Raw genomic sequence first — 57671 nt, 5'->3', positions numbered from 1 at the left:
GAAGACCCGCTGCGCGACTTCCTGCCGGCCACCGGCACCCTGCAGCATCTGCGGCTGCCGGAAGCAACCGCACAGATCAGGGTCGACAGCGGGGTGCGGCAGGGGGATCGGATCGGTATTCACTACGATCCGCTGCTCGCCAAGCTGATCGTCCACGGCGAAACTCGGGAGCAGGCTCTGCGGCGGCTGCGGCGGGCTCTGGATGCTACCGAGGTGGTCGGTCTGAACTGCAATCGCGATTTTCTCCGCCGGGTCTGCGACAATGAGGAATTCAGCGGCGGTCGGATCGATACCGGCTTCATCCCTCGGCACCAGGAGGAATTACTCAGCGTCCCGGGACCGCTCAGCGACGAACAGCTGGCCCTGACCACCTTGTATCTGCTGCTGCAACGCCGCCAACAGGCGCAACTTCAGGCTCAAGATTCTTTTGAGCCGAACTCCCCCTGGCACGAAACCAGCGGCTGGCGGCTCAACAGCCACAACTACCACCATGTCCTGCTGCGCGACGGCGACCGCGAATATCCCGTTATTCTGCACTATCGACCCGAGGGCCTGCTGCTGGAACTGCCCGGCGCAAGCCTCGAAGTGAGCGGCAGCCTTGACCCGGATGGCGGGCTGCAGGCGACCATCGGTGGGCGCCGGTGTCAGGCCCGGATCATCCGCAACGGCCTGGAACTGACCCTGCTGCAGAAGGGCGTCACCCGCACTCTGCACCTGGACGACCCTCTTTACGGAGTCCTCGACCTCCAAGGAGGTGAAGGAAGTCTGATAGCGCCGATGCCTGGGAAAATCATCGCCGTTCATACCGCCATCGGAGCCATGGTTGAGACTGGAGATCCGCTGCTGACCCTGGAGGCGATGAAGATGGAACACACCATCAACTCCCCAAAGAACGGAACTGTCAGTGACATCTTTTTTCAGATCGACGAAATGGTCGAAGAGGGGGTCCAACTGATCGCCATCGCCGGCGAGGGAGGCTGACATGCGCTTGCCAAAACGGGTGAAGATCGTCGAAGTCGGACCGCGGGACGGCTTGCAGAATGAAACGAAAACCGTTCCGACCCCGGTCAAGATCGAATTGATCAACCGGCTCTCCCAAACCGGTCTGGCGGCCATCGAGGGGGGCAGTTTCGTTTCGCCGAAATGGATTCCTCAGATGGCCGACAGCCTGCAGGTGATGCAGGGGGTCAAGCGCCGTCCAGGAGTCAGCTACCCGGTGCTTGTGCCGAATCTGCAGGGGTTGAGAAGCGCTCTGCTGGCCGACTGCGACGAAATCGCCATCTTCGCTTCGGCCTCGGAATCCTTTTCGCGCAAGAATATCAACTGCTCCATTGCCCAGAGTCTGGATCGTTTCGCCGAAGTCTGCGCCGAAGCAAAAAAGCACAACCTGCGGGTGCGCGGCTATATCTCCTGCACCCTCGGCTGTCCCTACGAGGGGTGGATCGATCCGAACAGTGTCGCCTGGCTGGCCGGCCGGCTGGTGGAACTGGGCTGCTACGAAATCTCCCTCGGCGACACCATCGGCGTCGGCACCCCCGGCAAGGCCCAGGCGATGGTCGATTGCGTCGCGGGAAAAGTCCAGCCGGAACGGCTGGCCGCCCATTTCCACGACACCTATGGTCAGGCACTGGCGAACATCCTCGCCGTCATGCAGCGCGGCATAGCCGTCATCGACAGTTCGGTCTCCGGTCTCGGCGGCTGCACTTTTGCCCCCGGCGCCACCGGCAACGTCGCCACTGAAGATCTGCTTTACATGCTGAAAGGCCTGGGGGTTGAAAGCGGTGTCGATCTGAATGAAGTCGTGGCCGTCGGGGAGTTTATCTCCGGCTACCTGGGACGGACGAGCAACTCCAGAGTGGCGAGGGCGATTCTGTCGCAGAAAACAGAGCAGTGTTCTAATCAGTAACGGAGGCCTCTCCACCCGCTCCAACGCCGCCTCACCTTCCAACGCTGCTGGTTCCGATTGCGATTTGCGGCGGAATCTCCATGATCTCAGAAATCCTGTAATACACACATCCTGCTAGTCCCTCCTCTTTTTGTTCTTTTGAGATATGATTCAGATGGGCCTCCCGTAAGTTTCCACGGAAGACGCCCAATGATTCTCATGGTTTGAATTTGAAAAGTTCCCCAAATAAGAGCGGATAGTGCCGAAGTCAATCGTCTGAAAGGAGCTTTCATGCGAGTTGAAACCGACGTGAAACTGGGGTTCAAAGACGTTTTGATTCGCCCCAAGCGCTCCACCCTCAAGAGCCGCGCACTGGTCGAACTGGAGCGCACGTTCACCTTTCTGCACAGCAAAAGGCAATGGAGCGGCATCCCGGTCATTGCAGCGAACATGGATACCATCGGGACGTTTGAAGTCGCCGAAGTTCTGGCTGCGCATAAAATGCTTTGTGCCGTCCACAAGCATTACAGCCTCAATGACTGGAACGCCTTTCTCGCCCGGCATGATGCGGATATCTATCAGCGCATCATGGTCAGCAGCGGGGTACTCGATGAAGACTTCACGCGGCTCGTCCAGATTGTCGACCGGCATCCGGAACTCGTTTTCATCTGCCTGGATGTCGCAAACGGCTACAGTGAATTTTTCGTCGAGTTCGTAGCCAAGGTGCGCCAGAAATTTCCCGACAAGACCATCATCGCAGGGAACGTCGTCACAGGCGAGATGGTGGAAGAGCTGCTCCTGTCGGGAGCCGACATCGTCAAGGTCGGCATCGGACCGGGATCGGTCTGCACGACCCGCGTCAAGACCGGAGTCGGCTATCCGCAACTGTCGGCGATCATCGAGTGTGCGGATGCGGCTCATGGTCTAGGCGGCAGGATTATTTCCGATGGCGGGTGCAAGTGTGCCGGTGACGTGGCCAAGGCATTTGGCGGCGGCGCCGACTTCGTCATGCTTGGAGGAATGTTCGCCGGGCATGACGAAAGCGGAGGCCCCCTGGTAGAACGCGAAGGCCAGCATTTCAAGCTGTATTACGGCATGAGTTCAGACACGGCCATGAAGAAACATGCAGGTAAAGTCGCCGAGTACAGGGCTTCCGAGGGGAAGACCGTCGAGGTGCCTTACCGGGGCCCGCTCGAGGAAACGGTCAAGGACATCCTCGGAGGTCTCCGCTCAACCTGCACCTATGTCGGCGCATCCGCACTCAAAGAGCTGACCAAGCGGACGACATTCATCCGAGTCATGGAGCAGGAAAGCAAAACCTTCTCCTGAACCTTCGGTCCGGGACCGTAAAAAAAATCGCATAACGCTACTAAATTCTTTCAATTTACCTTGTAATTTGTTGGAGACTCCTATATATTCTCAAATCGCCGGGCGGCCCACCCCCCTCCGGGCCCATGCGGGAGGAAATTGTGGATCATATATCATCCGCAGGTTGCCCCGCCCCGGCACTATTTATCACGACGCAGAAGGCATCTTTGTTGCCGCCTTCCGGCTTTCAGGAATAGCGAGTGGTGCCGCAGATTGTCAGGGGTTCGGCCAAAAGGCCGGACCCCTTGCATTTGCCCGAAACGATTTCCACGGCGGTCCCTTCCTTCTCACCGCCTGACCTGACAGTCAGGCCCCGCACCAGGGCGATCCCGCCCGCTGGCGGCAGTTGGATTAACGCTCAGGCATTCTCTTTGCATTAAAATCAGGCGCTGCTATCCTTGAACCCTGAACTCCAACAAAAAAAATCACAGCATGCACTCTGCCAAAAAAATTCCTGCCGTCCAAAAAAAGGAAATCAGCCGTCGATCTTTTTTAAAGACCGGTCTGCTGACCGCCACCGGCCTGTCGCTGCCGGTTTCCTCCCTGGCCCGGGTAGCCGACACCTTCTGGCCGGAGAAGGCTCTTTCCTTCTACAACACACACACCGGAGAAAGATTGCGCCAGGCCATCTATTGGGCTGAAGGCGACTACATTCCGGATACTCTTGATCAGATCAATCATCTTCTGCGCGACCACCGGAATGACACGATCAAACCGATAGATCCGGCACTTATCGATCTGCTCCATGCCCTTTCCCGTCAATTTGGAGCCCACCCCATCCATGTGATCTCCGGCTTTCGCTCTCCGGCAAGCAACCTTCTTCTCTTGCAGCAGACACAAGGAGTGGCCAAGCGGAGCCTGCACATGTCGGGCAAAGCCGTCGACATCCGGATTCCCGGTTGCGACCTGAGTCGGCTTCGCCGCGCAGCCATGGCCCAGAAAAGGGGGGGCGTCGGCTTTTACCCTGATTCCAATTTTATTCACCTGGATACGGGCCGGGTTCGCCACTGGTAGAACGAAACACTGCAGAAGAAAAAAAATTAACGAGGTCCTTCCGAGCGGGGGACCTTTTTTTTTCTTACTTGGAATTTCTTGGAATGAAAAAAACTCCTTCTCCTCACCCGCTGAACAAGTTTATCCTTGACTTTGGCTCATTATATTTTTAAATTAAACTAGTTTTAACAACCCATCATTAGGAGGAAATGAGATGAAAAAATTGTTGCTCGCTTTGATGTTGGTCGCGTTCGCATCTACCGTAGCGATCGCCGCGGAAGGCCCTGCAGAAGTTAAATTTGATGCAAAAATGGGTGCGGTCACCTTCAATCATGCCGGCCACCAGGGCACGGTCACCGACTGCACGACCTGCCATCACAAGGGGCTCGAGGCCGGCACCTGCAAAAGCTGTCATGGAGTCGACCCAGCCGCTCCGAAAACGAAAGATGCTTATCACAACCTGTGCAAAGGGTGCCATGATAAGAAGGGTGGTCCGACCGGCTGCAAGGATTGCCACAAAAAATAATCTCCAAACAGAAAGGCCCCCGGAAGGGGGCCTTTATTTATTTGTGTATCTTTCGCGCCAGGTTATGGAACATTCATTCCCATGTAACCCAAGCCGAACATATAAGAGGAAATCAAATCGCCACCCTTCGCGGCTAGGTCATACAGAAGATCCGCCTGCGCCAGGTCCCGTTTTACTCCCAAGCCCGATTCATACATGAACCCCAATCTCCTTAAGGCCTCGGCTTCGCCCTGCTCCGCAGCCGCTCGGAACCATTTCAGCGCTTCGGAATAATCGAGGGGAAGGCCCTTTCCGGTAAGATGCATCTCTCCCAGAATCAATTGTGCCGAAGCCTGACCCGATTTGGCCAGCGAGGTGATAAAGAAAGGGTCGATCTCCGCCGAGGCAGACGTATTCATGCCTACATTCGCCTGAGCATCGCCACGGGACGTACCGAGCGACAGCAGAATGGCCGCCAGACAGATTATCGACCTTGTGCTTTCGCTGTTCATGTGAGTCCTTAACTTTTTATAATTACTTATTTTTATATCCATCACCGACTTTAAGTCAATAATAATTTTCTCGGATTAATCTTTGCACGTGTCGAAAACGATTTAAACTACTGAGTTAGAAGGTTATTGATTCTGAGAGATCTATCCTTCGGAACCCCTTCGAAAAGAGCAGAAGTGAGATGACAAGAGTCGAAAAGCTTCCGGTATTCGTCTACGGCACGCTGCGTCGGGGTCAGAAGAATTATCCCCGCTATCTTCAGGGCAGGACGCTACGGGAATGCTCGGCCACCGTTAGCGGCCACCTGTATTTTGTGGATGACGGCGGCTATCCTTATCTGACATCGGGGAAGGGAAAAGTATTCGGCGAAATGATGGAGCTTCTCCCGGAGCAGTACGAGGAGGTTCTTCGGAAGCTGGATGAACTGGAGGAATACGACCCGCGCGATGAGAAACACAGTGCCTACCTGCGGCGCCGGACAGAGGCAGTCCTGGAGGATGGAGAACGGATCACCGTCTGGGCATACTACTGGAATTGTCCGGAGATTTCGGGGCGGAGAATCAGAAGCGGGGATTTCACCATGCAATACTGAGCAGGATCATCAGAAAGAGGATCCCGGCTCCTGGAGAAAGGCTTCCTCTTCGGCTGTGGTATGACGGCCCAGAACGGCGTTGCGATGAGGGAAATGTCCGAAACGCTCGATGATTCTTTGATGGCGTACGGCATAATCGAGAAAACCCTCGCACGCCTTTTTCATTCCTTCCGGAGACGACGCGAGGAGTTCTTCGAATAAGCGTACGGAGAGCTGCTGCATTACAGAATCCTCGGCGTGTTCAAGAGGAAGATAAAAGAATGCTCTTTCGATGATGGACAAGGACCGGTCCTGACCCAGGGCCAGACCAGTCCGGCAGAGTTCGAGGGCTTTGTGATCAAAGGCATACGCCTGAGGCGCGTTCCGGTGGATATGACGGGAGAACTGGTCGAGCAGGATGATCAGGGCCAGAGCGCCCCGGGGAGTCTGAGTCCAATGGTCATACTCTCCGCGCATGGCTCTGTGGAGGTCGGCTTCGAATCGATCACGGACCAGTCTGTCGGTCTCTTCCATACCCCCGAACCACAACCGGAACCGCTGCGGCGGTATCTCTTCGACCCCAGAGAGCTTATCGAACCAGAAGTCCAGAATTCTATCCTTGGCTTCCATAAATACCGCATTCCCCTGCCCGATTTCGTCTCGCTGCCCCCTTCAGACCTTTCCGTGAGGGAGCTGGTCCAGAAAGTTCCGCAGCGCCTCGGCACCCTCGGGCGCGAGGTCGAGAAACTGCACTCCCATTCCGATCGGCAGATTATTGGTCTTGACCCATTCCGGGTGATTTACCCAGGCCACGCGGCCCTTGCAGCAGAGAGGATGATCGGAACCGGTGAGGGAAATCTCCAGGTTCAACTTGGTATCGATGGGAAATAGTTTAGCGGTAGAGATGAAAGCTCCGCTGACGTTCAGATTGAGAATCCATCCCGGACGAAGATTGTGAATATCTTTACCCCAGCGAAGATGAATACGAACTTCGACCCGGGGTGCTCCACGATTGGCGATATTCAGAAGCCGGCAGACGGTGTTCGTCAATTCATCCGGATCAATCGGCTTGTACAGATTCCCGTCACAACCGGCTTCCTTGCAGCGCTCCAACTCTTGATCCACTCCGGGCGGAAGGACCAGGATAATGGGTGTTCCTCGAAGGATGGGATCGTTTTTGACCCTGCGGCAGCACACCTCGCCACTCAGTCCGGGCTGCTCAAGGTTGAAGATGGCCAGGGCCGGATCCTGCTCTTCGATCAACTCGAAGGCCTGCTGCTCGCTTTCTGCCACCATGAGAACAAAACCGCTCCTGCCAAACAAGGAATCCTTCAGCGTCCTTAAGAGTTCCGGGTCATTCGCCAGCAGAATCCTCTTTCCGACCACACATCCCTCTCTTTTCTTCGGAAAAGACATCCCAAGCAATTATATCAGATAAAAACAGCCGCCGGTCCCCTCCGGCGGGTCGGTGGATGGTTCCGAAAATCAGGCGACTTCAAGCAGGGTGATCTTAAAAACCAGGGACTTCCCGGCCAGGGGATGATTGGCGTCCAGCGTCACGGCAGTATCGGAAAGATCGGTCACCATGACCGGAAAAGAGTCGCCGTTCTCCTGGGAAACCTCCAGGTGATTACCGACGGCCAGTTCGATATCAGCCGGAACATCCTTGCGTTCAAGGACAGCCACCATTTCCTCCTTGTGCTGTCCATAAGCCTGCTCTGGAGGAACGGTAACGGTTTTACTTTCTCCTGGGGACATTCCTGAAACCGCCTGCTCGAAGCCGGGAATGACTTCTCCTTTTCCAATGGTAAATTCCAGCGGCTCCTTGTCTGCGGACGAATCGAACTCGGTTCCGTCTTCCAGGCTTCCGGTGTAATGAACTTTTACGAGATCGCCTTCTTTTGCATGTGCCATCAATTTTCCTTCCTTTTTTCCCGCCCTGGCGTCGAGCGCGTTTTCCTGTAGAAAAATGGGCCGTCTGCGCCGGCACCCTGGCGCAGACGGCCCGGCGAAAATTCCTTTCCGGATCTTACTGGACCGAAATAAGCTCGACATCAAAAATGAGGGTGGAGTTCGGACCGATCACCTGGCCAGCACCCTTTTCGCCGTATGCGAGAGAAGGCGGGATGAAGAGTTGCCACTTGGCTCCTTCCTTCATCAACTGCAGAGCCTCGGTCCAGCCGGGGATCACTCCCCCGACAGGAAAAGTAACAGGCTCGCCGCGCTCATAGGAGCTGTCGAATTCCGTTCCGTCGACGAGGGTCCCGCGGTAATGGACCGTCACCTGATCCCCAGGCTCGGGGGATTTTCCGGTCCCTTCCTCGATGACTTTATACTGAAGGCCGCTCGGCAGCGTCACGACCCCTTCCTTTTTTGCATTTTCCAGAAGGAAAGATTCCCCCTCTTGCCGGTTCTTCTCCCCTGCCGCCTTGGCCATCTCCTCCGCCTCGGCCATCCTTTCCTGCTGAAATCTCCCGATGGCTTCCTGGATCTCTTCATCGGTCAGCAGCGGTTTAGTGTCCGAGATCGCATCTTTGATCCCGCGGGCCAGCAATTCAGGATTGACCTCGATATTCTGAGACTTGAAATCCTTTCCGATATTTAGGCCGATACTGTAGCTGACCTTGTCCATCAGCGTCTCCAGCTTGGGCGTCTTGTCCGCGGCGGTACAGCCGATTGCAAGCAGAACAATGGTGAAGGTCGTCAGAATTGCCAGGAGTTGCCTTTTCATTTGGGTTCCTTTCCGGGGTAAACAGCATGAAGTATTGTGGGCAGTAAAAATCATGAATCCTTATCTACATAACCCGGGGAAACATGTCTGTCAACTAATCATTGTCTGAAAAACTTGGAATCAGGGTCCCTCCTTCCCTTTGTTCTTGCCCGGCCCTCTTTGATCGCGCACTCGTCTGTCTTTCCGTGCTGACACACCTTGCAAAATTGGGCGTTGCTCCGTTTTACTGTCCGCGCTATAGTAGCGAGCTATGAGTGACGAATCCAAATCATTTTTCCGGGAACATCTCAAGAAGGAAATCGCCGGAGTATTCTGGCTGGCAGCAGGCATCTTCGGCCTGCTCTGTCTCATATCCTTCGATAATGGCGATCCCTCCTTCAACAACAATCTCCACCCCGAGGTTATCCGCAACTTCGGCGGTGTGGTCGGCTCAAACCTTGCCGACCTGTTTTTTCAGGCCTTCGGTCTGCCGGCCCTGCTCATCCCCCTGGCCTGTCTCCTCTTCTCCTGGCGCCTGCTCAAGTTCCGCGACGTCAGGTTTCGTTTCTATAAGGTGGGCGCCTTTGTCGTTCTCCTCCTTTCCCTGGACGGACTGATCGCACTCCGCCTGCGGGAAGTCTCCTTTTTCGGAGAGACCGTCAATGAAGCGGGAGGAGGGGCCGGACGGGTTCTGGCCGACGCACTGACCGGTTATCTCAACATCACCGGCGCGGCCATCTTTCTCACCGTATTCTTTCTCGTCTCCCTGATGCTCGCCGCCCGCTTCTCCGTCGTCCTTTTCCTGGAGGGAATCCTCGGCCGTCTCGGCAGCGGCCTGGAACGGCGCCGCGAAACCCGGGAAGCCCGCAAGGCCAAAAAGGCCAAAGAGAAGGGGATGCGAATCGCCGCGGCGCCGCTGATCGTTCCCCCCGAACCCAAGCCGGCTCAGTTCATGCTCAAGCCGCCCAAAGCGAAGAAGAAAAATACGGCAGAGGAAATCGGTCAGGAGACCTTCGATTTCCTCGAGCCCTCGGGAACCTATCACCGCCCCCCCCTCTCCCTTCTCGATCACGAGGGCGAAGCCCCGCCGCCGGTCGACCGGGAGGCGCTGACCATGAACGCCCGGATTCTGGAGAAAAAGCTCAAGGACTTCAACGTCGATGGAGAAGTGGTGGAGGTCAAGCCGGGACCGGTGGTCACCATGTACGAATTCGCCCCCGCCCCTGGGGTCAAAGTGAACAAGATCGCCGGCCTCTCCGACGACCTCTCCATGGCGCTGAAGGCCCTCTCCATCCGCATCGTCGCCCCGATCCCCGGACGCGGGGTGGTGGGAATCGAGATTCCCAACAAGGAGCGACAGACGGTTTATCTCAAGGAGATTTTCGACTCGGAGGAATTCCAGAAATCCGGGGGGCGGCTGCCGATGGCGCTGGGCAAGGATATTTTCGGCCGTACGGTCGTCTCCGACCTGGCCAAGATGCCGCACGTACTGGTGGCGGGCTCAACCGGAAGCGGCAAGTCGGTCTCCATCAACACCATGGTCCTCTCCCTCCTTTACCGCGCCACCCCGGAAGATGTCCGCATCATCATGGTCGACCCCAAGATGCTCGAGCTCAGCATCTATGAGGGGATTCCCCATCTGCTGCTGCCGGTGGTGACCAACCCGAAGAAGGCGGCCCTCGCCCTCAACTGGGCGGTGCGCGAGATGGAGCGCCGCTACAAGCTGATGGCCGACAAAGGGGTTCGGAACATCGAGGGTTACAACAAAAAGGTCGCCCGGGAAGAGAAGGAAAAAGAGAAGCTGCGTGCCGAGGACAAGGTGGTGGTCGATCCGATTGATGCCGATGAAGATGCGCTGCCGCAGATCCAGATCGCCGAAGGGGAGGAGCTCGACCACGGCCATCTCCCCTACATCGTGGTCATCGTCGACGAACTGGCCGACCTGATGATGGTCGCCGGCCGCGACATCGAGGAAGCGGTCACACGCCTGGCGCAGATGGCCCGGGCCTCGGGCATCCACCTCATCCTGGCCACCCAGCGCCCCAGCGTCGACGTCATCACCGGACTGATCAAGGCTAATTTTCCCACCCGGATCTCCTTCAAGGTCTTCTCCCGCATCGACTCGCGCACCATACTCGACCAGATGGGAGCCGAAGCCCTCCTGGGGATGGGAGACATGCTCTTTCTTCCCCCCGGTACCGGCGCCCTGCAGCGCGTCCATGGCGCCTTCGTCTCTGAGCTGGAGGTGCAGCGGGTGGTCGAATTCCTCAAGAAGCAGGGAGACCCGGAATACGACAAGTCGATCCTCGAAGCGCCGCCTTCCGGAGAGGGAGGCGGCGGCGACGAGGAAGGGTATGACGAGAAATGGGACGAGGCGCTGGCCATCATCGCCGAAACGCGCCAAGCCTCCATCTCCATGCTCCAGCGCCGGTTGCGCCTCGGCTACAACCGAGCGGCGCGGATGATCGAAAAAATGGAACAGGAAGGGATCGTGGGGCCTTCGGACGGGACCAGCAGGCCGCGCGAGGTGTTCATCAGCAACATTCCTTCGGCATGAAGTTCGCCTTCATTCCGTTTCCGCTTCTGATTGCCATTACTTCCTCCCTCCGCTACCATTTCCCCAAGGACCAATTCCATGTGGAGATGTCTACCGACAAGTCATTGAATCCGAAACATCTTCCGCATATTAAATTCAACGAGAAAAGGCCCGCCCCGCATCGGGAACCGGCCTTTTCTCGTTTCATGTCGGAGCGCTAAAGACTACTCCAAAACAACCAGCAGATCCCCCTGGTTGACCTGATCACCTTCCTTGAAGAGAATCTCCCGGACCACGCCTTCCTTCTTCGCCTTGACGTTGGTCTCCATCTTCATCGCCTCGGTGGAGAGAAGGATATCTCCCTCCTTGACCTGATCGCCGACGGCAACCAGCACCTTGAAGATTTTGCCCGGCATCGGCGCCCCGACCTCCTTGAAGTCGTCGGGGTCGGCCTTGGCGTGGGATACGATCTCGGTGACCGCCGAGAGGTCCTTGATCGATACCTGGCGCCCTTCGCCGTTGAGCTCGAAGTAGATGTTGCGGGTGCCGTCCTCGCGGACCCGGCCGACGGCGTTGAGTTTGACGATGAGGGTCTTGCCGGCCTCGATGTCGATGCTCACCTCGTCGCCCACGTCGAGACCGTAGAAGAATACAGGAGTGGGGAGTACCGAGGTGTCGCTGAACGCCTGGCGGTGCCGGTCGAACTCTTCGAAGACGCCGGGATAGAGAACGGCGGAGAGGACCTCGCGCTCAGAGACGGGGTGCCCCAGCTTCTTTTCCAGCTCTGCCTTTTTGGCGGCCAGGTCGACGGGCTCGAGAAGCTCGCCGGGGCGGCAGGTGAGAGGCTGCTCTCCCTTGAGGATGATTTTCTGCAGGCGCTCGGGGAAGCCGCCGTAGGGCTGCCCGATCATTCCCTTGAAGAAGTCCACCACCCCCTGGGGGAAGGCCAGGTCCCGGCCGCGCTCGTAGACGTCCTCGGGCTGGAGGTTGTTCTGAACCATGAACATGGCCATGTCGCCCACGATCTTGGATGAAGGGGTGACCTTGACCAGGTCGCCGAACATGTCGTTGACCTTTCGGTACATCTCCTTGCACTCCTCCCAGCGGTGACCGAGGCCGAGGCCCTCGACCTGTGGCTTGTAGTTGGAGTACTGGCCGCCGGGGATCTCGTGGTGATAGACCTGGGCCGTGCCGCTGCGCAGCTCGGATTCGAAAGGGGCGTAGTAGGTGCGCACCGTCTCCCAGTAATTGGCCAGCTTCTGGATTCCCTCCATGTCGAGCTGCGGATCCCAGATGCTCCCTTCCAGAGCCGCCAGCAGGGCGTTGAGGTTTGGCTGGGCGGTAAGGCCGGAGACCGAGGAGAGGGCCGCATCGACGATATCGACTCCCGCCTTGGCGGCCATCATCAGCGTCGCTCCGCCGTTGCTCGAGGTGTCGTGAGTGTGCAGGTGCACAGGAATGCCGATCTCGCTCTTGAGGGCCCGCACCAGCTTCTCGGCGGCGAAGGGCTTGAGCAGTCCGGCCATATCCTTGATGGCCAGGATGTGGGCGCCCATCGACTCGAGCTCTTTGGCGAGATCGACGTAATACTGGAGGGGATACTTGTCCCGCTTGGGATCGAGAATGTCGCCGGTGTAGCACATGGAGGCTTCGCAGACGGCGCCGCTCTTGCGCACCGCGTCCATGGCCACGGCCATCCCCTTGGTCCAGTTGAGAGAATCGAAGACCCGGAAGATATCGATGCCGCTCTCGGCCGCCTTGTAGACGAACTCCTGCACCACGTTGTCGGGGTAGTTGGTGTAGCCGACGGCGTTGGAGCCGCGCAGCAGCATCTGGAAAAGGATGTTGGGGACCTTCTGGCGCAGCCGGTCGAGGCGCTCCCAGGGGTCTTCCTTGAGAAAGCGCATGGAGACGTCGAAGGTGGCGCCTCCCCACATCTCCAGGGAGAAAAGGCCGCCACCGAGGTGCGCCGTCGCCTCGGCGATGCGGTCGAGATCAAAAGTGCGGAACCGGGTCGCCATCAGCGATTGATGGGCGTCGCGCATGGTGGTGTCGGTGATCAGCAGCTTCTTCTGCTTGCGAGCCCACTCGGCCAGCCCCTCGGGACCCTTCTCCCGCAATATGTCGCGGCTGCCGCGCGGATGCGCCTGGCCGTAGGGAATTTCCGGCAGATCCGGTTCGCGCAAGTTCTTGAAGTGCAGCGCCTTCTCCGGCTTGATTCCAGGATAGCCGTTGACCGTGGTGTGGCCGAGGAGGTTGAGCAGCTTGTTTGCCCGGTCGCGCTTGAGCGGGAACTGGAACACCTCGGGATGGCTGTCGAGGAAGGAGGTGTCGCACTTGCCCTCGAGGAAGAGAGGGTGGGTGACGACCTTTTCGAGAAAGCCTATATTCGTCTTGACCCCGCGGATGCGGAACTCCCGCAGGCTGCGGTCCATGGTACGGGCGGCATCGGCGAAGGTCAGGCCCCAGGTGGAGATCTTGACCAGGAGCGAGTCGTAATGAGGGGTGATCTGGGCTCCGGCATAGCCCGCGGCGGCATCGAGGCGCACGCCGAAGCCGGCGGCGGTGCGGTAAGCCTTGATAGTGCCGAAATCAGGAGCGAAGTTGTTCAGCGGGTCCTCTGTGGTGACCCGGCACTGGATGGCGTAGCCGCGCAGCTCGATGTCCTTCTGGCTCTGGATGTTGATCGCCGGGTCGGTGAGCTTGTGCCCTTCGGCGATGCGTATCTGGGCCTGCACCAGATTGCGCATGGTGACCAGTTCGGTGACCGTGTGCTCCACCTGGATGCGGGGATTGACCTCGATGAAGTAGAAGTTGCCGTCCCGGTCCAGAAGGAACTCGATGGTGCCGGCGTTGACGTAGTCGACCGCCCGGGCGATCTTCATCGCGTAGTCGCACAGCTCCTTGCGCTTGTCGGCGGTCAGATAAAGCGACGGGGCGATTTCGATGACCTTCTGATGCCGGCGCTGGATGGAGCAGTCGCGCTCGTAGAAATGGATGATGTTGCCGTACTTGTCGCCGAGAATCTGGACCTCGACGTGCTTGGGGTTCTCGATGTACTTCTCCAGAAAAATGGCGGCGTTGCCGAAGGCCGCCTGGGCCTCGGAGGCGGCGCTTCGCAGCCCTTCGAGAAGCTCCTTCTGGCTGCGGGCAACCCGCATGCCGCGACCCCCGCCGCCGGCGCTGGCTTTGACGATGATCGGATAGCCCGTCGCCTTGGCAAAGATCAGGGCTTCCTCCTCGGTCTGGATCGGCTTTTCGGTCCCGGGGACCACCGGCACCCCGGCCTCGGCAGCCACCTGGCGTCCGGAAACCTTGTCCCCGAGGCGGCGCTGGATCTCGGGGGTCGGCCCGATGAAGGCGATGCCGGCCCGCTCGCAGGCCTCGGCGAACTCCGGATTCTCCGACAGAAAGCCGTAGCCGGGATGGATGGCGTCGACATCCTTCCTGCGGGCGAGATCGATGATCTCGTCGATGCTCAGATAGGCGTCGATGGGCCCCCTGCCCTTGCCGATCAGATAGGCCTCGTCGGCCTTGTAGCGGTGCAGCGAAAGCCGGTCCTGCTCCGAATAGATCGCAACGGTGCTGATCCCAAGTTCGGTGCACGCACGGAAAATACGGATGGCGATTTCCCCACGATTTGCCGCCATGATTTTCTTGAACTTCTGTACAGCCATTAAACCTCCTCCAGCGGCTGACTTCAATCGCCGATACGGATTTATCTAAAACAAAACGAAAATAAAGTTAAATTAAATTTTTAACTATACTGAATTTTTCAGTTATTCTATCATCTTAGGGAAGGACTCAGGGTGACGACATATAACCAGAGGCGGGAATGTCTTGTCAAGGTAAAATATTGTTTTACTTAATAAGTTGCTGATTTCACTGACGATTTTAAACTCTTTATCGCGAATGATCCCATATATCGCAATTGAGAAATTTCAACCCTATTCTTCTCATGGAAGACAGATGTCCAGAGGCTCAGAGAATGTCTCCAGCGTCCCATCGAGTTCTGTTTACCTTTCCGCCTTATCCATGAACACCTTGATCAGATCGAGGGGGATCGGAAAGACAATGGTGGAGTTCTTCTCCGCCGAGACTTCCGTCAGGGTCTGAAGAAAACGCAGCTGCAGCGCGCCCGGCTCGGAGGAGATGATCTTGGCGGCTTCGGAGAGTTTTTGCGCGGCCTGGAATTCTCCCTCGGCATGGATGACCTTGGAGCGCCGTTCGCGCTCGGCTTCTGCCTGGCGGGCCATGGCACGTTGCATCTCCACCGGCAGATCGACGTGCTTGATCTCGACATTGGAGATCTTGACCCCCCAAGGATCAGTCTGCCGGTCGAGAATCTCCTGGAGATGCTGATTAATCCTCTCCCGGTGGGCCAGCAGTTCGTCTAGCTCCGACTGCCCCAGAACGCTGCGCAGAGAGGTCTGGGCGAGCTGGCTGGTGGCATAGAGATAGTTTTCCACCTCGATCATCGCCTTCTCCGGATCGACCACGCGGAAATACAGGACAGCGTTGACCTTGATGGAGACGTTGTCCTTGGTGATGACGTCCTGGGGCGGAACGTCCATGGCCACCGTGCGCAGGCTGACCTTGATGATCCGGTCGACGACCGGAATGATAAAGCGCAGGCCAGGACCCTTGACCATGGCGAAGCGGCCGAGGCGGAAGACCACCCCCCGCTCGTACTCGAAAAGTATCCGCACGGCGCTGCTGATGATGCCGATCAACAGCGCCAGGACAACCGCCCAGCCGATCAATCCGATGGGAATCATTCGTCCTCCTCGAAAATCAGTTCGGAAAAGATTTTCACCCCGTTGGCGACCATGCCGACCAGCAGAGCGACCATGAGACAACAGACGACCCAGGCAGAATCCATCGTTTATTCTCCTTTTTTATTCTCATTGAAACAGGAAGAGGTCCTCTCATCGAGAAGCGCTCTCCAGTTTTTTGACTTCAATCCGCATGTTTTCGGCAATCCGTACGACTTCCACCGTCTCCCCCAGGGCGATCGGCTCGGTAGAAAAGGCATCCCAGTATTCGCCGTGGACGAAGACCTTTCCCTGCCGGTGGATATCGGTGACGGCCTGCCCCAGCTCCCCCACCATCCCCTCCACCCCCGAAACGAAGCGGGTCTTCTGCGTGCGCACAACGAAGAACAGCACCGTTGCGACAAAGCCTCCGCACACCGCCACGGTAGCGAAGATCACTGCCCGGGAGATCTGAAGATAGGGGACGGAGGTGTCGATCAGCATCAGAGAGCCCATGGTCAGGGCAACGAGGCCGCCGATGCTCAGCATCCCGTACGAAGTGACGAACACTTCGAGAATGAACAGTATGATTCCGAGCAGAATCAGCAAGAACCCGACATAATTGACAGGCAGGGTCTGCAAACCGAAAAAGGCCAGCAGCAAGGCGATGGCCCCGATCGCTCCCGGGAGGATGACCCCCGGCTGAGAGATCTCGAAAAAGATCCCGAGGATGCCGAGCATCATCAGCAGATAAGCGACATTGGGATGGCTGACGGCATTGAGGATCTTCTGCCGCCACCCCATTTCGGCTCGGTTCAGGACCGCCCCCTCGGTCTTCAGAATCTTTTCCTCGCCTCCGCGCCGATATGTGCGGCCGTCCAGAGCGGCGAGGAGGGAGTTCTCGTCCGCGGCGACGATATCGATGACGCCGAGTTCATGAGCCTCTGTAGCCGGCGTCGAGATGCTTTCACGCACAATTCTCTCTGCCCACTCCACGTTGCGCCCGCGCTGCTGAGCGATGCTGCGGGCGTAGGCGGCGGCATCTTCGACCACCTTACTCATCATCGGGCTTTCCTTGTCCCCGTCACCGCCGGGGCTTGGACCGATCGTCACCGGATGCGCGGCGCCGATATTGGTACCGGGGGCCATGGCCGCGAAATCGGCGGCCAAGGTGATTAGGGCGCCTGCCGAGGCCGCCCGGGCGCCCGAGGGATAGACATAGACGATGACAGGCGCTTCGGACCCGAGAATCCCCTGGATAATGGCGCGCATCGCCGTATCGAGCCCGCCCGGCGTATCGAGTTCCAGAAGAAAGGCTTCGGCTTCGCCGGCGTTGACGCTCGCAAGTTCGGCAGTGATGAAATCGGCGACCACGGGATTGATGACCCCTGCCACCTGGACCACCCGAATGGGTGCGGCGGCAGGCTGTCCCTTCACTTCAAAAAAGGGGCACAGAAGCAGCATGCTCAACACGAGGGCGACAGCAAGCCCATGTCGTTTTTCTGATGTCATTGTACAATATTAACAAGGGCATAGAGCGTGTCAAATCGGTATTCGGGGTGATCGCGGCGGGTGGGCTTCAGGAGATTGGGCTTTTACCGAAATCCGGCTTGCGCGGTTGTCAGTGATATGCTAATTTGAGTACCGTCAAAGCAATGACGCTTTCATTCCTCCCGTGGAGTGGTCGATGAAGAATCTGTCTCAAATACTCTTGATTGATGACGAGGCCCACAACCGCGAGGCACTGGCCCTCCTTCTTACTCACGCCGGCTACCAGGTTCAATCCGCGGCATCGGGTGAAGAGGGGCTGGAACTTCTTCACAAAACGCCTTTCGAAATCGTCATTACCGACCTGTTTCTTCCTGGGGCCAGCGGCATCGATATCCTCAAGAAGGTGAAGGAAGATTCTCCTTACACCTGCGTCATTCTCATCACCGGCAACGCCTCGGCGGAAACGGCCGTGGAAGCGATGAAGGAGGGAGCCTTCGACTACATCACCAAACCCCTCAATTTCGAAAAACTGAAGATCCTGGTTGCAAAGGCCATGGAGAAGAGCCGCCTGGTCGCGGAGAACCTCTATCTTCGCCAGCAGCTTCGGGGCAAATACAAGTTCGACCGGATCATCGGCAACAGCCTTGCCATCCAGCAGGTTTTCTCCCGGATGGAGAAGATCGTCCACACCGATTCGACTATCCTCATCCTTGGAGAGTCGGGGACGGGAAAGGAGCTGGTCGCCAAGGCCATCCACTTCAACGGCCTGCGCAAGGACAAGCCGTTCATCGCCATCAACTGCGGCGCCATCCCGGCAGACCTGCTGGAGAGTGAACTCTTCGGTCACGTCAAAGGCTCCTTCACCGGCGCAATGAGCGACAAAGCAGGCAAATTCGAGGCTGCCAGCGGCGGCTCCATCTTCCTCGACGAGATCGGCACCATGCCCATGCACCTGCAGATGAAACTTCTGCGCGTGCTCCAGGAGCATGAGGTGGAAAGGGTCGGCTCGAGCCAGAAAATAAAGCTCAACGTTCGCGTCATTTCGGCGACAAACGCCGATCTGGAGGAGCAGGTTAAAAAGGGCCATTTCCGCGAAGACCTCTATTACCGTCTCAACGTCATCCCCATCCTTCTTCCGCCCCTGCGCGAACGCCGTGAAGACATCGCCCTCCTGGCCCGTCACTTTCTGCAGAAGAGCTGCAATGAAATGAACCGTCCTCTCATGTCTCTCTCCCCAGCTGCCATGAGGGCACTGGAGGCGTATGACTGGCCAGGGAATGTGCGGGAAATGGAGAACGTCATGGAGCGGACGGTGGCCCTGACAGAGGGCGAATTGATAGAACGGGAGGACCTGCCCTCGGGAATCGGCGGACACAAGGAGGACCCCCTGTCCCTTCTCGGCCCCCGAGTCACGGAAGAGGGAGTGGACATGGCGCAGGTGATCAGTGAAATCGAACGTCACATGATCCGGGAGGCACTCGATCTGGGCGGCGGAATCAAGGCCCGGGCCGCCTCTCTGTTGAGCATCAATCGCACCACTCTTGTGGAGAAGATCAAAAGGCTGGGGTTGGAGTAAACCTGAAAGCCGGGACGAAGGACGGAGAACTGAAAGCTGAAAACTGAAGGCTGATTGCTAAAGAACAGGTTCGGGTGGAGGGGGCTTGACAGGCACAAACCCCTGCTTGCGGACATCCCACTTGTAGCTGCCCGCATCCCAGATATTTTCCAGAAGGTCCCAATTGATATGAACCCCCTTCATTTCATCGACCGTGTCGGAAGCTTGCAGCATCTCGCCGTCATCGATCAGGTTGTCGCCATTCAGGTCCGCCCATAAAAAAGGGGCAACCTTGATCTGTTCCTCACCGAGCACCGGGGCCGGCGGCGTGCGCCCCTTGGATTTGGCGACCACCTCGCCGATAAATCTGCCGGTGCTGCCGATCTCAGCCTGCTCACCCACCTTGAGCAGATAGGAAATCGGGCGCTGGCCTTCATTGGGCTTGATGATCCACCGAGCCACTCCCTCCACGTTATCCAGACTCGAGGCCGGAGGATTGGCTTCAATCAGCTTCCATCCCCGAGGGAAATGCTCTCTCAGAATAACTCCCTGCATCTCGTCCTCCGCCTCCAGACGGATCTGCACCGGGATGATGCTTCCCGGAGCGGCATAATTAGGAAGTGATCGACTGCCCTTGATGCCCGCCTCCAGGACTTCGCTGCGATTAAAGTAAAAGAGCATCCCCACCACTGCGGCCAGAACAAGAATCGGGGGGACGATGCGATTCCAGCTTTTCCATTCATTTACGGTCGCCTCCGGAAGCGGACACTCCCCAGTCCCCCCTTCCAGAATTTGCTCTACGGGAACTTCGAGGGCTTCGGCCAGGCGCAGGGCGTTTTCGCGCTTTATAGACGGATAACGGTTATTCTCCCATCGGGATATGGTGTCCGTGGTCACCCCGACGACCTTGGCCACATAAAGTTGGGTCAGTTTTTTTTCCTCGCGGACGCGTCGGACAAGACTGCCGTTCAGGCAAATTGTGGGGGGTAGACCGTGATCCATTCAAATACCTCTCCAGCCAATTGGCGTGGAGTTTAGCAGACTCCTCACAAAGGTGCAAACAGTAATGAAAAAACCCTGAACAGGTCTTGAATTTGCTCGACATCGTTAAGTCTAAGCTATTAAAATCACAGCAAATGAACCAGACATCGGGTAAAAAACAACCAGATGTCTGATGTATTAATCAATATTGTCCTGTAAACTCTCATCTGAAACAGCGAACATCCCGTTCGCAGAATCAACCCTTATTCACATGGAGGTACAGGTATGAAACGTTTCATCGCTGTTCTGCTCGTAGCCGGCTTCATGGCCGCCGGCGCTCTGGTGGCCACGGCCGCCGACAAAGGTCAGGAAACCGTCCAGTATGAGACCAAAATGGGCACCGTGACCTTCCAGCATCAGGCCCACCAGGGTCGCGTGGCGGACTGCACGACCTGCCACCACAAAGGCGTTGAAACAGGCAAATGCAACACCTGTCACGGTGTCGATGCTGCCGCGCCCACACAAAAGGACGCCTTCCACAAGCTGTGCAAAGACTGCCATAAGGACAAAGGCGGCCCCACCGGCTGCAAGGACTGCCACAAGAAGTAACATGCTTTAAGGGGGGGGCGGCCATCCGCCCCCTCTTACTTTTTCCCATTGCCTGCCCCCCGCTGCATCCTCAATGTTGTTTTTTCTTTTCTGCACGGCCCTGTCTAGTTCTCTTCCACACGACATAAGATATTCGAAATACAGGCATTTTTTTTTAGCGTTGACACCAAAAACAAAGGAGAGTATATGAGCGATATGCATACGTTCCGGTCCGGGAACGCGCAAGAAGACGAAGCATAAAAAGCAACCCCTTTTTATATCCGCCAGCTCCCAGGCACCCCGGACCCAAGGAACGTCGCCATCCCCCCCTCGTGGGAAGGGAATTCTCAGGCTTCAAAGGGGTTAATATGCACGTCGCGCTCGCCTTCAACCTGCGGCAGGATTCCGCTCAGGAAAAGGACTGCTCTCCAGCGGATGCTCCCGCCGAACCTCCCTCTTCACCCTCCGACGATCTTTACGCCGAATGGGATGACATCCATACCATTAAGGCGGTAGAATCGGCCCTTGCCAGTCGGCATCGGGTTTCCCTTGTCGAGGCCAACCTCGACGCCTTCAATGCCTTTCGCACTCTACGGCCCGACCTCGTCTTCAACATCGCCGAGGGCCTGAACTGCAACAGCCGCGAGGCCCAGATACCTGCGATGCTCGACATGCTCGACATCCCGTACACCGGCAGCGACCCGGTCACGCTCGGCATCTGTCTGGACAAATGCCGCACCAAGGAGATCCTCTCCTGGCACCGGATTCCCACCCCCCGTTTCGCCATCGTTCATTCCATGTCGGAAATACCCGCCGGCCTGCGCTATCCGTTGATGGTCAAGCCGACCTTGGAAGGGTCGAGCAAAGGAGTGGTGGACAATGCCCTGGTGAGAGACCGGCAGGGTCTGATTCGGCAGTTGGAATGGGTCCTCGAAACATACCGGCAGCCGGCGCTGGTGGAGGAATTTCTCCCCGGTCGTGAATTCACCGTGGCCCTCCTGGGCAACGGCCCCGACCTGCGGGCACTTCCTATTGTCGAGATAAATTTCGACACCCTGCCGGCAGGCGTGAACCCCATTTATTCCTATGAGGCAAAATGGCTCTGGGATCAGGAGGAGAATCCTCTGCAAATTTTCTCCTGCCCGGCTGTTCTTGACCCACTGCTGCAAAGAAACATCGAGGAGGTTTCCAAGAAGGCCTTTCGGATTCTGGGTTGTCGCGACTGGTGCCGGATCGATGTGCGCCTGGACGGACAGGGCATGCCGCACATCATCGAGCTCAACCCCTTGCCCGGCATTCTGCCGCGCCCTGAACAAAACAGCTGTTTTCCCAAGGCGGCGCGGGCTGCCGGGCTGTCATACGATCATTTGATCCTCACAATTGTGGAGACCGCCTGCAACCGTCTTAACCTGGGCCTGGGGAGCAGAAATGAACGTCGCGGTATGCTTTAACCAAGTTCCTGACACGTTGCGCAAAGGCGAAGCAGGAGACCGCATTTCCGAAGCTGGGGCGGAAACGGAGGCCTATGCCGTCAGGAAAGCCTTGAGGGCGATTGGGCACAAAGCGGAACTGACGCCTCTCGGCTCTGACATCTCCAAATTCATTAAAGAATTGCATGCCCTCGAACCCGAGGTGATCTTCAATCTCTGTGAAGGGTTCTGGGGAGACAGTCGCAAGGAAATGCATATCGCGGCGCTCTTCGATCTGCTGGGTTACCCGTACACCGGCTCCCCTCCCCTGTCCCTAGGTCTGACTCAGGACAAGGTCCGCACGAAGGACGTTCTGGTGCGCCACGGACTTCCCACCCCCAGATTTGTACTGGTCAAAACGGGGGAGCAATTTCCCAGGATAAGTGACCTTATTTTCCCTCTTTTCGTCAAACCCCGCTTTGAGGATGCATCCCTTGGCATTACTTTCGAGAGCATCGTTGAAAACGAACCCGAGTTGAAAAAACGTATCCGCTATATTCACGATACCTACCGCCAGGGCGCTCTGGTCGAGGAGTTCATTGATGGCCGGGAAATCAACGCCGCGGTCCTCGGCAACACTTCCAGCGAGACGTTGCCCCTTTCCGAGATCCGCTTCAGTCAAGGCCTCGCCCGCCCGATCGTCAGCTATGCCGGCAAATGGCTCGAAGAGTCGACCGAATTTTCAAACACGGAACCTGTTTGTCCGGCTCCGCTAAACGTCCAGGAGGAATTCCGGCTCAGGGATGTGGCCCTGCGCGCCTACAAGCTTCTTGAATGCCGGGATTACGCCCGCGTCGACATCCGCCTCCGAGACGGCGTTCCCTACATCCTGGAAGTGAACGCCAACCCGGACATATCGCCCACCGCCGGACTGGCCAGGTCAGCCCTGGCCGCGGAGCTCTCCTATCCGAAGCTGATCGACCGCATTCTCAACATGGCGTTGAAAAGAAAGGAATCTGGCCATGCGAAGCCTTAAACGCAGCGATCTTCCCCAGCTGAAGCGCATTCTGGATGCGACAGGCGCATTTACCGTTACCGAGGTCGACTGCGCCATGGAACTGCTCGGCATCGTACTCGACGATCCGGATCAGAAGGATTATTTGGTCACGGTCGCCGAGAGCGAGGCGGGAGTGACCGGCTACATCCTCTATGGTCCGGTCCCGCTCACCGAGGGGAATTTCGACCTCTACTGGATCGCCACCGATCCGGCTGTCCAAGGTCAGGGGGTCGGCCGCGAACTCATGGCCTACGCCGAGGCCGATGTCCAGAGCCGCGGCGCCCGTCTTATCTGCCTGGAGACTTCTTCCCAGGGCGGGTATGAGAGAACCAGGCTGTTCTACGAGCGGGCCGGATATGTGGAAGAATCCCGCATTCGCGACTTCTACCGAGTCGGCGACGACCGCATTACCTACATCAAACGCTTTTCCAAAAAGGAGAAGAACTGAAGCGATGGAGACCTGGCAAAAACTTTTCCAGGCAAGCATTACACGCCCCGGCAACCTCCCCGGCCGTTTCGGAATCGACCCCCGGCCGCTGGAAGCGGTCGCCGATCGCTATCCGATGCGCGTCAACCCATATTACCTCAGCCTGATCCAGACTGTCGGAGATCCCATCTGGCGTCAGGCCGTTCCCGCCGAAGACGAGCTTCGGGATCGGGTCTGCCCGGCAGATCCTCTCGACGAGGAAAACCAGAGCCCGGTTCCCAATCTGGTTCACCGCTATCCTGACCGGGTTCTGTTCCTTGTCTCCCCGGAATGCGCCATGTACTGCCGATTCTGCACACGCAAACGCAAGGTCGGCGGCGAGCACATGGCCATCAGCCGACAGACGATCGAAGAAGGAATCCGCTATATTGCCAGCCGTCCCGAGATCCGCGATGTCATTCTATCCGGCGGGGATCCGCTGCTGCTCGATGACGAGCGGCTCGAGTGGATCCTCAAGGCCCTGCGTGCGATTCCAACGGTTGAAATCATCCGTATCGGCACCCGGATTCCCGTGGTTCTTCCTCAACGCATTACGCCTGCCCTGGCGCGCCTGCTGCGCCGGCATTCCCCGCTGTATATCAATACCCACTTCAACCATCCGGATGAAATCACCGATATTGCGGCCAAAGCGTGCGCCCGTCTGGCCGACGCCGGGATCCCTCTTGGAAACCAGTCGGTATTGCTGCGAGGAGTCAACGACGATCCGCTGGTGATGAGACGACTGATGCAGAAGCTCCTGACCATCCGGGTCAAGCCCTATTACATTTATCAGGCCGATATGGTTCAGGGAACCAACCACTTCCGAACCAGCGTCGAGGAAGGGCTGGAGATCATCCGTGCCCTGCGGGGACACACTTCCGGCATGGCGGTCCCGGCCTACGTCATCGATGCCCCCGGCGGGGGAGGGAAAATCCCCCTCTTGCCGGACTATCTGCACAGTCTTGGTGAAGAGGTCGTTCTCAGGAACTACCTCGGGGAGAGCTATCGGTATCAAAACCCGGCCCGGTTAAGCGGATCGCGTCATGACGATGCCGCCAATGACCTCACTTGATCAACGGATCCGTCATTCATTCCGTTCGGAGGGGAGGGACTCCCGGGTCTCTACCCTCCTGCGATATGAAAGAGCGAGCCAAGTGAAGCGATCGCTACAGTATTTTCGCTCCTCGAGCACACATCCTGCTTCATTGTTCTTTTATTTTCGGAATACCCCGAGTGGGGACCGCTTTTCACCTTGCATTATTTTCCTTAAGCATATAGAATATCTCTGGATCTGAGACTTGGTTTCCAAGTCAAGGATCCGGCCCCGTGTGCACCCCCCCTCCGCGCGCGGGGCCTTTTTTTTCAACCTGCCCACTGAACGTACTCCATCCATCTCCCCCTTCGTTTTTGCTGCGCCCCCTGTAAAAAATTATCGAATCAGCTATAAAAGAAGGTTGCATGATGGATTCGTTTTATGTAGAATCGCGCCCATGTTCCCACGGCTCTTATGGAGCCGCAGGGTTTCGCCCCGTGATACCCCCTCCTTCACGGGGCGTTTTTTTATCCGCCGCCCTTACCTTTACCCAGCAGCGCTTCCCCCCCCTTTTCCCATCCATTCCCCTGAACCACGAGATTCTGTCGTCCGGAAGGATCTTGCTCCCGCCTGGACGGCGTCACTCCATCCATCTGAGGTTCTCCTTCCCAGTCCGGCAGGGGGCGATTCCCACCACAATATTGATGCCTTAGCAAAAACTCAGCGGATGCTAAGCAAAAATTTCGTTCTACAAGGCTTGGTGGCTTTTCAGGGGCGAAGGCATACAATCAGGCATGTTGAGGTCCTGGAAAACCGCCGTAACGCCGTAGGAAGGACTTTTTGCGACCGCCGTCATTGGCAAAAAAAATCCGATAGTGATAGGGTTGAATTAAAATAAGCCTGCCGGAGGTCCCATGAATAACCGTCCTCATGATGAAGATCCCGTCCAGCGCCTGAGTGAAATCGACACGAAAACTTTGCCGGTCGATGGAGGCGAGCGGTACAATCGGCTCATCTTCGCCAAAAGTCCCTACCTGCTTCAGCATGCCGAAAATCCTATCGACTGGTATCAATGGGGAAAGGAGGCGTTCGCCCGCGCTCGATCAGAGGACAAACCGGTCTTTCTCTCCATTGGTTATTCCACCTGTCACTGGTGCCATGTGATGGCGCATGAATCCTTCGAGGACGATGAAATCGCCAAATTGATCAATCGGCACTATATCGCCATCAAAGTTGACCGCGAAGAGCGCCCCGATGTGGACAACACCTACATGGCGGTCTGCCAGATGATGACGGGAAGCGGCGGATGGCCTCTGAATCTCGTCCTGGCCCTGGACAAGAAACCCTTCTTCGCCGCCACCTACATCCCCCGTAAATCCCGCGGGGGCATGGTTGGACTTTACGAGCTGCTCACGAAAGTGGCCGAAATGTGGTCCTCCGATCGGGAGCGGCTTCTTCGGACCGGCGATGAGGTGGGTGAGGCGCTGCTGCGCCTGGAGGACGAAGGTAATGAGGGGAAAAACACACTGACTGACGAACCCCTTAACATGGCCTATCAGCAGTTTCTGAGCACCTATGACCGGGAACATGCCGGCTTCGGCACACCAAAATTCCCCAGTCCACACAATCTCTCACTGCTTCTGCGACTAGGGCGGCGAACCGGTCAAGAAGAGTCCAGGGTGATGGCCCTCAACACACTTCAGCGTATCCGCCTGGGAGGAATCTTCGACCATATCGGCTTCGGAATTCATCGATACGCGGTGGATGCCGGCTGGCTCGTTCCTCATTTTGAAAAAATGCTTTACGATCAGTCCCTGGCCGTACCCGCCTACCTGGAGGCTTTTCAGTTTGCCGGGGACCAATTCTACGCGCAGGCGGCCCGGGAAATCCTCGAATATGTCCTCCGTGACCTGAAACATCCCGAGGGCGGTTTTTACTGCGGCGAAGATGCCGATTCGGAGGGGGCGGAAGGAACCTTTTATCTCTGGACCCCGGCTCAGGTCAGGGAAGTGCTCGGGGAAGAGCTGGGGACCGTCTTCTGCCGCAGCTATGACATCACGGAGGAGGGCAATTTCGAGGGGAAAAACATCCCGCATCTGAAGGAAGACCTCGCCTCCCTGGCCCGGCGGGTGGATGTCCCCGTTGGCTCGTTGTCGGATCTTCTGGCCGAAGGGAGACAACGGCTCTTCGATGCCCGGGAGAAGCGCGTCCGTCCCCATCGGGACGATAAGGTCCTGACCGGATGGAACGGGTTGACCATCGGAGCCCTGGCCCGAGCCGGAGCGGTTCTCGCGGAGAAGCGTTTCATCGAACAGGCGCGGAGTGCAGCTCATTTCATCCTGAGCCGTCTGCGCGATGAAAACGGACGGCTGCTCCGTCGTTTCCGCCGGGGCGAAGCGGCCATTTCCGGCTTCCTGGAGGATTATGCCTTTTTTGTCTGGGGGCTTATCGAGCTTTATCTCGCGGATTTCGATCCCCTTCACCTGCGGACGGCCTGCGAACTGACCGAAGAGATGGAGGAACTTTTCAGCGACGGCCAAGGGAGATATTTTGACACAGGAAAGGATGCCGAAACGGTCCTCGTTCGCAGTCGATCCCTGCAGGACGGAGCCATCCCCTCCGGCAATTCCGTTGCGGCCTTCAATCTTCTGCGCCTTGGCCGACTTACCGGCAGGGGAAACCTCGAGGAGCGAGGCGAGGAGCTGCTGAAGGGTTGGATGGCTCGCGTGAACCGTTATCCGTCGGCCTATTCCCAGTATCTCATCGCACTCGATTATTCGCTGGGGACGAAATCGGAGGTCGTTCTGGCAGGCGAAAAGGAAGATTTATCGACTGTGGAACTGTTGATCCGCCTTCGTTCGCGTTTTCTTCCGCACACAGTGGTCCTACTCAGAAAGCCGGGTGATGAGGAGCTGGAAGCCATCTCAGATCTGGCTGAAGGCAAAGAGATGATTCAAGGGGAAGCGGCAGCCTATATCTGCATGGACCGAACATGCATGCAACCGGTAACGGAGGCGGAAGAACTTACGAGAATTCTGGAAGGCGTGGAAACAGCGTCGGGGGAAGGAAAGTAGCCGGCCGGGCTATCTCAACTTCCCCCGTACATTCCCCAGACCGATGACGTTCTCCACGACCCCCCGGGCCGGGCGGCCGTATTTATCGAACCAGACGTACACCAGCCCTCCACCCGTGCCGAATATCTCCTGATCCAGAGAGATCCGGCTGAGAACCCCTTCCCGGGGAAAGAATTCATCAGCGGGGCGTTCCCGGGGGAAAAGAACCTCCACGACAATTTCCTCGGTTCCGTCACGGTCGAAGGTGGGGATGGCATAGCGCCTCCCCTCCTTGATCTGTCCGAAAAATCCCGCCCTGAAATTGTAAAAAGCGGTCAGAATATCGTTGGGGTCCCCTTCGACCATCGGAAGCAGCACATCCTTGTAAAATTCTCCATCGCGAGCCCGCTGGTACCTGACCTGGCGCTTCCGATAATCGAAGGAGTACAGGCTCGTCCGGTCCTTGATGTCGTCCCCCTTCCCCTTGACGATACGGGATTCATGGGAGAGCGAGCGCAGCCTTCCGTCCGGTCCCACCTCCATTTCGGAAACATAGCGCTGAACACGGTCCCGGGTGAGCCAGGCCGCCACTCCCAAGGTGCGGGCTTCCAGTACAGCGTGATAGGAATCGGGACGATCTCCCCGTGAGAATGAGAGTTTTCCCTGCGCCACCCGGTCGAACCAGAGAAAGGATATATCATAGGAAAGAGTCTCTCCCACCATCTTCTCTATCGGCGAGGGTCCCTGCAGAAGGTTGGGAAGATCGGTTTTCAACTCATCCCCTGATGCGGATGAGAGGAAAAAAAATACCATCAGGACTGTCGACAGAACAACTTTCATGGAGACAATTCTCTCAAGAGCAAGGCTCCTTCTGAGGTTACCGCTTGACATCCCCACTTGCTGCCCCTTAAAATCGCCATATTCGAATAATCATCATCCCTGGAAAGGCCTCATTCATGGAACAGGTTGAATTCGACAAGATGAAAAGCTTCGACCGCGAAGCGGAAATCCTCAAAGTGCTCGGCCATCCCATCCGGCTGAAGATTGTCGCCGGACTCATGTCCGAGACCTGCAACGTGAAGAAGATCTGGGAATGCCTGGAGCTCCCCCAGGCCACCGTTTCCCAGCATCTGGCCCTGCTCAAGAACAAGAGAATTATCGCGGGAAGGCGCGAAGGCGTGGAGGTCTTCTACCATGTCGTTTGCGAGGAAGCCCGCCGCATCGTGGGTGCTCTTTTCGAACCCAGCCCCTTCCAGTGAACCGCCTCATCCTGCATCCGGGTCACGACCGCCGCGCCCGCGGCGGTCACCCCTGGATTTTCAGCAATGAAATAAATTCCTTCGATGAAGAGCCGTCAGCCGGAGACGCCCTTGAAGTGGCTTCTCACAGCGGCGAGTTTCTCGGAATTGCCTACTTCAATCCCCATTCCCTGATTGCCGCGCGCATCCTTTCGCGGCAAAAGGAATCAATTGACACGGTCGATTTCTTCCGTCGTCGGATCACTTCCGCCCTCGATTACCGGCACCGGCTCTATGGACCTGAGGAAGCCCTGCGCGTCGTTTACGGCGAAGGAGATCAGCTTCCGGGGCTGGTCGTTGACCGCTACTGCAAAGTCCTTTCAGTTCAGTTCCTCACCCTCGGCATGGAGCGACGCCGCGATCTGGTGCTGGAAGCTCTGGTCGATATTTTCCGGCCCGCCGCGATCGTTGCACGCAACGACGTGGCCGTGCGGGAGCTGGAAGGGTTGCCTTGCGCTGTGGAACTGCTTCACGGTGAAATACCCGAGCCGCTGATCATGAAAGAGCATGGGTTGCAGTTCCGCGTCGATGTCCTGGGAGGACAGAAAACCGGGCATTTTCTCGACCAGAAGGAAAATCACCAGGCTCTCAATGGACGGGTCGAGGGCGGCCGGGTTTTGGACCTCTTCTGCTATTCAGGAAGCTGGTCGATGCATGCCGCCCATTACGGAGCCGCTGAAGTCATCGGCGCGGACAGCTCTCCCACAGCTCTGGCCCTGGCCGAGGAAAACGTGCGCCTGAACGGCCTGGAATCGAAATGTTCCTTTGTCCGCGCCGACGCTTTCGAACTGCTGAGGGAGCTGGGGCGCAGCGGCGAACGCTATCGCACCATCATTCTCGACCCCCCGGCTTTCGTCAAGAGCAAAAAAAAGCTGCAGGAGGCGATCAAGGGGTACCTTACCATCAATCGCCGGGCGATGGAACTGCTGGAGCCAGGCGGATTCCTCTTTTCCTGCACCTGCTCCCATCACCTGGACAGGGAAACTTTTTTGAACACCCTGCGCAAAGCCGCCGCCCAGGCAGGCCGCACGATCCGGCTCGTAGAGATGCGGGGGCAATCCTACGATCATCCGGTCCTGCTGAGCTGTCCGGAGACGGAATACCTCAAATGCGCGGTCCTTCAGGCCCTCTAAAGCGGGGCTGCGCCATACAACGATGAAAAAGGATGGCAGCCGCCATCCTTTTTCATCTCAACCCGTTGGGAAAATCACTTGCCGGCTCGGATCCTGGCAACCGTCTTCCCTCGAAGACCCCAGTTTTCCTCGGGCGTTTCCTCGATGATGACATGGGTGGTTTCGGGATTCTTGCCCATCACATCCCGCATTGCGTCGGTAATCCGCTCGATCAGTTGCTCCTTCTGCTGCTGGGAGGAACCCACCACGGTTTTGACAATGACCACGGGCATGACCAACCCTCCTTTCACTTAAAAGTCGATTTGTCCAGTATAACGGCGGCGCTGCCGGTTTTCAACGAAACAGAAATAGGAACCCCGGAATCAGCTCAGGCCGGTTTGCGGCCGATGCCGTAGATCACCTCGTAGGTAGCCGGGATGTTCTCTTCCCCTCCGTACCTCTCCCGGTAAATCTGGATCATCCGCTCCATCACCCTCCGTGAACCCAATCCGGGGGGCCGGCGTCCGGCGGCATTCTGAGCCCCGATCCGTTTCAGATGGCGCAGCAGGATCTCGACTCCCGGATGCCTTTCCACCTCGTAGACGCTGCGGACCAGCACTCCCTCGAACCCTGCCGCGACAAGAGCTGACCGCACCTCCTCACTGGAGGGAAAATCCTGAGCATGGGAAGGACGTCCGCCTCCGGTTTCTTCCAGGGCGAGGCGGTGTGACTCCCGCAGCTCATACAGTGTTCCTTCTCCGAAAAGAGCGAAGGCGAAACGCCCGCCCGGGGCAAGCACCCTGGCGCCCTCGGCAAAGGCCCGGGGCAGATCATTCATCCATTGATAGACAGAAGAGGAGAGAACGAGGCCGAATCCCGACTCCCTGAAGGGAAGATCCTGGGCATCGGCATCGACTGCCGCAACGCCAGGGACCGACCGGGCGGCATGCCTGGTCATTCCATGAGCGATATCGGAGACCATCAGGGGAAGTGCAGGGATAAGAGTGTAAATCTGCCGGGAAAGAGTGCCGGTGCCGCATCCCACCTCCAGCACCGGCCCTGAAATTGGTCCACAGCTCCTCAGCAGGTCAAGCAGATTGACTACCACCTTTTTCTGAACCACGGCGTAGCGATCGTACTCTTCGGCATGATTTGAAAAATGAAGGCGCACCTGACGGGTGTCGATAACAGATCGATTCATTCGCAGAAATTCCGCCATGCTTCAAACATCTCCTTGGGGCGGCTCAGAAAAGGAGCATGACCGACGCCGGAAAGCAGGACCAGCTGGGCCTGGGGGAGATGCTCCGCAAGGTAGCGGCCGGCGTCCGGAGGAACGACCCGGTCCAGTTCGCCGTGCAGAACCAGAGCAGGACAATCGATGCCGCCCAGGCTGTCGCGCTGATCTCCCCGGCGAAGCGATTCGAGAGCGGCCAGGGCCGTTTCGGCTTCCGGCAGTCTTCCCTGCCGCACGGCAAAGTCGATAATCCGGCGGTGGCGGACTCGGTCGATCTCTTCGCCGGCGAACTGCAGGGCGAAAAAGTCTCCCATGGCCTTGAGGTAGTCGCGCTTGAGATCGCGGGCCATGGCCCGAATCTGTCCTTCGGGTAAACCTTTCGACCAGTCTCCCCCCGAGGCAAAGCGCGGAGTTGCGGCGATCAGCATCAGGCGCCGCACCCGCCGGCGGACGGCGGGATAGAGCTCGAGCAGCACCTGTCCTCCCAAGGACCATCCACCCATGGCCGCATCCCGCAGGTCGAGGGCATCCATCCACTCCCGGAGATCGGCGGCGAAATCGGCGAATCCGTACCCCGGCCCTCCCCCGGAGGCGCCATGCCCGCGAAGATCCGGCGCCAGCACCCGGAAGCGGCTTGAGAGATGATCGAGGGCCTCGGTGAAAACGGCCGCGGACATGGCCCAACCGTGCAGGAGAACGAGAGGCGGTCCCTCCCCGGCTTCGCGCCAGCCCAGAGAGCGCCCGTCGGACAGTAGCAGGCGTCTCATCCTTCCCCCCCGACGGCACGGATGATCAATTCGGCGGCCAGTTCCAGGTCCCCGGGTTCGTGAACGGCCATCACCGTCGCCCTCAGCCGGCAGCGACCGCGCGGAACCGTGGGGGGTCGGATCCCCTGGACGAAAATACTTTCCGCGAGAAGATATCGAGCCGCCTCCATGGTCGGCGCCGGATCGCCGGTGAGAACCGGAACAATCTGGGTGGTGCTTCCCAGCAGATCAAGCCCCCCCTCCTGCAGCCGCCGGGCGAAAAACTCACGGTTAAGCCACAGCGCACGGCGCAGCCTTTCTCCCTCGGCACCTGCCACGATATCGAGAGCGGCAAGCGCGGAGGCCGGAACGGACGGAGGCAGGCTGGTGGAGAAGATGAAGGAGCGGCTATGGTTGATGAGGCTATCGATGACGATGCGGCTGGCTGCAAGGTAAGCTCCTGCGCAGCCCAAGGCCTTGCCGAAGGTCCCCATATGCAGATCGATCCCCTCCAGGCACCCCAGATGCGCTGCCGTCCCCCGGCCGCCTTCCCCCAGAACACCGGTGCCGTGGGCGTCATCCACCATGAGCAGGGCGTCGAAGCGCTCCTTGAGCCGCACCAGGGCAGGGAGCGGGGCGATGTCTCCGTCCATGCTGAAAACCCCATCGGTGACGACCAGGAAGCGACCCCTTCGTTTTCGCGCCTCCTTTGTCAGCAGTGCCTCCAGTGCCGCGACGTCGGCATGGGGATAAACGACGGTGCGTGCGCGGGCCAGGCGGCAGCCGTCGATGATGGAAGCATGATTCAGCTCGTCGGAGAAAATCACGTCCCCTTCGTCGAGAAGTCCCTGAAGAATTCCCGTGTTGGCGGCATAACCGGAGTTGAAGACCAGGGCTCCTTCCGTCCCCTTGAAGGCTGCGAGATGCTCCTCCAGTTGGACATGAGTCTTCATGGAACCGGAGATCAGTCGGCTGCCTCCGGTGCCGACGCCGTAGCGAGAAGTCGCCTCACGAGCGGCCTCGACCAGGGCCGGATGGTTCGCCAGGCCGAGATAGTTGTTGGAGCAGAGGAGCAGCATATCCCGTCCGTCTAGAACGACCCTGGGTCCCTGGGCGCCCTCCACAGTCCGGAGAAAACGCAGCATCCCTTTCTCCTTGAGTTCGTTCAATTGGTCCCGCCACCGGTCCATGCTCACTCCTTCCAGGGACGGGGCCCGTGCAGGGCGCCGATCTCATCGATCAAAAACACGGCATGCTCCAGATAGTCGATTACTTCTTCGACATCCAATCCCTCGCTCTGAAGGAAAAAGGCCCGACCGCCCCGTTCATCCCCCAGGGGCTTGAGGTGCGGGAAGCGAACATAGCCGTGGGTCGGGGATGCCACATAACCTGCGGTGTAGTCGGGATCGTCGGACCAGCACAGCTCGGCGACGATCCCCGGAGCGGACAGGACCTTGGCCGCCAGGACCAGCGCTTCCCGCACATGCAGGTTATCGAGGCCGAGGGGAGCCAGCCCTTCCCGCAGGCGCAGGGCGGCAGCCGGAGTGAGGTCCATGCGGCAAGCCCGCACGCCCCGTGTCCGGTCCGGTTCGAGACGCAGGCCGTCGGCCGCATCGACCAGCATCGCCCCGCGCATACTGCTTCCTTCCGGGGCGGCTCCGGCGGCCAGCGTCTGCATGGCGATGTCGGCAGCGGCGGGATCGACGCCGGCATCGGCAAGGAGAGCCAGGGCGGCCCGGCGGCCCTTGCGGTAGTCTTCGACCGTCAGGGTGGACAGATCGGGTAGCCTGCCGGTGCGAACGGCTTCGGGCGCCACGGCTTCCACGGTAAGGCAGATTCGCTCGGCTCTTCCCTTGGGGTGTTCGAGAGCCCGGCGCAGCAGAGAGGCGGCCAGCCCTTCCAGGTCTTCCTCCGCTCCGAGCCGCTCGGCACCCGAGAGGTGTCTTCCGCCTCGGGAAGCGTGCATGCGTACGCTGTATAGATCATGGTCCATAATGGAGCGAAAATTAGCACGGCGCCCCGTGGTTGTCAACCACTGCCGATCCAATGGTTGACAATTGGTTCATTTCCTCTTTTCTCACGAAACGCCTTGTGCTACTCTTCTTTGCATTCTCTGTTCAGCAGTTTTCCCGGCCACCCTCTCACCCAGAAATTCATCATGATTCCAGTTAAATCACCTCTGCTTGCCGGGGCATTCGCCCTGTATCTCTTCTCCGTCTTCCTTTATCTGCTTCATGTCAGATATCGACGCCCCCTCCTCTGGCGGGGCGCTTTTCTCCTGGTCCTGGCCGGCTTCTCGATTCAGACCTTCATCCTCGGTCTGCGCTGGACCGAAGCCGGGTACCTGCCGGTGACCAACCTCTTTTCCACCCAGTTTTTCTTCAGCTGGGCCCTGGCCGCCACCTACATCTACTTCGAACTGCGCTACCGCCTCCATGCCGCAGGGCTCTTCGTGATCTTTCTCAATCTTCTCCTGCTTGGAAGCGCCCTGCCCCGGGACCCAGCCATCCCGCCGCTTATCCCGACGCTTGACACACCTCTTTTCACCTTTCATGTCGCCTTTTCCTTCACCGGATATGCATTTTTCGCCATGGCCTTCTCCCTCGGAGCCCTCTACCTGGTGCAGCGTCGGCTCGCATCTCCCCTCCTTCCGGATCTGGCATTGCTGCGAAAGGTGAACGAGGAATCGATATTCCTGGGGTTCTGCCTGTTCACCCTGTGCATGATTTTGGGAAGCATCTGGGCCTACATCGCCTGGGGTTATTACTTCTCCTGGAATATAAAGGGGGTCTGGTCTTTCCTGGTCTGGATTTTCTATGCGGGGATGTGCCATGCCAAGTTCATCCGCCGCTGGCAGGGAACCGGCTATGCCGTACTTTCCATCGCTGGATTCGGAGTGGTCCTCTTCACCTACCTGGGCATCGGTCTGCTCCTCCAAAGCAACCATCCCCTCGACTGATGAAAGAGCCCCGCGGAATGAATTTTCCAACCCTGCTGACAAAATCCTGGAAGTTCCTCTGTTCTCTCAAGCTTGCCGTGTTCCTGGCTTCGAGCGCCACCCTGCTGATCATGGGCGGCTCACTGGCCATGCATTATCATCCCCAGGTCTTCGGAGCCATGGATCGCATGGTGCTGGGCGACTGGTTCGCCGCCATGGGCAATCGGAATCCCGGTCTTACCTGGTGGCTGTCGGCAGCCGGGGTCTTTCTCGCCTTTCTCGGGGTGAACACCCTGTGCTGCTTCATCGACTGGCTGCGCAACCTGCGGGCGCGGTGGAGAAAAACCGGCGAGTACCTCATCCATCTCGGCTTCGTCCTGGTTCTTGCCGCCTATTTCTGGGGGAGCCTGTCCGGATTCCGAAGCGAGGGAAACCGCCTTCTGGTCGGCGAGGTGCTGAGCCTTCAAGGCATGCCGGGGTATGCCCTGCGCCTGGAGGCGTTCGAGCCCGTTTTCAGTGAAAACGGCCGTCCTGTCGACATGCGCAGCACCGTCACGCTTCTCAAGGAAGGGGTGCCCCTCAAACGGCAGGTGGTCAAAACCAATACTCCCCTCACCTACCGCGACCTGGTCGTGGTCCCCGGCTCCTTCGGCCAGGTGGCTGAAGGGTTCCAATTTTTTCTCTCGGGGGGCGGCACCGTGTCGCTTACTCCGGGCACCGGCATTCCCCTCGATGGGGGAGGCATCCTGCGGGTGGTCAACTTTTTTCCCAACGCGGGGAAGCGGTCGGATCGAACGGCCGTTTCACGGGGAGAGAACCTCGGGGATCCGGCCATAGAACTGGAGCTTATCCGTCCAGGCTTCGATCCCTGGCGAGGTTGGTACTACCTGAGGGAGGGTTTGCCCTTTCCCCTCGTTCAGGCCGGAGTCCGGCTCTGGCCCACCGAGCCGGTCTACCGACTCTACAGCGTTCTCACCGTGAACCGGGACCCCGGCGCCGGAATCGCCCTGATCGGCGCCCTGGCCATGTTCACGGGGGTACTCTTCGCCATGGCCTCCTTCTACTACAAACGGGCAAGAGGAGATCGCCCCGACATCCGCTGACGTCCCGCAACGGCCCTCGGCCTATCCTTCCGCCCTGGCGTTCTGCTATGATAAATACGAATGGGAAGGAGAAGGAAGGTCGATCAATGGACATCTTTGCAGCGATTGCCGAACAGAAAATAACCGAAGCCATCCACCGGGGCGAATTGGACAACCTCGCTTTGAAAGGGCAGCCGATCCGGGCTGAAAATCTCTCCGATGTCCCGGAAGAGCTGCGCATGGGATTCAAGATTCTGAAGAACGCCGGTATTCTTCCCGAAGAACTGCAGCTCAATCGGGAAATTATCACCCTGAGGGACCTGATCGAATCCTGCCGCGAGCCGGACGAGCGCAAGGAACTGAAAAAGACGCTCACTGCCAGACAGCTCCACTATGACATCCTCATGGAGAGAAATTTTTCCCGTCCCGTCTACCGGCAATACGAATCCAGGATCAGGAAAAAACTAGGCGTCTAAAACAGGCGAGAAAATCCGCATACGCAAAAGGCCGCATCCATCAGGATACGGCCTTTTTGCGTAAATTCAGAAAAAGCGGAGCCGGAAAATATCAGTTTCCCATGGCCGAAGAGTTAACCTGCCTGGCGCCGCCGAGGACTTTGCGGATGCGGCCGGCGATACCTTCGGCATCGAGACCGTAACGGGCCTGCAGCTGCTCCTGACTTCCCTGTTCGACAAAGAAATCCGGCAGACCGATGCATGCGATGCGGGGAGAGATTTCCTCCTGCGCCAGAAGCTCCATCACCGCCGATCCGAATCCGCCCTGAAGGACATTCTCCTCCACGGTGATGACCAGGCCGGTGCGGTTCGCTTCGGCAATCAGCAGATCCCGATCAAGAGGCTTGAGAAATCGCGGGTCGACGACCGCCAGCGACAGACCATCGTCCGCCAGCATCTGGGCCGCCTGAAGGGCCGGCGCCGCACAGGTCCCAATAGCGAAGATCACCCCGTCACTGCCATCCTGCAGCTTTTCGCCCTTCCCAATCGGCACCGGAGACGGCACATCGTTCAGCGGCAAACCCGAACCCACGCCCCGCGGGTACCGGTAGGCGAACGGCCCCTCGTGCCCCTGGGCGGTTGCCATGGCCCGACGCAGCTCCCGTTCATCGCGGGGGACCATGAAGGTCAGATTGGGGATATGGCGCAGATAGGAGTAGTCGAAAACCCCGTGGTGTGTGGGACCGTCGGCGCCGACCAGCCCCCCCCTGTCCAGGGCGAAGGTCACGGGGAGATTCTGCAGGCAGACATCGTGCAGAACGCTGTCATAGCCGCGCTGCAGGAAGGTGGAGTAGATAGCGACGGTCGGACGCAGGCCGTTGCAGGCGATACCGGCGGCAAAGGTGACGGCATGCTGCTCGGCGATTCCTACGTCGAAGAAGCGCTCGGGAAACCGCTGGGCGAACTCCTTCAGGCCGGTCCCCTCGAGCATGGCCGCGGTAATAGCGACGATACGCTCGTCTTTTTCCGCCAGTTCCACAAGGGTCCGTCCGAAAACCGCGGTATAACTGGGAGCGCCCCCCTTGCTCCCTTGAACCTCGCCGCTTTCACGGTCGAAGGGGCCGACTCCGTGGTATAGAGGCGGGTTCTCCTCGGCGGGGAGATATCCTTTCCCCTTTTTGGTGAGAACATGGACCAGAATGGGCCCCTTGAGCCGGGAGACGTTCTGCAGGGTCTGGATCAGCTCGTCGAGATTGTGGCCATCTAAGGGACCGACATAGTCGAAACCGAAGGCTTCGAAGAGCATCCCCGGGGTGAGAAATCCCTTGAGGGAATCCTCGGCCCGGCGGGCCAGAGAGAGAAGATCCTTGCCGAAACGAGGGACATGGCCTAGGAGGTTTTCCGTCTCCTTCTTGAACCGGATGAACAGGTCTGAAGTCATCTTACGGCTGAGGAAGGAGGAAAGAGCCCCGACGTTGGGCGAGATGGACATCTCGTTGTCGTTGAGAACGACAATCAGATCCTTTTTGAGGTGCCCTGCCTGGTTCAGCCCTTCGAAAGCCAGACCGGCGGTCAGAGAACCGTCGCCGATGACCGCGACGATCTTCTCAGTTCCGCCGAGTGTATCGCGGGCGGCGGCTATTCCGAGGGCGGCCGAGATGGATGTGCTGGAGTGCCCAACATCGAAACAGTCGTGGGGGCTTTCCTCCCGTTTGGGGAAGCCGCTGATACCCCCCATCTGGCGCAGCGTGCCGAAACGTTCCAGGCGGCCGGTGAGGAGCTTGTGGGCATAGGCCTGATGTCCGACATCCCAGATAATTTTGTCCTTCGGTGTATTGAGCACCCGGTGCAGGGCGATGGATAGCTCCACGACCCCCAAAGAACTGGCCAGATGGCCGCCGGTGCGCGAGACCGTATCGATAATTTCGGTGCGGATTTCTTCGGCCAGAGACTTCAGCTCGGCCTGGGAGAAGTTTTTCAGCTCGGCGGGCGAACCAAGGTCCTTCAAGAAAGAGCTCATTTTGAATCCTATCCCTCATCCCCGGAATTGATGGGATAAATGCTGATTTCGCGAGGCAAAAACCAATGCCCCGGATCTTATGCTTTTACGATCAGGAAGAACGGTCGACGATATAACTGGCGATGCTGCGCAGGGGCTCAGCCGATTCCCCGAGCGGATCGAGCGCAGTCAGTGCCACATCCCGCAGCTCCCGGGCCCGCTGCCGGGCCTCCTCCAATCCGAGAAGTGCGACATAGGTGGCCTTTTCCCGGGCCTGATCGCTGCCGACATCCTTGCCGAGCTGCGCCTGGTCTCCGACCACGTCGAGTATATCATCGGCCACCTGAAAGGCCAGCCCCGCCGCCTCACCGTAGCGGGTCAGTGCGGCGAAAACCCCTTCATCGGCGCCGCCGATCAGAGCCCCTGCTTGAACCGACGCCAGGATAAGGGCTCCGGTCTTGTGTGTGTGGATATACTCGAGGGTAGGGAAATCAATCTTTTTCCCCTCCGACTCCATATCGACCACCTGCCCCCCCACCATCCCCAGGGAACCGGCGCAGCGGGCAATGATATGCACCACCCGTCGGATAATCTCCGGATCAATTTTCCGGCTGGTCTCGGAATTGGAAAGGAGAATGAAGGCCTCGGTCAGCAGGGCGTCGCCGGCCAGGATGGCGGTTGCCTCGCCGAAAACCTTGTGGTTGGTGGGGCGGCCGCGGCGGAAATCATCGTCATCCATGGCCGGAAGATCGTCATGTATCAGGGAATAGGTGTGAATCATCTCCATGGCACAGGCAGCGGGCATCACCCGCGCAGGGTCCCCGCCCACCGCCTCGCATGCTGCGATCATCAGAATCGGCCGGATGCGCTTGCCGCCGGCAAAGATTGAATAGCGCATGGCCTTGTGAAGACTGGCCGGAAGGGTGCTCTCCCCCGGCAGTACGGATTCGAGTGCTTTATCCACCTGACTTATGCGGTGATCGAAATAGCTTTTCAGGTCCATGAACTCTCCAGGGGGGAATTCACTCCCCGATGAAATTCTCCACTTTCAGGTCGCCGTTCCGCCCTCTGAGCAGAAGCTCCACCCTGGTTTCGACGGCTTTGAGGGATTCGCGGCAAAGAGCGGCGCACTTCACCCCCTGCTCGAAGCACTCCAGCGCCTCTTCCAGTGAGAGTTCGCCGCATTCGAGCCGGGCCACCGCCTCCTCCAGCGCTTTCAGGACGGCTTCAAAGGATTCTTTTTCCGGCATAATTCCGCTTCCATTTTATCTGAATTCATCAGATGTAAGGGGTAAAGACCAGGATATTAAAAAGATAATTATCGCAACGGCCAGGGAGGGGAGTCAAGGCTTTTCCTCCCCTAACTCCCCGAACAGTTTCACCAGGGCCAGGGGGTCGATCCGGTCGCCCCGCAGTTTGCCTCCCCAATGCAGATGCGGTCCAGTCGAACGTCCGCTGCTGCCGACCCGTCCCAGAGCAGCCCCGGCCTCCAGGCGCTCACCTGTCCGGCAATCCACAGTATCGAGATGGGCATAGAGGGTATAGAGCCCTTCGCCGTGATCGAGGACCACCGTGTTCCCCGTGTAGTAGAGATCGCCGGTAAAGACCGCAATTCCCTCCGCCGCCGCCCTGATAGGGGTCCCCCGGGGGCTGCGGAAATCGACGCCGGAGTGGGGGGAGCGGGGTTTGCCGTTCAGGATGCGCCGCAGACCGAAAGAACTGCTCACCGGATCGCTCACCGGCAGGGAAAAGGTCTTCCAGAGAGCCGGGCGGTCCTGTCTTCCGAAAAGTTCGGTCAGCATTCTGTGCTCGCTGCCGATCCTTTCCAGAACGTCGGGATCGACGGGTTCGACCATTGCCTCCGGCAGAGTAAGTCGCTCCACCGGCCGAGATGAGCTGCGAACGACCAGTGTCGTCCGGTGAAAGGAAGTCCCGCCCCCTCGATCGACGACAGCGAGGGTGATTGGATAATCCCCCGCCGGAAGTTCGACATCGGTTCCCAGCAGTGCGGCGGCCCCGCTACCGGTCGGGGACAGATAGATCACACGTTCGTTGAAGCGGGCCACGGCCAGAGAAGGTGACGCGCCCTCCCAGCGCAGCAGGGCTACCCCGCCGCTGTCGACCGCCGGGGGGGACAGGACCAGGGCCGCCAGGGCCTGCCCTGGAAAGAAGAAAATCAGCAGAAACAGGCACCTCACTTGATCACCTCCTCAACGGCTGCCCGTGCGCTTCCGCGGGCGAACCGGATCCTCAGTCGGTCACCGGGAGCGAGCGTTCGGGCATCGCGCACGGCCCGCCCCCTCTTTTCGTCGAGGGCAATGGCGTAACCCCGGGCGAGGATACGCAGGGGAGAGAGGTCGTCCAGGCGACCGGCGAGAGTGGCGAGTCGGCCGTCCCCTTCCTTCAGGACATTTTTCATGGCCTGATGCAGACGGCGCTCCAGATCTTCCAGCCGTTGCCGGCAAAGGGAAATTCTCTGGACCGGGGACTGGAGACGGCGGGCAAGCCCCTCGACTTTTTCTCCGAGCAGATCGAGACGGCCGCGCATCTGTCCGTCCAGGCGCAGAATCAGATGATCCAGGTGCCCCTCGAGTTCGAGCCGGCTCTTCACCACCATCTCGGCGGCGGCACTGGGGGTCGGAGCCCGCAGATCGGCAACGAAGTCGGCGATGGAGTAGTCCACCTCGTGCCCGACCGCGGCAATGACCGGTATCGCCGAAGCGTGAATGGCCCGTGCCACGCACTCTTCATTGAAGGCCCATAGATCTTCCAACGATCCGCCGCCGCGGCCGACGATCAGAACATCGGCCTCCCCGAAACGGTTGAGGTCGGCGATCGCTTCCGCGATCTCCATCGCTGCCCCCTCCCCCTGCACCCGCACGGGCCTGAGCAGCACCCGCACCCCGGCATGGCGGCGGCGAAGGACATGAAGAATATCGTGAATGGCCGCACCGCTGGCGGAAGTGACTACCCCGACGGTTCCGGGGAAAGGCGGCAGGGAGCGCTTGCGTTCCTCGGCGAAGAGCCCCTCCGCGGCGAGTCTGCTCTTGAGCTGTTCGAAGGCAACCTGCAGGCTCCCCACTCCCCGCGGTTCGAGAGTCTCCACCACCAGCTGGATCTCACTGCGCTGGGAGTAGAGCGAAACCCTCCCGGAGCAGATCACTCGCATGCCGTTTTCGGGACGGAAGGGGAGGAGGCGGCTCTGGAGGCGGAACATGACGGCCCGGATCTGGGCTTTCTCATCCTTGAGTGAAAAATAGTAATGGCCGGAAGAAGGCGCAGCGAAGTTCGAGAGCTCCCCCTCGACCAAGACCTGGACGAAATTTTCCTCGACCACCTCCTTGATCAGAGAGGCGAGCCGGGAAACTGTCAGGATTTGTCGCGGATCTGCCATATAGCACCTACAACATATTGGGGTTGGGCATTGACATTTGCAACCGGATTCACTATATATGGAGCTTGTAAATTTTATCGAAGGAACTGCCATGCTGCAACCCTACGTGGTTACCGTCTCCAGTGAAAAAGGCGGGGTGGGAAAGACCACCCTGGCCACCAACCTGGCCATCTATCTCAAGGCGCTCAATGAGGAGATGCCGGTAACCCTCTTCAGCTTCGACAACCATTTTTCCGTGGACCGAATGTTCCGTATCGGCCGCCGTGAACCGCATGGTGACGTTCTGACTCTGCTCTCGGGGCAGAGCATCGAGGATGTGATCGAAACCGGAGAATACGGAGTCCAGTTCATTCCGTCCAGCCGCCGGCTGACCACCATCCGCCATCAGATCGAATCTCCCGAAATCCTTGCCCGCATTCTGGCCAATTCGAAGTTGAAGGGTATCGTCATCATCGACACCCGTCCTGACCTCGATATTTTCACCCGTAACGCCCTGTATGCCGCAGACCGGGTCATCGTACCCGTAAAGGATGCCCCCTCTCTTGAAAATTGCAGAAATCTTTACGACTTTTTCGATGAGCACGGGCTCTCGAGGCGCCCCCTGCGCATTCTCCCCTGCCTGATCGATTCCCGGATCCGCTATGATGGCCCGTTCAGGGACTCCTATCGACTGCTCAAGGGATATGCCATCAATCGCGGCTATCGGTGCCTGGAAGGGTTTATCGCGAAAAGCCCCAAGGTCGAATCCCTCAATACCAACCCTGAAGGGAAGATCTATCCCGTTATCACCCATGGCCGCGGAACCGATGTACACATTCAGTTCACCCATCTGGCACGCCAGGTCTATCTTGATGCCAAACAGGATGCACAGCGGAGGCTCGACAGGGTATCCGAGGAAGAAAAAAACCTGCTGGCGGAGCGGGATGCCGCCTACGGCGCGCGGAGGGACACGCTTCAACCGTCCTGCCTGCTCTGCGGCAGACGACTCGTTCAGGAAGACTCCATTGCCACGGCGGGGTACTACTGCGAAACGTCCGACGGAGGGGTTGCCGGCTACCTGGAGGAGGAGTGCTTCTCTACCACTGTTTTCCGCCATTTCTACCGTTCAAAGCGCGAAGTCGGGGCTTCCGATCCCCTGCGCGATCTGTTCCGGGAATCCGCCCAGCGTTCATACTTCGTGCTGCGCCGGGCTCCGAATACACGCAATTTCTATCAGCAGCAGCTCTCCTTTTACCGCTTCGACGAGGACGGCCTGGAGGTCTCCCATAAAACGATCGAACTGATGGAGCCCGAAAACCCCTCCTCCACTGGAGAAGAGGCCTGCCTCTACCGCCTGGCGGCCCACACTCTGTTGAACCAGGATGGCCTGCTGGGAGACGACTTCCTTCTGATCCGAAGGGTCTGCTCCGATTTCCCCGAAGAGATTCTCTACAGCGAGCAGCACGACCGTCTGAGGTCCGTTGCCGTAAGGATAGCGGCACAGCTGCCCTGAGCAGTTTTCAGTTTTCCACCGTCCCTGACTTTACCGGAGGAGAACCTGCGAGGCCGGAACCATATCGATCTCCTGCTCTCGCAGAAAATCGGAGGCGCGGCGCAATGCCTCGAGTGTCTGTGGATAGGGGTGGCATATCCCCACGGCATATCCCTGTCTGGCTGCCAGGGCGGCAAGACGCCGAATCTCCACGGATATCAGTTCCACATCCTGGACATTGTCGAGAAAGACATCCCGGACCACCGTCGGCAGCCCCGCCTTTCGTGCCTCCTCAAAACCCACCGAACGTCCGGTCGTCAGACTGTCCACGAAAAAAAGCCCCGCATCCTTCATCTCCGCCAGCACTGTCGCCATTTTTTCCCGGTCTTCGGTAAAACGGGACCCCATATGATTGTTGCCGCCCACCGCATAGGGGATTCTGTCAAGATAGCCTTGGAACCTTCTTCGGATCTCTGCTTTCGAATGCTCGACGAGCAGAGCGTCGTGTCCGGGATTGATATCGGGGAAATTCCGCGGTTCCATGGGAATGTGGATCAGCACCTCCCTGCCCCGGCGGTGTGCGAGGGTCGCGATCCTCGAGGCATTGGCTGTTCCCGGCAGGATGGCGAAAGTCACCGGCAGATCGATATCGAGCAGAGCCTGTGCCGAGACCATGTCCCCGCCGAGGTCATCCATGATGATGACCATTTTAGGCCTGCCTTTCGCCTTAACCACCGGTTCTTCTAGGGAGGGAGAAAAGCTGAGAACAGCCAAAAGACCCTCTCCGGAGATGGCTATCTTTCCGGATGGGGGGCTGGCTTCCAAATGCAGACTGTCGGAGATGCGCCGCATCCGCCGGTCAAGATCGGCAATGACCTCCGGCGGAGGGAATTCGCCCCGCGCTTCCATGCGAAGCTCCCCCTGTCCACCGGCCTCCACCCGGGTGAGAGGTGCCCCACTGCGCAGCAGGACGCTTTCAAGCTCCACACGGATGTCGTCGAGGATCTCCAGTTTCAACTCTGCACCCGGCGGTGCCGCCACCGGTCTGTAGGCATTGCGCAGATGCGAAAGCAACACCAGGCTGAGAACGAGAAATCCGGACACGAATAGCGCCGCAAGCAGCACCTTGGCCTGATGGCTCGGCATCTTCCGGATTGGTTTGCGATTGCCTTTTTTCTTTTTTCGAGAAGCCATGAAGAAGATAAAAAAAGGGAGGATGTCGCCATCCCCCCGGGTTGATGGTCAGAAGGAAGATCAGGCAGCCGTCCGGTCGAGAGCCTTGAAGATATGCCATCCCTTCAGCAGATCCAGGGCCCGCATCAGCTGGTAATCGTCACGATATTCCTCGTTGAGCTGGAACATCTGCCGTTCATCCTCTTCCGGCAGTTTTTCATCGGTTTTCTCCGGGGTCTCAAAATGGTTCTTGAGATCTTTTTCCCTGAAAAGCATCCCTTCCTTGGCTTCCTGTATTTCAATCGGGTTGACAAGGATATCGGGAATGATGCCCGTGGCCTGGATAGAGGTTCCGTTTGGAGTGTAGTACCGTGCGGTCGTAAGACGCAAACCCGAGTCGTCGGTTAATGGAATGATGGTCTGCACCGATCCTTTCCCAAAGCTCTGGGTCCCCATCACCACTGCCCGTCCATGGTCCTGAAGAGCGCCTGCGACAATTTCCGATGCACTGGCGCTGCCGCCGTTGATAAGAACGACCATAGGAAAATCGTCCTCGGTATTGTTGGGATGGGCGGAAAATTTCATCTGGGCCCCTTCTTCACGCCCTTCGGTATACACGATAAGACCGCCCGGCAAAAAGATGTCTGAAACTTTCACCGCCTGATCCAGAAGTCCGCCAGGGTTGTTGCGAAGATCGAGGATCAGGCCGCGCAGACTGCCGTTTTGAGAACGCAGCAGCTTAAGCGCATCGAGGAGGTCGTTGGCGGTGCGCTCCTGGAATTGGGCTACGCGCACATAGGCATATCCGTCTTCCAGCGTGCTGGATTTTACGCTCTTGACGGTGATTATTTCGCGGACCAGGGTGAACTCCTGTGGTTTGTCGAAGGACTCGCGCATAACAGTGATGGTGATTTTTGTCCCTTTGGGGCCGCGCATCATCTTTACGGCATCCATGATGCTGAGGTCCTTTGTGAACTGGTCCTCAATTTTGAGAATCTGGTCGCCCGCCTGCAGGCCGGCACGGTAAGCCGGCGTATCTTCAATGGGCGAAACGATCGTCAGAATGCCGTCCTTGATGGTTATTTCAATGCCCAAGCCGCCAAACTCGCCGCTGGTATCAATCATCATCTCTTTGTATATATCGGGCGGCATGAAGGCAGAATGGGGATCGAGAGAGGCTAGCATGCCGTCAATCGCCCCATAAATAAGATCCTTCATCTCCACCTCTTCCACATAACTTTTGCGTACAATGGAGAGGACATCTGTGAAAAGCTGAAGATCCTGATACTGAGGGGTCGCTTCGGCCGTGCCGATGCGATTGACCTTTCCGAAGGACATCCACCCCATGACCATGAAAATCATCGAAAGAATGATTAAGACCGGCCATTTTCCTCTTTTCATGCGTTTCCTCCGTGGCTGTAGCAATCAGCGGGGTGAGAGCCAGACAGCTGGATCGAGCGGAGTCCCTCGGTGTCTGATTTCAAAATAAAAACGGTCCTTTCCCTCAAAACCGGCCAGGGCGACAGGTTCGCCCTGCTTTACATTCTCCCCAACCTTCTTGAGTAAGCGGGAAGTCTGAGCGTAAAGAGTATAATAGCTCTCACCATGGTCCACAATCAGGAGATTGCCGAAGCCCTGGAATCGGTCTGCGAAAATGACCCGGCCCGACCACACCGCCGAGACCGGTTCATTCGCAGATATCGCAAGCTCATATCCTTGACTGTCGTAGAGAGTACCGAGTTCCGGATGCCGTCCGGTGCCGAAGCCGATCCTGACCGATCCCGATGCCGGCCAGGGCAAACGACCCTTCTGGCGGGCAAAAAGCCCAACCTTCTGAGTATACTCGGGGGGTGTTTCCGTTTCAAGTTTTTTGATCAGGACGGTCAAACGTGCTGCCCGTTGCCGCATTTCCTCAAGCAATCCGGAAAGAGCAACTTTATCATCGCGGATTCGGGCCAGAAGTCTGCTTTTGATCTCGATTGCCTTGTGCAGTGTTTCCTGCTCACCCTTTTTGGCAGCAAGAGATGCCTGCTGCTCTTGCTGAAGATCCTCAAGATGCCGCAACGAGGCTTCCAGTTCGCCGATCTGCCGACGGTAGGACAGAAGCAGTTCACGGTCGCTGCGGACGATTCTCCCCATATAGACGAACTCCCTGGCCATTTCAGTTGGGGATTCGGTGGCGAAGAGAGCTCTCAGAACTCCCATTTCACCACTTTTGTAGAGGGCCGAAAGGCGCCTTTTCACCCTTTTTTCCGTCTCCAGGATGGCTTTTCTCTTCGCTGTCGATTCCTTTTCTCTGGCGGCGATGTCCCGTTCAAGCGACGACAGGCGCCGGACGAGTGAAGAGAGTCGATCGTTGATGCGGCCCATTTCCCTTTCCACCGTTTTCAGATCGTTCGCCAGGGAACGCTCGGCGACGCTTTTCGCCTCCAGGTCTTTGGAAGCCTCCTCAATTCTCTTCAGAACCGATTCCAGTGAACGCCGACTCTCATCCAGACTTTCCCCCGCCAAAGCGCCGCCGATACCCACCAGGGTCAGCAAGATCACAAAAGACTGCAGAAAAAACTTCACAATTTCAAATCCGGACGAACTTGCGCAGGGAGATCAGGCTTCCAACGAAGCCGAGGAGCGTGCCGGCGGCAATTACCAGCAACTGCCAGGAAGAGGGGAGAAACGCAATTCCTTCCATGCCGGTAAGAGGCAGAAGCGCGTTCAAGCCTCTTCGCACAAAGAAAAGGAACAGCATGTAGGCTCCCCCCAGGGCCAGGATTCCCCCAATGGCCCCTTGCAGAGCTCCCTCCAGAAGGAAAGGCATTTTAATAAAAAGCGGTGTTCCGCCGACAAGGGTCATGATTTCCAGTTCGTCGCGACGGGCGTAAAGGGTGAGCTTAATAGTATTGGATATGATAAAAAGTGCGGCAAAAATCAGAAATCCGCCCAGGATCCCACCGGCCAGGCGCAATAGGGTCAAAAAGGACTCAAAGCGCTCCAGCCACTCCTGGCCGTATCGCACGTCAGACAGGGCCTTATTCTGCTTCAGGCGAACAACCACCGCCTCGACGCCCTGGCGCGTTCTGCTCGACTCGTGAAGGGCGATTTCAAGGGAAGCGGGAAGGATATCAGGATCGAGGCCATCGAGCAGGTCGGCATCCCCCGCAAGCCGCTTCCTGAAGCGATCGAATGCTTCCTCCCGGGAAACCAGGGTCACCTCCGCCACTTCGGGCAGATGCCGGATTTCTTCGATCCAGCCCCGAAGCTGGCGATCTTCGGGTAGGGCATCGAGGTATGCGACGACTTGCACCTCCTCGCTCCAATGCCCCGTGAGTTTCTGCACGTTGAGAACCACGAGGGCAAAAAATGCCAGGATGGCAAGGGCGACGGCAACCGTTCCGATGGCGGCAGCGCATAGAAACGGGCTCTGCCGCATATTGCGCAGGGCCCGATGGGCGACTAAGTAACTCAGGCGTTCAAACACAGTCTAACCTTAACATCGTGAAGAGTGAAAGCGAGACATCCGGTTGCGGGCATCATAATTGCGCCTCAAACCTCACGCCTCACGCATTTAAATCAGGGGGTGCGATCATCCACCAGCCGTCCCCCTTCCAGGGTAATGATCCGACGGGGGAAGCGGCGGATCATTTCCCGATCGTGGGTGGCTATCAGAACCGTCGACCCGCGGGCGTTGGCTCCCTTGAATAATTCCATGATCTCCGTGCTGATCCCTGCGTCCAGGTTACCGGTCGGCTCGTCCGCCAGCAGCACCAGGGGATCGACCACCAGGGCACGGGCAATCGCCACCCGCTGCTGTTCTCCTCCGGAGAGCTCCAGCGGATGCCGCTGCAGTTTGTGTTCCAGTCCAACGTATTTGAGGGTCTGATAGACTTTCTTGGCAACCTCATAGCGCTTGCGCCCCTGGACTTCCAGGGGAAAGGCCACGTTCTCATAAATCGTACGTCGGTTCAGCAGCTTGAAGTCCTGGAAAACAATCCCCAGCCTGCGCCGCAGCAGAGGAATATTGGCGGATACCATGCGGGTGATGTTCTGCCCATTGACCAGAATCTGTCCCCGGCTCGGCTTTTCGGCGCCGTACAGAAGCTTGAGCAGGGTCGATTTTCCCGCCCCGGAAGGCCCCGTGAGGTAGACGAAATCACCTTTGGGGATTTTCAGGGAAATATCCTCCAGGGCGGAGGAATCCTTCTGGTAGGCCTTGCAGACATTGTAAATCTGGATCATCCCCTACCACTCCCGGTAAGGTATGCCGTTGAGCCCGACCATATCGCTCGTGCTGTGCGGATCGTAACACCCTCCTTCGACCAGGTCACCCTCAATCGAAGGCTCGGGAGGAAGGCAATCCCATTCCGCCTCACGGGTGAAAGGATCGCGAGGAATGCCGCGGAGATATTTGTTCTCAACCAGTTCATCGAGGGATTCAGGATATCTGCCTTTATCGGCATAAAAAGCGTCGATGGAGTTGCGCATTTGATAAAGATCCTCCAGAAGAACCGTTTCCCGGGCGCGGATGACATGCCGCTGAACACTAGGAGCGGCAATGCTTGCCAGAATGCCGATGATCGTCATGACGATCAGCAATTCGATCAAGGTGAACCCCGCCTGCCTGCTCACTTTTTTATCTGCCGTATTTTCCATGTCTACCAAGAGTTGTAGGGAGTTCCATCCAGAGCGACGGCGTCGCTCTGCGAATAGACGTCGTAGACATCTTCGCCTCCCCAGACGGTCGATTCCGGGTCGTCAACGTAAGAACGAAGGCCCCACCCCTGATCATTCCGGTCGAAGGGATCCCGGGGGATGCGCCTGAGGTATTTTCGTTTGTACGGATACATCCCCCCCCAGTCCCTGCCCTCGAGCAGGTCTTCCAATTCCTTGGGATATCCGGTTTCGTTGATGGCCGGCGTATAAAACTGCTGTTTTCCAGGCTCCTTGCCGGAAGCTTTTTCGAAATCGGCCTTGTACTCGTCAATGGCGTTGCGGATTATCCTCAGGGAACGGCGAAGTTCGATCTCCTTGCTTCGCTTCACCGTGACTTCGGCCATGGGTAGAACCGCGGAAGCGAGTACCGCCATGATCGTCATGGCAATAATGAGTTCCAGTAAAGTCAGGCCCCTCCGTTCATTTCGGAGACGGGAGACAAAGCGTATCAAACTAGCGAACCTCCACGGCGATTCCCGCGGGTTGGACCTGCAGACGGTTGCCGGCCGGATCCCTGAAATTGAGCCGTTCCAGTCTCACCGTCCCCGCTCCTGCGGCTTGAGCCTCGAAGAACAGTCTGAAGAGGGTCCCTGCACCCGAGGCGCCCCGACCTCCGGCACCCTGTTTGTAGCCGATGATCAACTGGCCCTGCTCGCTGTTGGCACTGCTGGTGAAGATGGTCGATTGTCCGTCGGCCTTGAGAAAATCCCCCTCCTCGGCCCGAACGAATTCAAACCGCTGGGGATCATAAGCAACGAACAGAGGAGCACTGTAGAGATTCTTCACCTCGTCCACCACAACGTCAAGGGAAAAGGTTTCGCCGGCGTTGACCAGGGAAGGACCGGTGAGGAAGACCCTCGATTGCGACGCCGAGGGGATCTCGGCAGGTGGCAGTTCAACACGCTCCACCGCTTCCTCTTCCATGGCGGGAAGTTGCGAAGGCTTCTCAGTTTCAGAAGCGGCTTCCGTCTCGTCCACGGGCAACGGTTCCATTGGAGCGGGTTTTATCAGTGCCGGAGCGGCCGGCGCCGGCATTCTGTCGGCTTCCGGTTCGAAAACCGCGGCAAATGCGCCGAAAGTGGGACCGGCTTTAAGGTTGTCCTCACCTCCAGACCAGATACTCGCCACGTCGGCCCTTGGCAGGTCCACGCTCTTTACTATGTGAGGCGTGATGGAAAGAAGGATCTCACGCTTTTGCTTGTTCTTGGAGAAACTCGTCAGGAGATCGCCGATAACCGGGATCTCACCGATGAAGGGGAACGTGTTCCGGGTATTCGTTAAATCATCCCGGATGAGGCCGCCGATGATGGTCTGTTCGCCATCCTTGAGGGTCAGGACGCTTTGGGCGTTGGTCGTGGTAATGGTCAGGGCGATCGATCCGTTAGCGGTCGTCTGGCGGTCCGAAACACTGCTGACTTCAAGGGTTAATTTTGTCACGATCGAATTATCCAGTTGGATGGTCGGCTCGACATCAAGCTTCACCCCGACATCGATGTACTGGATGTTGTCGGTACTGGTTTCGTTGGTAGTGGTTACGGTGATGACAGGCTCGCGGGTACCGATATGGACTTTGGCTTTATCCTTGTTTTTTACACGAATTTTTGGATTCGCAAGAATCTCCGAATCGGTGAGGGTCTTGGCGAAATTGAACGTTGCCGTGGGCAGGGTGTAAAATGATTCCAGGCTGCTGAAGCTGCCGACGAGATTTGAGGTATCAGTTCCCGGCGAAAGAGTGTCGGCAACGATGTTTCCGGCCCCTGTTGTAGTCCGTTTCGCCATTCCTGCGCTGATCGCATACCTGCTCAATTCGGGTCCGATCCTCAAATCATCTCCGTGATTCACCTCCACCAGTTCCAGATCGAACACCACCTCCGAATCAGCCCGGTCCGCGGCCTCGATGATCTGCCGCGCCAGATTGATCACCTCGGGATTTTCCCGGATAACCAGGGCATTGAGTTCCTCGTGGACATAGACCTTGCGCAACTGCAGCATGGTGCGCAGCAGATTGACCGCTTTCTTGGCATCGATATTGGAAAGATAGAAGGTCTGAATGATCTGGTCCCCGAACTGCTTCTCCTTCTCCTTGGTCTTGGGATAAATGATGATGGTTTTGGCGTTCAGAACCTTCTTTTCAAGATTCTGCATATTAAGCAGAAGCTGCAGAGCCTGGGCGAAGGTGGCATCTTCCAGATAGACGGAAACGCCTCGGGCTCTGACATCGTCATCGAAAATGAAGTTGATTCCGGACAGCCTGGAGAGGATATTAAAGACATCCCGGACGTCGGCGTTCTTGAATTTGAGGGTGATTGGCTTTTCAGATTTCACATCGAGTTCGAAGCCGTCTATGACCGTTCGTCGCTCCTTCTTCAGAATTTCCATCAGCTCCCGCGCCCGGACATTGCCGGGGTCGAGCTGCAGGGCCAGGTCCAGATTGTTTTTCGCCTGCAGGACGCGCCGGCCACGATGGAATTCCTCGGCCTCGGTGACGAGTTGGTGGGCTCGTATCACCTCCTGCACTTCCTCCAGCTCCCGGTCGGCGACTTCCAGCGTCGGGTCCAGGTCCAGCGCCGTGCGGAATTCCGCCACCGCCTCGGCATACTGCTTTCCTTCGGTCAGCAGACGACCATTCTTCAAGTGCTCCCGGGCAGCCATTGTTCTGGCCGCTGCGAGCTTGGCGCGGTACTCGTGTCGCTGGGGTTCCTTGGCAGCCGCCTGCGAATACTTGAGTACGGCTTCGTCATAGTTCCCCTGCAGCACAGCCTCTTCCCCGGCCTTAAAGGCCCTGTGGCCGGCGCACCCGCTCAGGAACACCAGCAGCAGGCAAGCAAAAACGGCCTTCATTACCTGCAATTTATTCATTAGCAGCCCCTCCCGGTGGCGACATGTCATTTTCCGTCTCCCCTTCTTCCCCCGACGGGGGCTCATCACTACTCTCCTCGCCCGGCGGATAGCCGTTCTCTCCCTCTGCCGGAGGAGGGGTCAGACCGTTCCCTTCATCCCCGGGCACATCACTGCTTTCTACTGCCGGCGGAAAGCCGTCTTCGCCCTCCGGCGGAGGTGGGGACCAATCTTCCTCCGGCTCCACCGGCATCTCTCCTGGATACGCCGCACCGCCTTGATCCTCCGAAGGGGCGGCGTCCGCCCCGAACCGGGAAAACGGCCGGGAAAACGGTCGGATCGGCGGACGGGGCCTCAAGGGCACCAGCGGCGCCTGCTCCACAAGCGGAATCGAGATGGTGCGCGGGTCCTCTCTTCGGCGAATGACGAGCATCTCCGGGGTAAGACTTGAGACGTGGAATTCGTTTCCCTTTCCGAAACTTTCCCCCTTCTTCACCAGAAAGATTTCCTCTCCCGATGAAAGGAAGATCGTTTTCACATTCTCCTTTTCCAGAAATCCGAGAAACGTGAAGCTTGCCAGTTCTCTTTCCACCTCAGGCGGCACGGGGGCCGGTTCGATGGTCTCGAGGGGGGGTGGTGGAGGCGCAACCGGAGGTTTCACGATCTTCGGCGGAGGGGGGGCCACCCGGGGATAGTTGAAGATGTCCCTCTGGTAACCCGCGAATCGCTCCCTCTCCCGGGTCAGCAGATCAAGGCGAACGCGAGAATCCCCGGCGGGCGCGTCGGCCGGCCCTTCCGCAACCGGGCGGCGGGGAGCAGGCGGTTCGACCGTGGTTGTCGCAACCTCTTCGGGGCGAGGTGAAGCCCAGAAGGCATACGCCAGCGCCAGAACGAAAACAACAGCCAGGACGGCCAGCACTTGTTTCTGCCTGCTCATGGGATGTCCGTTTTGAAATAGGTCGTGAGGCGCACGCGCAGGTTCACGTCTCCTTCCTTCGATTTGCCTTCGCCGCCGCTAAGGGAAAGCTCCTCGATGGCAATCAGGCGGTCGGACTGTTCCAGCGAATAGACGAACCTCTTGATCTGACCGTAATCCCCGCTTACCGAAAAATCCAGGGTGTAACGCAACAGCCCTTGACCGGCAACCTCCTTGGGATCATATCCGATCCGGTCGATAGACAGTCCGGCCTTCCCAGCCAGGGAGAAAATTTCACCGATCAGTGCCGTGAATTCCGTCCGGGGAGGAATCGCCGTCCGGAATTGACCCAGGTCCTCTACTCCCCGTCGATAGATTTCCCGGGGACTACCCGCGGCTGCCCCGGTCTGTCCGGTCAATCGAACCTCCCGCACCTGCGACTGGCGTTCTATGTAGCGGCGCTCAAGGGCGTCTAGCCTTGGAGCCACGACGTTGCTCATGACAACGTATGCCGCGATATTCAGGAGAATCAATCCAACGATCAGAATGGGGATTCTCCTGTTCAGCCTCCAGGCGGTGAGAAGGATCGATTCTCTGGCCATCAGAAAGCCTCTCTCACGGCAATGGTAAACCCTATGTCTCCCTGGCCGCCATTTCTGCCCTTCCCCCCCTCCCGGGCCTGCTGCAGAAGGTAGGCATCGCTGAAATGAGAGGACTGGATGAGATTATCCAGGAAACGTTTCAGATCCTCGACCCTGCGCGCTGCTCCGGTCAGGTTCAATGATCCGCTTTTGTAGTCGGGTTGGATCCCGCGAATAATCACCTTGTCGGGAACGACTTCCTCAAGATGGTCCAGAAGAGCGGTCCATCGAAAACTGTCCTTGATCAGGACCTCGTTGGCAAACGTGATCTCCTCCAGAGTCTCCTCATAGGCGGCGGGACTGAACGCGGCAGCAGTCTCCTGCCGCCCCGCCAGCTCCCTGTCGAATTCAGCCAGCCGCTCCTGGAGTTGCCGGGCCTGTGACTGACTGCGAAGGTAAGAAGCAAGGTTGAACACCAGCAGCAGAACCAGCAGCGCGAACAGGATGGAATAAATGCCGTAGAGAGCGCGACGATTGAGATAAGATCGGCTGGCAAGATTCAGAGAGAGTTTCATATCGTCACCATCACATCATCCGCTCCGCGGCGCCTATGGCCGCGGCCAGGCATGGGGACCGCCAGGACGGGAGGTCGAGAGAACCCGGTGTCAGCCTCTCCAGGTGCGGATTGAGCAGCACCACTTCCCGCTCGAATGCTGAAGTGAGCGCTTCCATCAGGGGCTCGCTCTCTTCCCAGTCATTGTGCGTGAAAACGGTTGCCCGCCGAAAGCCGGAATATTTTTCCCGACAACCGACCATAGTAAGATTGAGTTCCCGGAAGACCTTTGCGGGGCTCGCCTCCACCTCCCGGACACGGTGGAAGACGAGTACCCTTGATTGAAAAAACTGGAAACTCAAAGAACTTCCCTCAATCCCCACCAGAATGAAATTATCTCCAAGGTCGAGCCGGGGACGGTAGTAATTATACAGGTGCAGGGAATGAAAATCGACCACGGTCGGATTATAGCCGGCTTCCGTGATAAGTTCCTCGTACTGTTCGAGAACCTTTCCCGACATCAGGGAAACAATCAGGCGTTGACGTCCCGTATCGCTCTTCTCCAGAATCTGGTAATCCAGCCGGACATCTTTCGGGTCGAAAGGGAGGCTGCTTTTGAGTTGCCATCTGAGCACTTCCAGCCCCTCGTCCTTTGTTTTGAAAGCCGTCTCCACTTCAGTCAAAATGATTTTGCCTGCGGGTTCGGGGAGAGAGAGCGCTATTCTTTCCTCACGTCCGGACAGCGGACCCAGTACTTCGTGCAGGGCATCCATGAAAGAGCTTAGATTCAGGATGTTCAGTTCGCGGAAGGATGGAGATACCACCCCCTCTGCCAGCGAAACAATACGACCGCCCGTCAGAGACGATCCCCGGCCCTTGCGGTGCAGGGCTACCGTCCGGAGTTCTTCGGCTCTAACGTCAAGTCCCAGATAGGTGCGACGGATCACGCTTTCTCCACCTGCTCGACAAATGTTACACGGTTGATTTCCTTGAGGGTTGACACACCCTCGAAGACCTTCTCCAGTGCCGCCTCCCGCAGAAAAACGGTGCCTGCCTCGCGGGCGGCCTTCTTCAAGCGGGTCACCGGCGCCTTGTTCACGATCAGTTCACGAAGTTCGTCGTTGAGATCGAGCAGTTCGACAATGGCGCTGCGCCCGTGATATCCAAGGCCGTGACACTCCTCGCATCCCGCCCCCTCGTGAAAATCAAAATCCCGGTAACGTTCGAAATTGAGGCCCGACTCCTCAAGGGCCTGGCGGTCATGGCGAACCTTCTCCTTGCAATGGGGACAGATTCTGCGCACCAGCCGTTGGGCGGCCACACAGTTCAGGCAGGAGACGAAATTGTAAGGATCGATTCCCATGTGTAAAAATCGCCCCAGCACGTCAAATACATTGTTGGCATGCACGGTGGTAAAGACCAGGTGTCCTGTCAGGGCCGACTGTACGGCAATCTGGGCCGTTTCCGGATCGCGGATCTCGCCGACCATGATCTTGTCGGGGTCGTGGCGCAGAATGGACCTCAACCCCCGGGCGAAGGTCAGCCCCTTCTTCTCATTCACAGGGATCTGCACGATTCCCTGGAGCTGGTACTCGACCGGATCCTCGATGGTGATGATCTTTTCCTCTTCATTGTTTATCTCGGAAAGGGCGGCATAGAGAGTTGTCGTCTTTCCGCTGCCGGTCGGTCCGGTCACCAGAACCATCCCGTAAGGTTCCCGGATCATGCGGCGGAGACGTCCCCTCTCACGCTCACTGATGCCGAGAGCTTCCATGGTGAGCCCCTTCAGATCGGAAGCGATAGTTTCTTTGTCCAGGATTCGTATGACCGCATCCTCGCCAAAAATACTGGGCATGATGGAGACACGGAAATCGATGGACTTATTCCCCATTCGGACCTTGAAGCGGCCGTCCTGGGGAATGCGCCGCTCGGAGATGTCCAATTCGCTCATGACCTTGATGCGTGAGATGATGGGGCTCTGAAAGCGGCCGTCGAGAGGTTCGGTGGCTCGATAGAGGACTCCATCCACCCGATACTTGATGATGACACCTTCTTGACCGGATTCGATATGGATATCGCTGGCCCGCTTGTTCAGGGCATCGAAAAGAGTCGAGTCGATAAGCCTGATGATGGGGCTGGTATCGGCGGTCAGCTTTTCGATGGAGAGAACTTCCTCTCCCTTTTCTGTTTCCTTCACCAGCTGCAGCTTGAAATCCTCCGAAACCTCCTTGAGGACCCGCTTCGAGCCTTCCCCACGCTCAAGCAGACGGACGATTTTCCCGGAGGCGGCAACCTGCGGAATGAGCGGAATATCGAGGAGCAGTTCGAGATTGTCGAGTGCGGCCACATCTGTAGGATCGGCTATGGCGATGACCAAACCATCCTCCCGGCGGAGTATAGGAAGAAAACGATATTGCATCGGCAGACCCGCGGGAAGAGAGGCCACCAGTTCCGGGTCAAGAGCGAATCCTTCGAGATCGCGATACTCGAGCTGGAACTGTCGAGCCAATGCCTGGGCCAGAATGTCCTCGCTGAACAGTCTCTCCGCTGCTCCTGTTTCGCCGAATCGCCCTTTGGTCACCATCATGCGTTCCAGGATCAATGACACTTCGGCGGGGGCGATAGCGCCCATCTCCACCAGAATCTCACCGATCTTCTTGCGTTCAAAATTCATTCCGGCAGCTCCCTACCGAACAGTTCCGGCCAACTGAAAAATGGGGATATACATGGCCACCACGATTCCGGCGATTAGCAGGCCCATGGTCAGCATCATCATAGGTTCAATGAGGGTCGTTAGACGGTCGAGCCGCCTCTCCACCTCTTCCTCATAATATCCCGAGACATCTCCAAGCATTTCGGCCAGCGAACCGCTGGCCTCCCCGACTCCGATCATACGAAGCGCAATGACCGGAAAAAAACCGGACTGCTCAAGGGCGGCGGAAATAGCCGTCCCCTCCTCCACCTTGCGGATGGAGCCGGTAAGGGCATTCTCAAGAACACGGTTGTTCAGAGTGCCCCGAGACATCTGCATGGCCTGCACCGCCGGAATGCCGCTGGCCAGGGTGGTGCCGAAGGTCCGGCAGAATCCGGACAGGGCGTAATCGACCATGAGGGCGCCGAAAAAAGGGATAAGCAGTTTAATGCGATCGAGAAGCAGAGCGCCCCGCTCCGTACGCAGGAACAGACGCAATACAATAACGGCGGCTACCAGAAGCGGCAGGATAATGGGCAGCCCCCGTGTCAACCCTTCCGCCGCCGCGATCACAACCCGTGTCAGCAAGGGAAGTTCGACGTCGGCGTCAGCGTAAATCTGGGTGAAGCTGGGGATAACGTAAAGCATGAGAAACAGCACAACCGTTACCGCCGCGAGGCTCAGGAGAATGGGATAAAAGGAGGCGCTCCTCACCTTCGCCTTAAGAGATTCGACCCGTTTCTGGTAGACGATATACCGACCAAGGGTGACAGGCAGATCACCGGTGCGTTCGCCGGCCTTGATCGAGGCCACATAGAGATAGGGAAAGTAGCGTGGAAATTTGCCGAACGCCTCGGACAGGGCACTCCCTCCCTTGATATCATCACGGATCTCGCGCAGGGTATCGAGCATTCCCCCGGCTTCCATCCGTTCGATGAGGGTATCGAGCACCTGAAGGATGGGCAGGCCGGAACGGAGCAGGACCAGAAGTTCCTGGTTGAAGGAGAGAAATCGCCT

Annotated in this window: 54 protein-coding genes (1 of these 54 running past the window's edge); 20 read left to right on the top strand and 34 right to left on the bottom strand. The window is 58.0% G+C overall.

Features of this window, described 5'->3' with window-relative positions; all coding sequences use genetic code 11:
- The 5 genes from DTF_RS0113845 to DTF_RS0113820 all read left to right on the top strand — a co-directional run.
- Positions 1-981 carry the 3' end of an acetyl/propionyl/methylcrotonyl-CoA carboxylase subunit alpha gene (locus DTF_RS0113845; RefSeq protein WP_027715794.1) on the top strand. It extends 1023 nt beyond the left edge of the window, so 981 of the gene's 2004 nt are visible here — the last part of the coding sequence; its start codon lies beyond the left edge, outside the window; it ends in the stop codon at positions 979-981.
- A gap of 1 nt (position 982) precedes the next feature.
- Positions 983-1906: a hydroxymethylglutaryl-CoA lyase gene (locus tag DTF_RS0113840; protein ID WP_027715793.1), complete on the top strand. Its 924-nt coding sequence runs from the start codon at positions 983-985 to the stop codon at positions 1904-1906.
- Positions 1907-2176: 270 nt separating this feature from the next.
- Positions 2177-3214 carry a GMP reductase gene (guaC, locus tag DTF_RS0113835; protein WP_027715792.1) on the top strand — a complete coding sequence of 346 codons (1038 nt, stop codon included), beginning with the start codon at positions 2177-2179 and terminating at the stop codon, positions 3212-3214.
- A gap of 471 nt (positions 3215-3685) precedes the next feature.
- Positions 3686-4267 carry a DUF882 domain-containing protein gene (locus tag DTF_RS0113825; RefSeq protein ID WP_051361308.1) on the top strand — a complete coding sequence of 194 codons (582 nt, stop codon included), beginning with the start codon at positions 3686-3688 and terminating at the stop codon, positions 4265-4267.
- 193 nt (positions 4268-4460) lie between these two features.
- Positions 4461-4772: a cytochrome c3 family protein gene (locus DTF_RS0113820; protein WP_027715790.1), complete on the top strand. Its 312-nt coding sequence runs from the start codon at positions 4461-4463 to the stop codon at positions 4770-4772.
- A gap of 62 nt (positions 4773-4834) precedes the next feature.
- Here DTF_RS0113820 and DTF_RS25590 read toward each other — a convergent pair whose 3' ends face one another.
- Positions 4835-5263 carry a tetratricopeptide repeat protein gene (locus DTF_RS25590; RefSeq protein WP_027715789.1) on the bottom strand — a complete coding sequence of 143 codons (429 nt, stop codon included), beginning with the start codon at positions 5261-5263 and terminating at the stop codon, positions 4835-4837.
- Between the two features lie 179 nt (positions 5264-5442).
- Here DTF_RS25590 and DTF_RS23595 point away from each other — a divergent pair, with 179 nt between their 5' ends.
- Entirely contained in the window at positions 5443-5853 is a 411-nt protein-coding gene (locus DTF_RS23595) for a gamma-glutamylcyclotransferase family protein (protein ID WP_035057068.1), read from the top strand.
- 9 nt (positions 5854-5862) lie between these two features.
- Here the strand turns inward: DTF_RS23595 and DTF_RS0113805 are convergent, their stop codons facing one another.
- The 4 genes from DTF_RS0113805 to DTF_RS0113790 form a co-directional block, all read right to left on the bottom strand.
- Positions 5863-6462 (bottom strand): DUF924 family protein, encoded by a 600-nt coding sequence (locus DTF_RS0113805; RefSeq protein ID WP_027715788.1) that lies wholly within the window; start codon positions 6460-6462, stop codon positions 5863-5865.
- A 42-nt stretch (positions 6463-6504) separates the two neighbouring features.
- Positions 6505-7248 (bottom strand): response regulator, encoded by a 744-nt coding sequence (locus DTF_RS0113800; RefSeq protein ID WP_081702977.1) that lies wholly within the window; start codon positions 7246-7248, stop codon positions 6505-6507.
- A 69-nt stretch (positions 7249-7317) separates the two neighbouring features.
- Entirely contained in the window at positions 7318-7746 is a 429-nt protein-coding gene (locus DTF_RS0113795) for a peptidylprolyl isomerase (RefSeq protein WP_027715786.1), read from the bottom strand.
- A 115-nt stretch (positions 7747-7861) separates the two neighbouring features.
- Positions 7862-8563 carry an FKBP-type peptidyl-prolyl cis-trans isomerase gene (locus DTF_RS0113790; protein WP_027715785.1) on the bottom strand — a complete coding sequence of 234 codons (702 nt, stop codon included), beginning with the start codon at positions 8561-8563 and terminating at the stop codon, positions 7862-7864.
- A gap of 250 nt (positions 8564-8813) precedes the next feature.
- Between DTF_RS0113790 and DTF_RS0113785 the strand changes: the two genes are divergently transcribed.
- A complete protein-coding gene (locus tag DTF_RS0113785) occupies positions 8814-11099 on the top strand; it encodes a DNA translocase FtsK (protein ID WP_027715784.1) in 2286 nt (761 codons plus the stop codon).
- 203 nt (positions 11100-11302) lie between these two features.
- Here the strand turns inward: DTF_RS0113785 and DTF_RS0113775 are convergent, their stop codons facing one another.
- From DTF_RS0113775 to DTF_RS0113760, 3 genes are all read right to left on the bottom strand, one after another.
- The gene (locus tag DTF_RS0113775; RefSeq protein ID WP_027715782.1) at positions 11303-14755 is read right to left on the bottom strand and encodes a pyruvate carboxylase; all 3453 of its coding nucleotides are present in this window, start codon (positions 14753-14755) and stop codon (positions 11303-11305) included.
- A gap of 339 nt (positions 14756-15094) precedes the next feature.
- On the bottom strand, positions 15095-15856 hold the full coding sequence (locus DTF_RS0113770; RefSeq protein WP_027715781.1) for a slipin family protein: 762 nt from the start codon (positions 15854-15856) through the stop codon (positions 15095-15097).
- Between the two features lie 150 nt (positions 15857-16006).
- Positions 16007-17296 (bottom strand): nodulation protein NfeD, encoded by a 1290-nt coding sequence (locus DTF_RS0113760; protein ID WP_226989346.1) that lies wholly within the window; start codon positions 17294-17296, stop codon positions 16007-16009.
- A 223-nt stretch (positions 17297-17519) separates the two neighbouring features.
- On the opposite strand from DTF_RS0113760, the gene DTF_RS0113755 reads away from it, so the two are divergent.
- On the top strand, positions 17520-18899 hold the full coding sequence (locus DTF_RS0113755) for a sigma-54 dependent transcriptional regulator (RefSeq protein WP_027715779.1): 1380 nt from the start codon (positions 17520-17522) through the stop codon (positions 18897-18899).
- Between the two features lie 57 nt (positions 18900-18956).
- On the opposite strand, the gene DTF_RS0113750 is transcribed toward DTF_RS0113755, so the two are convergent.
- Positions 18957-19880 (bottom strand): helix-turn-helix transcriptional regulator, encoded by a 924-nt coding sequence (locus DTF_RS0113750; protein WP_027715778.1) that lies wholly within the window; start codon positions 19878-19880, stop codon positions 18957-18959.
- 264 nt (positions 19881-20144) lie between these two features.
- Here DTF_RS0113750 and DTF_RS0113745 point away from each other — a divergent pair, with 264 nt between their 5' ends.
- From DTF_RS0113745 to DTF_RS0113715, 6 genes are all read left to right on the top strand, one after another.
- Positions 20145-20468, top strand: coding sequence for a cytochrome c3 family protein (locus DTF_RS0113745; protein ID WP_051361307.1), 324 nt, complete (start codon positions 20145-20147; stop codon positions 20466-20468).
- Positions 20469-20815: 347 nt separating this feature from the next.
- Positions 20816-21898: an ATP-grasp domain-containing protein gene (locus DTF_RS23590; protein WP_051361306.1), complete on the top strand. Its 1083-nt coding sequence runs from the start codon at positions 20816-20818 to the stop codon at positions 21896-21898.
- Positions 21876-22892 carry an ATP-grasp domain-containing protein gene (locus tag DTF_RS23585; protein ID WP_081702976.1) on the top strand — a complete coding sequence of 339 codons (1017 nt, stop codon included), beginning with the start codon at positions 21876-21878 and terminating at the stop codon, positions 22890-22892. Before DTF_RS23590 ends, DTF_RS23585 begins: the two co-directional genes overlap by 23 nt.
- A complete protein-coding gene (locus tag DTF_RS0113730; RefSeq protein WP_226989345.1) occupies positions 22879-23361 on the top strand; it encodes an N-acetyltransferase in 483 nt (160 codons plus the stop codon). The genes DTF_RS23585 and DTF_RS0113730 overlap by 14 nt, the downstream gene beginning before the upstream one ends.
- A 4-nt stretch (positions 23362-23365) precedes the next feature.
- A complete protein-coding gene (locus DTF_RS0113725) occupies positions 23366-24451 on the top strand; it encodes a KamA family radical SAM protein (RefSeq protein WP_027715775.1) in 1086 nt (361 codons plus the stop codon).
- Positions 24452-25326: 875 nt separating this feature from the next.
- Positions 25327-27486: a thioredoxin domain-containing protein gene (locus DTF_RS0113715; protein WP_035057063.1), complete on the top strand. Its 2160-nt coding sequence runs from the start codon at positions 25327-25329 to the stop codon at positions 27484-27486.
- Between the two features lie 9 nt (positions 27487-27495).
- Here DTF_RS0113715 and DTF_RS0113710 read toward each other — a convergent pair whose 3' ends face one another.
- Complete coding sequence (locus DTF_RS0113710) at positions 27496-28239, bottom strand: DUF3108 domain-containing protein (protein WP_162148646.1); 744 nt, start codon at positions 28237-28239, stop codon at positions 27496-27498.
- A 182-nt stretch (positions 28240-28421) separates the two neighbouring features.
- On the opposite strand from DTF_RS0113710, the gene DTF_RS0113705 reads away from it, so the two are divergent.
- A complete protein-coding gene (locus DTF_RS0113705) occupies positions 28422-28724 on the top strand; it encodes a helix-turn-helix transcriptional regulator (RefSeq protein ID WP_027715772.1) in 303 nt (100 codons plus the stop codon).
- Positions 28721-29896, top strand: a complete 1176-nt coding sequence (locus DTF_RS0113700) for a class I SAM-dependent rRNA methyltransferase (protein WP_027715771.1) — start codon at positions 28721-28723, stop codon at positions 29894-29896. The genes DTF_RS0113705 and DTF_RS0113700 overlap by 4 nt, the downstream gene beginning before the upstream one ends.
- A 74-nt stretch (positions 29897-29970) precedes the next feature.
- Here the strand turns inward: DTF_RS0113700 and DTF_RS0113695 are convergent, their stop codons facing one another.
- The 5 genes from DTF_RS0113695 to DTF_RS23580 form a co-directional block, all read right to left on the bottom strand.
- Entirely contained in the window at positions 29971-30168 is a 198-nt protein-coding gene (locus tag DTF_RS0113695) for a 4-oxalocrotonate tautomerase family protein (protein ID WP_027715770.1), read from the bottom strand.
- Positions 30169-30263: 95 nt separating this feature from the next.
- Positions 30264-31076: a methyltransferase domain-containing protein gene (locus tag DTF_RS0113690; RefSeq protein WP_027715769.1), complete on the bottom strand. Its 813-nt coding sequence runs from the start codon at positions 31074-31076 to the stop codon at positions 30264-30266.
- Entirely contained in the window at positions 31073-31876 is an 804-nt protein-coding gene (locus DTF_RS0113685) for an alpha/beta fold hydrolase (protein ID WP_027715768.1), read from the bottom strand. Before DTF_RS0113685 ends, DTF_RS0113690 begins: the two co-directional genes overlap by 4 nt.
- The gene (bioF, locus tag DTF_RS0113680) at positions 31873-33045 is read right to left on the bottom strand and encodes an 8-amino-7-oxononanoate synthase (RefSeq protein WP_027715767.1); all 1173 of its coding nucleotides are present in this window, start codon (positions 33043-33045) and stop codon (positions 31873-31875) included. Before bioF ends, DTF_RS0113685 begins: the two co-directional genes overlap by 4 nt.
- Before the next feature lie 2 nt (positions 33046-33047).
- Positions 33048-33848, bottom strand: a complete 801-nt coding sequence (locus DTF_RS23580; protein WP_081702973.1) for a 6-carboxyhexanoate--CoA ligase — start codon at positions 33846-33848, stop codon at positions 33048-33050.
- Positions 33849-34013: 165 nt separating this feature from the next.
- Here DTF_RS23580 and ccsA point away from each other — a divergent pair, with 165 nt between their 5' ends.
- The 3 genes from ccsA (at position 34014) to DTF_RS0113660 (ending at position 36351) form a co-directional block, all read left to right on the top strand.
- Positions 34014-34814: a cytochrome c biogenesis protein CcsA gene (gene ccsA / locus DTF_RS0113670; protein WP_162148645.1), complete on the top strand. Its 801-nt coding sequence runs from the start codon at positions 34014-34016 to the stop codon at positions 34812-34814.
- Positions 34815-34831: 17 nt separating this feature from the next.
- Complete coding sequence (locus tag DTF_RS0113665; RefSeq protein WP_027715765.1) at positions 34832-35896, top strand: cytochrome c biogenesis protein ResB; 1065 nt, start codon at positions 34832-34834, stop codon at positions 35894-35896.
- Between the two features lie 86 nt (positions 35897-35982).
- Complete coding sequence (locus DTF_RS0113660) at positions 35983-36351, top strand: DnaJ family domain-containing protein (RefSeq protein WP_027715764.1); 369 nt, start codon at positions 35983-35985, stop codon at positions 36349-36351.
- A gap of 91 nt (positions 36352-36442) precedes the next feature.
- Here the strand turns inward: DTF_RS0113660 and dxs are convergent, their stop codons facing one another.
- From dxs to xseA, 5 genes are all read right to left on the bottom strand, one after another.
- On the bottom strand, positions 36443-38350 hold the full coding sequence (gene dxs / locus DTF_RS0113655; protein ID WP_027715763.1) for a 1-deoxy-D-xylulose-5-phosphate synthase: 1908 nt from the start codon (positions 38348-38350) through the stop codon (positions 36443-36445).
- Positions 38351-38441: 91 nt separating this feature from the next.
- Positions 38442-39332: a polyprenyl synthetase family protein gene (locus DTF_RS0113650; RefSeq protein WP_027715762.1), complete on the bottom strand. Its 891-nt coding sequence runs from the start codon at positions 39330-39332 to the stop codon at positions 38442-38444.
- Positions 39333-39351: 19 nt separating this feature from the next.
- Positions 39352-39579, bottom strand: coding sequence for an exodeoxyribonuclease VII small subunit (gene xseB, locus DTF_RS0113645; protein WP_027715761.1), 228 nt, complete (start codon positions 39577-39579; stop codon positions 39352-39354).
- 93 nt (positions 39580-39672) lie between these two features.
- The gene (locus DTF_RS23575) at positions 39673-40527 is read right to left on the bottom strand and encodes a M23 family metallopeptidase (RefSeq protein WP_051361304.1); all 855 of its coding nucleotides are present in this window, start codon (positions 40525-40527) and stop codon (positions 39673-39675) included.
- Positions 40524-41723: an exodeoxyribonuclease VII large subunit gene (xseA, locus tag DTF_RS0113635; RefSeq protein ID WP_027715760.1), complete on the bottom strand. Its 1200-nt coding sequence runs from the start codon at positions 41721-41723 to the stop codon at positions 40524-40526. Before xseA ends, DTF_RS23575 begins: the two co-directional genes overlap by 4 nt.
- Positions 41724-41814: 91 nt before the next feature.
- Here xseA and DTF_RS0113630 point away from each other — a divergent pair, with 91 nt between their 5' ends.
- Positions 41815-43215: a ParA family protein gene (locus DTF_RS0113630; RefSeq protein WP_027715759.1), complete on the top strand. Its 1401-nt coding sequence runs from the start codon at positions 41815-41817 to the stop codon at positions 43213-43215.
- 30 nt (positions 43216-43245) lie between these two features.
- On the opposite strand, the gene DTF_RS25585 is transcribed toward DTF_RS0113630, so the two are convergent.
- From DTF_RS25585 to DTF_RS23550, 14 genes are all read right to left on the bottom strand, one after another.
- Positions 43246-44340 (bottom strand): divergent polysaccharide deacetylase family protein, encoded by a 1095-nt coding sequence (locus tag DTF_RS25585; RefSeq protein ID WP_162148644.1) that lies wholly within the window; start codon positions 44338-44340, stop codon positions 43246-43248.
- A gap of 108 nt (positions 44341-44448) precedes the next feature.
- Positions 44449-45705 carry a S41 family peptidase gene (locus DTF_RS0113620; protein ID WP_226989366.1) on the bottom strand — a complete coding sequence of 419 codons (1257 nt, stop codon included), beginning with the start codon at positions 45703-45705 and terminating at the stop codon, positions 44449-44451.
- Between the two features lie 87 nt (positions 45706-45792).
- Positions 45793-46938, bottom strand: coding sequence for a murein hydrolase activator EnvC (locus tag DTF_RS25580; RefSeq protein ID WP_027715757.1), 1146 nt, complete (start codon positions 46936-46938; stop codon positions 45793-45795).
- 4 nt (positions 46939-46942) lie between these two features.
- Positions 46943-47842: a permease-like cell division protein FtsX gene (gene ftsX, locus DTF_RS0113610; RefSeq protein ID WP_027715756.1), complete on the bottom strand. Its 900-nt coding sequence runs from the start codon at positions 47840-47842 to the stop codon at positions 46943-46945.
- 92 nt (positions 47843-47934) lie between these two features.
- Complete coding sequence (gene ftsE, locus DTF_RS0113605) at positions 47935-48600, bottom strand: cell division ATP-binding protein FtsE (RefSeq protein ID WP_027715755.1); 666 nt, start codon at positions 48598-48600, stop codon at positions 47935-47937.
- Positions 48601-48603: 3 nt separating this feature from the next.
- Entirely contained in the window at positions 48604-48966 is a 363-nt protein-coding gene (locus tag DTF_RS0113600) for a type IV pilin protein (RefSeq protein ID WP_369798574.1), read from the bottom strand.
- Between the two features lie 50 nt (positions 48967-49016).
- Entirely contained in the window at positions 49017-49526 is a 510-nt protein-coding gene (locus tag DTF_RS0113595) for a type II secretion system protein (protein ID WP_226989344.1), read from the bottom strand.
- Position 49527: 1 nt separating this feature from the next.
- On the bottom strand, positions 49528-51933 hold the full coding sequence (locus DTF_RS0113590; protein ID WP_027715752.1) for a secretin N-terminal domain-containing protein: 2406 nt from the start codon (positions 51931-51933) through the stop codon (positions 49528-49530).
- On the bottom strand, positions 51926-52849 hold the full coding sequence (locus DTF_RS25575) for a hypothetical protein (RefSeq protein ID WP_051361301.1): 924 nt from the start codon (positions 52847-52849) through the stop codon (positions 51926-51928). Before DTF_RS25575 ends, DTF_RS0113590 begins: the two co-directional genes overlap by 8 nt.
- Positions 52846-53430, bottom strand: a complete 585-nt coding sequence (locus tag DTF_RS0113580) for a type 4a pilus biogenesis protein PilO (RefSeq protein WP_027715751.1) — start codon at positions 53428-53430, stop codon at positions 52846-52848. The genes DTF_RS25575 and DTF_RS0113580 overlap by 4 nt, the downstream gene beginning before the upstream one ends.
- Positions 53430-53984, bottom strand: a complete 555-nt coding sequence (locus DTF_RS25570) for a PilN domain-containing protein (protein WP_051361300.1) — start codon at positions 53982-53984, stop codon at positions 53430-53432. Before DTF_RS25570 ends, DTF_RS0113580 begins: the two co-directional genes overlap by 1 nt.
- A 10-nt stretch (positions 53985-53994) precedes the next feature.
- Positions 53995-54909 (bottom strand): pilus assembly protein PilM, encoded by a 915-nt coding sequence (pilM, locus tag DTF_RS0113570; RefSeq protein ID WP_027715750.1) that lies wholly within the window; start codon positions 54907-54909, stop codon positions 53995-53997.
- On the bottom strand, positions 54906-56636 hold the full coding sequence (locus tag DTF_RS0113565; RefSeq protein WP_027715749.1) for a GspE/PulE family protein: 1731 nt from the start codon (positions 56634-56636) through the stop codon (positions 54906-54908). Before DTF_RS0113565 ends, pilM begins: the two co-directional genes overlap by 4 nt.
- Positions 56637-56648: 12 nt before the next feature.
- On the bottom strand, positions 56649-57671 hold a 1023-nt coding region (locus DTF_RS23550; RefSeq protein ID WP_226989343.1), incomplete at its 5' end, for a type II secretion system F family protein.

The organism is Desulfuromonas sp. TF, assembly GCF_000472285.1.
In the GTDB taxonomy this organism is placed as follows: domain Bacteria; phylum Desulfobacterota; class Desulfuromonadia; order Desulfuromonadales; family ATBO01; genus ATBO01.
This window is presented reverse-complemented; position numbering and strand designations above follow the sequence as displayed.

Excerpts from the sequence above, each read along its gene's own strand:
- DTF_RS25575 (WP_051361301.1), bottom strand. The coding sequence starts at position 52,849 with ATGAGCAGGCAGAAACAAGTGCTGGCCGTCCTGGCTGTTGTTTTCGTT.
- DTF_RS0113770 (WP_027715781.1), bottom strand. The coding sequence starts at position 15,856 with ATGATTCCCATCGGATTGATCGGCTGGGCGGTTGTCCTGGCGCTGTTG.
- ccsA (WP_162148645.1), top strand. The coding sequence starts at position 34,014 with ATGATTCCAGTTAAATCACCTCTGCTTGCCGGGGCATTCGCCCTGTAT.
- DTF_RS0113800 (WP_081702977.1), bottom strand. The coding sequence starts at position 7,248 with ATGTCTTTTCCGAAGAAAAGAGAGGGATGTGTGGTCGGAAAGAGGATT.
- DTF_RS25570 (WP_051361300.1), bottom strand. The coding sequence starts at position 53,984 with ATGAAACTCTCTCTGAATCTTGCCAGCCGATCTTATCTCAATCGTCGC.
- DTF_RS25590 (WP_027715789.1), bottom strand. The coding sequence starts at position 5,263 with ATGAACAGCGAAAGCACAAGGTCGATAATCTGTCTGGCGGCCATTCTG.
- DTF_RS0113715 (WP_035057063.1), top strand. The coding sequence starts at position 25,327 with ATGAATAACCGTCCTCATGATGAAGATCCCGTCCAGCGCCTGAGTGAA.
- DTF_RS0113840 (WP_027715793.1), top strand. The coding sequence starts at position 983 with ATGCGCTTGCCAAAACGGGTGAAGATCGTCGAAGTCGGACCGCGGGAC.
- DTF_RS23580 (WP_081702973.1), bottom strand. The coding sequence starts at position 33,848 with ATGGACCATGATCTATACAGCGTACGCATGCACGCTTCCCGAGGCGGA.
- DTF_RS0113705 (WP_027715772.1), top strand. The coding sequence starts at position 28,422 with ATGGAACAGGTTGAATTCGACAAGATGAAAAGCTTCGACCGCGAAGCG.
- DTF_RS0113695 (WP_027715770.1), bottom strand. The coding sequence starts at position 30,168 with ATGCCCGTGGTCATTGTCAAAACCGTGGTGGGTTCCTCCCAGCAGCAG.
- DTF_RS0113650 (WP_027715762.1), bottom strand. The coding sequence starts at position 39,332 with ATGGACCTGAAAAGCTATTTCGATCACCGCATAAGTCAGGTGGATAAA.
- DTF_RS0113750 (WP_027715778.1), bottom strand. The coding sequence starts at position 19,880 with ATGGATCACGGTCTACCCCCCACAATTTGCCTGAACGGCAGTCTTGTC.
- DTF_RS0113590 (WP_027715752.1), bottom strand. The coding sequence starts at position 51,933 with ATGAATAAATTGCAGGTAATGAAGGCCGTTTTTGCTTGCCTGCTGCTG.
- DTF_RS0113730 (WP_226989345.1), top strand. The coding sequence starts at position 22,879 with ATGCGAAGCCTTAAACGCAGCGATCTTCCCCAGCTGAAGCGCATTCTG.
- guaC (WP_027715792.1), top strand. The coding sequence starts at position 2,177 with ATGCGAGTTGAAACCGACGTGAAACTGGGGTTCAAAGACGTTTTGATT.
- DTF_RS0113665 (WP_027715765.1), top strand. The coding sequence starts at position 34,832 with ATGAATTTTCCAACCCTGCTGACAAAATCCTGGAAGTTCCTCTGTTCT.
- DTF_RS0113760 (WP_226989346.1), bottom strand. The coding sequence starts at position 17,296 with ATGCTGCTTCTGTGCCCCTTTTTTGAAGTGAAGGGACAGCCTGCCGCC.
- DTF_RS0113690 (WP_027715769.1), bottom strand. The coding sequence starts at position 31,076 with ATGAATCGATCTGTTATCGACACCCGTCAGGTGCGCCTTCATTTTTCA.
- DTF_RS23595 (WP_035057068.1), top strand. The coding sequence starts at position 5,443 with ATGACAAGAGTCGAAAAGCTTCCGGTATTCGTCTACGGCACGCTGCGT.
- DTF_RS0113820 (WP_027715790.1), top strand. The coding sequence starts at position 4,461 with ATGAAAAAATTGTTGCTCGCTTTGATGTTGGTCGCGTTCGCATCTACC.
- xseA (WP_027715760.1), bottom strand. The coding sequence starts at position 41,723 with ATGGCAGATCCGCGACAAATCCTGACAGTTTCCCGGCTCGCCTCTCTG.
- DTF_RS0113805 (WP_027715788.1), bottom strand. The coding sequence starts at position 6,462 with ATGGAAGCCAAGGATAGAATTCTGGACTTCTGGTTCGATAAGCTCTCT.
- DTF_RS0113790 (WP_027715785.1), bottom strand. The coding sequence starts at position 8,563 with ATGAAAAGGCAACTCCTGGCAATTCTGACGACCTTCACCATTGTTCTG.
- DTF_RS0113785 (WP_027715784.1), top strand. The coding sequence starts at position 8,814 with ATGAGTGACGAATCCAAATCATTTTTCCGGGAACATCTCAAGAAGGAA.
- DTF_RS0113725 (WP_027715775.1), top strand. The coding sequence starts at position 23,366 with ATGGAGACCTGGCAAAAACTTTTCCAGGCAAGCATTACACGCCCCGGC.
- DTF_RS0113685 (WP_027715768.1), bottom strand. The coding sequence starts at position 31,876 with ATGAGACGCCTGCTACTGTCCGACGGGCGCTCTCTGGGCTGGCGCGAA.
- DTF_RS25585 (WP_162148644.1), bottom strand. The coding sequence starts at position 44,340 with ATGCCGAGCCATCAGGCCAAGGTGCTGCTTGCGGCGCTATTCGTGTCC.
- DTF_RS0113620 (WP_226989366.1), bottom strand. The coding sequence starts at position 45,705 with ATGTCCTTCGGAAAGGTCAATCGCATCGGCACGGCCGAAGCGACCCCT.
- DTF_RS23585 (WP_081702976.1), top strand. The coding sequence starts at position 21,876 with ATGAACGTCGCGGTATGCTTTAACCAAGTTCCTGACACGTTGCGCAAA.
- DTF_RS0113745 (WP_051361307.1), top strand. The coding sequence starts at position 20,145 with ATGAAACGTTTCATCGCTGTTCTGCTCGTAGCCGGCTTCATGGCCGCC.
- ftsE (WP_027715755.1), bottom strand. The coding sequence starts at position 48,600 with ATGATCCAGATTTACAATGTCTGCAAGGCCTACCAGAAGGATTCCTCC.
- DTF_RS0113565 (WP_027715749.1), bottom strand. The coding sequence starts at position 56,636 with ATGAATTTTGAACGCAAGAAGATCGGTGAGATTCTGGTGGAGATGGGC.
- DTF_RS0113580 (WP_027715751.1), bottom strand. The coding sequence starts at position 53,430 with ATGGCCAGAGAATCGATCCTTCTCACCGCCTGGAGGCTGAACAGGAGA.
- DTF_RS0113755 (WP_027715779.1), top strand. The coding sequence starts at position 17,520 with ATGAAGAATCTGTCTCAAATACTCTTGATTGATGACGAGGCCCACAAC.
- DTF_RS0113825 (WP_051361308.1), top strand. The coding sequence starts at position 3,686 with ATGCACTCTGCCAAAAAAATTCCTGCCGTCCAAAAAAAGGAAATCAGC.
- DTF_RS0113795 (WP_027715786.1), bottom strand. The coding sequence starts at position 7,746 with ATGGCACATGCAAAAGAAGGCGATCTCGTAAAAGTTCATTACACCGGA.
- DTF_RS0113630 (WP_027715759.1), top strand. The coding sequence starts at position 41,815 with ATGCTGCAACCCTACGTGGTTACCGTCTCCAGTGAAAAAGGCGGGGTG.
- DTF_RS0113775 (WP_027715782.1), bottom strand. The coding sequence starts at position 14,755 with ATGGCTGTACAGAAGTTCAAGAAAATCATGGCGGCAAATCGTGGGGAA.
- dxs (WP_027715763.1), bottom strand. The coding sequence starts at position 38,350 with ATGAGCTCTTTCTTGAAGGACCTTGGTTCGCCCGCCGAGCTGAAAAAC.
- DTF_RS23590 (WP_051361306.1), top strand. The coding sequence starts at position 20,816 with ATGCACGTCGCGCTCGCCTTCAACCTGCGGCAGGATTCCGCTCAGGAA.
- bioF (WP_027715767.1), bottom strand. The coding sequence starts at position 33,045 with ATGGACCGGTGGCGGGACCAATTGAACGAACTCAAGGAGAAAGGGATG.
- DTF_RS0113660 (WP_027715764.1), top strand. The coding sequence starts at position 35,983 with ATGGACATCTTTGCAGCGATTGCCGAACAGAAAATAACCGAAGCCATC.
- xseB (WP_027715761.1), bottom strand. The coding sequence starts at position 39,579 with ATGCCGGAAAAAGAATCCTTTGAAGCCGTCCTGAAAGCGCTGGAGGAG.